We start from the raw sequence: 57,671 nt of genomic DNA on the forward strand, positions 1-57,671 counted from the left end.
CTTGGTGGGCAGCGGGTGGCCTTGTGCTAAACGGTCGGCGTGGATTGACGGAGATCAGCCCGGTCCCACGGTCACCGGCGGTCAGGAGCCCTGGATTCCCCGGCGAGACGCGGGCGTTGCTCGCCGGAAAGGCGCTGGCAACGGCGGAGCGGGAGAGGAGCCCGGTGAGGTTCGCCGGGGAGCCTTTCCGAGAGGGTCGGGCCGTTTCGGGTTGTGGTGGGTGTGTGGTGGCGGAAGGGGAGAAGAAGAGCGGGCCGTGGGTGGGCGGTTGCGGTCGCCGGGGTGCACAACCCGGCCCTCGGCACGCGCTCTCGCCGCGCGGTCACGTAAAACCGCAGGTCAGTGGAACTCTGGGTGTGGGAAGCCGTCTCGGGATCCGGGTTGTGACCCTTCAAGGCTCACGGACGGCTCTCCGCCCGGCGGCACCGACCCGAAACGCCCACCGAGGGCCCTGACCCACGCGAAATCGGCCGCCTGCGTGCGCAACCCGGCCCTCGGCACCTGCTCTCGCCGCTCGGTCCCACAAAACCGCAGGTCAGAGGACCCCCGGGGGGCGGGCAGCCGTCTCGGGATCCGGGGCGTGACCCTCCGGGCTCACAGACAGTTCTCCACCCGGCCGCGCCGACCCGAAACGCCCACCGAGAGCCATGACCCACGCGAAATCGGCTGCTTGCGTGCGCAACCCGGCCCCCGGCACACACTCTCGCCGGCCGGTTGCACAAAACCGCAGGTCAGCCCCAAAACAGCGGGTCCGAAGGCGTCCCGCGATCCGGATCGAGACCCGCCCAACCCACGGGCAGCCTTTCCGCCCGCGCACCCACCCCGAAACGCCCGTCGAAACGGCCCCACCCACTCGGGAAGGCTCCCCGGCGAACCTCACCGGGCTCCTCTCCCGCTCCGCCGTTGCCAGCGCCTTTCCGGCAAGCAACGCCCGCGTCTCGCCGGGGAGTCCAGGGCTCCTGACCGCCGGTGACCGTGGGACCGGGCCGATCTCCGCCGGTCCACGCCGACCGTTTAGCACAAGGCCACCCGCTGCCGATCAAAGCGCACCCGCCGGCCGCGACCGCCCGACCCACTCGGGGAGGCTCCCCGGCGAACCCAACTCGGCCGCCCTCCCGCTCCGCCGTTGCCAGCGCCTTTCCGGTGAGCAACGCCTGTGTCTCGCCGGGGAGTCCAGGGCTCCCGGCCGCCGGTGACCGTGGACCCGCGCCGATCTCCGCCGGTCCATGCCGACCGTTTAGCACTGAGCCTCCCGCTGCCCACCAAGTCGCGACCGCCGGCCGCGACCGCCCGACCCACTCGGGGAGGCTCCCCGGCGAACCCAACTCGGCCGCCCTCCCGCTCCGCCGTTGCCAGCGCCTTTCCCTGCAGGCAACGCGCGCGTCTCGCCGGGGAACCCAAGGCTCCTGACCGCCGGTGACCACGGAACCGGGCCCACCTCCGCCGATCCACGCCGACCGTTTAGCACAAAGCCACCCGCTGCCCACCAAGACGCGACCGCCAGCCGCAAGCGCCCGACCCATTCGGAAAGGCTCCCCGGCGAACCCAACCCGGCCGCCCTCCCGCTCCGCCGTTGCCGGCGCCTTTCCCGCCAAGCAACACCCACCTCTCGCCGGGGAGTCCGGGGCTCCCGGCCGCCGGTGACCGTGGACCCGGGCCCACCTCCACCGGCCCACGCCGACCGTTTAGCACAAAGCCACCCGCACCCAACCCCACCAACACCCGCCCGCAGGCGTCGACTTCGAGTATCCATACTCCCTCGACAGGGTTGACCACCTCGGCCGAGAGAGGCGGCCATGGTGCCGGCTTGCGGTGGTCAGGGAGCTGTTCGGGGAGCCGGGGCTGGAGCCGGGGCTGGGGCCGGGGTGGGGCTGGCTTGGATGAGTTGGGCGATTTCTCGGGCATGGGTGAATACGAGTCGGTGGTTGGTGGGGAGCCAGGTCACGGTGGGGGTGGGTGGGGGCTCGTGGAGTAGGCGTGCGATGCCGGTGCGCCAGAGGTGGTTGTGACGGGGGGTGCGGCCGTCCGTGCCGGTGCCGGCGATCGAGGTGGACATGATCATGGTTATGGGGCAGGTGATCTTGCGGAATCGGTCGAGGATTCGGGAGCGGACCACGTCGATTTGCAACTGTAGGTCGAAGATTTCCTTGGCGGTGGGTAGCACCTGACGCGGCGTGCCGATGGACTGCTCGATCTCACGCCGGGTTGTCGGGTCCTCTGCCATTGCGCGGAATTCCGGTAGGTCGATCTCGGTGATGAACGGTTCCGGCAGCGGGTTTGCCCCGTCGATGAGCACGAGTTCGGCGACGGCGTCCGGATGTTCGGCGGCGTAGTGCACGGCCAGGTCCGCGCCGAGGGAATAGCCCACGAGTATGGGCGGGACGGCGCGCCCGGGCTCCGACGCGGCGATCTCCGACATCACCGCGACGAGATCGCCGAGGAACGCCTCGAAGGTGTACCGATCGCCGGCCGAGGAGAGGCCGTGGCCCCGGAGGTCGAAGGTCACCACGTCGTGGTCGAGCCGCAGCAGCTCGATCAGTTCGTGTAGGTCGGCCTGGGTCGACATCAGCCCCGGGACCAGGACCAGCGGTCGTCCCCGCCCGCCCCGAGACACCGGAATCGTGACCCCGTCGTGGTGCACCGTGAACCGCCGGCCGGCCCGCTCCTCGTTGTCGTCGTACGCCCGGCCCGGCCCCGCAGCCTTGATCGCATCGTCGTCTTTCGTAGTCATGCCGACCATGCTGGGAGGTTGACCCTGCGTCAGGGTCAAATCCGATGGCATCGACCGCCCGTCGGCGACAGGATCAGGACGGTGGACAGCCTCTCGCGTGCGCCGTTGCCTCTGCCGGTGCGGGACCCTCGTGGCCGGGGCCTCGTCCTCGATTACGCGGACATGCAAGCCCTGCTTGCCGACCTCGTGTTGCCCAGGGAAGCGTCCATGCAGGTCATGAGCGCGTTGAGCGCGGCATATCCACGCCGCGACCTGACCGGACCACCCATCGGCCCTACGGCGGCAGAGCGATCCTGCCGAAGACCTCGCCGGCGCCCATCGTCCGGTGGGCGCACACGACCGGTCCAGAGTACGCAACTCGGATGCCATCGAGCGTAGTTCGCCCCGGCCTGCGGCGGCCAACCCTCCCGGCGATTCGCCGCGTTCGCGATCCGGGCCCCGCGACCCTCACCGGACCCGTCGCCGGCCCGCCCGGCACCCGCAGCACGACGCCGGCCACGCCGGACCACGTCAGCGAACCACCTCACGACGCCCGGCCGACCCGACGCCCGGTCGACCCGAGCGTGGGTCGGCCGAGCACAGGGCCGGCCGGCGCCCACGTCGTCCCGGGGTTCAGAACCGCCGGTTCGGCTTGCGGTTCTCGATCAGCTCGTGGGCGCGTTCCTCCAGAGACCGGTCCGGCTGCGGAGTCGAGCGAGCTGTGGCGCCATCCGCCGGAACGTCCGGCCTCGGCGGACCGGCACACGTGGCGCGGGAGCCGGGGAGCACGCCGTTGATCAGGTAGTCGTCGACCTTCTTCGTGACGCAGCCATTGCGGCCGTACAGGCTGTGCGTGCCCTCGTCGGTGACCGAGATCAGGTTGTCGTCCAGCTTGGCCGCCATCGCCGGGCCGCCGTCGTATTGGGTGGCCGGGTCGAACTCGGCCTGGACCACGACTCCGATCGGATAGCCCTTGCGCTTCAGGTCGGTGATCCGCTCCTGTGGTGTGAACGACCGGAACGTGCATTCGGTCGGCTCGGCCGCCGCCGCACCCCTGCCGTACGGGTACCGCTCGCGGAATATCCGCATCTGCTCGTAGTAGACGTTCGGGTCCGTGGGCCAGTCGGTCTCGCACGTCACCGCCTGGTAGGTGCCGTTGACCGTCGGCGGGATGGACCGTTCGGCCAGCACCGCAAGGGCCTTGGCCGCGTCGGCGGACAACGTTCCGCCGACCGCCTTCCTGATTTCGATGACCAGTTCGGCCATCAGCGCCCAGACGGCACGCGGAACGGTCTCGTAGCCCAGCATGGCGTCGAAGTAATTGCGGTCGATCTTGGGGTCTTCGGGATACCCGGGCGACGGCACCGGCTTGATCGCCAGTTGCTCGCCGATCGCGTCGAGATTGGCCATCACCCGGGTGAGCGAGTTGCCCAGGTGATACGTGTTGTCCCGCTCGGCCACCCAGCCGGCCCAGGCTTCGACGTTCTGCCGGGCCGCGACGGCCTGTTGCTTGAACTGCTCGTAGTAGAGCCAGTCCGGGTGCATCGACGAGTCCAGCACACTGCGGTTGAGCCGGCCGGGGAACAGGCTGCCGTACACGGCGCCGAGATAGGTACCGTACGAGAACCCGAGGTAATTGATCTTCTTCTCGCCCAACGCGGCCCGGATCAAGTCCATGTCCCGAGCGGTGTTCGCGGTGTTGACGAACGGCCGCATACCGCCGCCCGCCCGTTGGCACGCCTGTTCGCGTTGCAGCGCGGCGGCGGCCATCGCCGGGAACTGCGCGTCCGTCGGCCGGGTCGGTCGCGGGACGGATTGCTCCACCGCCTCGCAGTACAGCGGCGTGGACCGGCCCACCCCTCGTGGGTCGAAGCCGATCAGGTCGAAGCTGCCCGCGATCGCCTCCCCGGCCAGTTCGGTCGGTAACGCCAGCCCTTCGCCGCCGGGCCCACCGGGATTCACCAGCAGCACGCCCTGTCGCTTGGCCGGACTGTCGGCCTTGCGGCGGCTCACCGCGATGTCGAGCCGGCCGTCACCGGGTTTGCGATAGTTCAGCGGGACGGTCAACGTGGTGCAATCCAACCCGGCCCACCGCCTGTTCCACTCCTCCTGCGGAATGTCGGACGGGGGCGGTCCGGGAACACACCGCGCCCAGGACACCGACTGCCGGAGGAACGGGGCCAGCCCGGAATCCTCTGCCGCGGCGGGAACGACCGTCAATCCGAAGGCGACGGACATGCAGGCCGCCAGGACGGTGCCGCGACGCGATCTCGCCGGCCCAACTCGAACATTCACGAAGTCACGTTCCATTCAGGTGCGTTCGATGAGTTCGGACGGCTCTGAATGCTAATGACGATGGGGTTTCGGATTGATAACCATCACTGCCGGTGGTCAACGCAGGACGAACTCACGGCACAAAACGTCATGCCACAACGTTACGCCACAACGCCACGACACAAACGCCACGCCACAACCATCACGACACGATGTCCTTCCGCCCGAAGTGGCGGAAAGCCAACGCCAAAAAGACCACCGCATACGCGACCGAGACCGCGCTGCCCTTGATCATCCCGTCCCATTGCGGGTCCGTCTGGAGCACGTCCACCCACGCGAACTGCCAATGCGTGGGCAGGTAGTCGCGCCACGAGCCGAGCGCCGTCACCGCGTCCACGATGTTGGAGACCACCACCAGGCCGACCGCGCCGCCCACCGCGCCCAGTGGCGCGTCGGTGACCGTGGAGAGCCAGAACGCGATGCCCATCACCACGAGTTGCGCCACCACGCCGTAGACGACCACGACCGACATGCGCCCGAGCGCCTCGCCGGTCGGCAGCGACGCCCCCACCGGCAGGTCCAACGGGCCCCAGCCGAACGCGATCACGCCCGCGATCAACGCCATCAGCGGCAGCAGTACCAGGGCCAGCACGCTGTAGCCGAGCGCGACCACGAGCTTGACCCGCAGCAGCCGCGCCCTGGGCACCGGCGCGGCGAGCAGGTAGCGCAGCGAGGACCAACTCGCCTCGCTGGCCACGGTGTCGCCGCAGAACAGCGCCACCGCGACGACCAACAGGAAGCCGGTCGAGACGAACAGCGTGAACGCGGTGAAGTTGAGCGCGCTCTTGGTCGCCACGTCCACCAGCGTGGGCACCGCGTCGGGCGACGGGTCGCCGCCGATCTTGAACGCGGCGACCAGGATCCACGGCAGCGCGAGCAGCAGGCCGATCATGAACAGGGTGCGCCGGCGCCGGAATTGGCGTACGGCCTCGACCCGGATCGGCAACGTGTGGCGTGGCCGATAGCCGGGTGCGTGCGACGCGCCCGGGATCGGGTGCGCGCCCTCGTCGGTCGGCAGTTCGGGGAGCGTGCGGGTCATCAGGACTCCCCAATGAGCGTCAGGAACGCGTCTTCCAGGCGGCGGCGCGCGGTCACCCGGTCCACCGCGACACCCGCGCCGACGAGTTCGGCCACCAGCACGGAGGCCTGCGCGCCCGCGAGTTGCACGAGTACGCCGCCCTCCTCGGGTTCCACCGAGCCCACGCCCGGCAGATCCTTCAGGGTCGCGATCGCCAGGTCCGGCACCGGGGTGCCGATCACCAACGTGTTGCCGTTGCCGACGATCTCGCCGACCGGGCCGGAGGCGATCAGCCGGCCCCGGTGCATCACCACGACGTGCGTACAGGTCTGTTCGACCTCGGCCAACAGGTGGCTGGAGACCACCACGGTGCGGCCGGTGGCCGCGTAGCCGATCAGCACGTCGCGCATCGCCCGGATCTGCGGCGGGTCGAGCCCGTTGGTGGGTTCGTCCAACACGAGCAGGTCCGGCAGGCCGAGCATCGCCTGGGCGATGGCGAGCCGTTGCCGCATGCCCTGCGAGTAGGTGCGTACGTTGCGATCCAGCGCCTCGCCCAACCCGGCGATCTCCAGCGCCTCGTCGAAGTGCGCGTCCGCGTGCGGGCGGCCGGTGGCCCGCCAGTACAGCGACAGGTTCTCCCGCCCGGACAGGTGCGGCAGGAAGCCGGGGCCCTCCACGAACGAGCCGAGCCGGGACAACACCGGCGCCCCCGGGCCGACCACCCGGCCGAAGATCCGTATCTCGCCGCCGTCCGGGAGGATCAGCCCCATCAACATCCGCAGCGTCGTGGTCTTGCCCGCGCCGTTGGGGCCCAGCAGGCCGAGCACCTGGCCCGCCTCCACCCGGAAGGACAGGTCGTCGACGGCGAGCTTGCCGCCCTTGTACCGCTTGGTCAGTCCCCGGATCTGCAACGGCACCTCGGCCAGCGCCGGATCCGGTGCCGCGGCCGCCGCACGTCGACGCCCGGTGAGCAGCAGCGCGAGCGCGACCAGCACGGCGATCAGCGGCAGGCCCCACGTCCACCACGGGTAGCCGGTCGAGGCCACGTGCAACTGCGGCACCGACGGCACGGTCAACGGACCGGCGAGCGCGACCCGATAGCTCGCGGGCGCGCCCGGCGACGCGAAGCCCAGGTCGGTCGCGGTGAGCACGAGCCGCAGCCGGTGGCCCGAGTCGACCTGATGGTCGATCGCCGGCAACCGGATCTCCACATCCCGCCCGGCCGCGGCGCCACTCACCCGGATCGGCGCCGCGAGCTGGTGCGGCAACACCGTGCCGCCACCCGGCGCGACGTCGTACAACTTGGCGAACAGCACGATGTCGTCCGCACCGGAGACCCGCACCCGGGCCGTCGTCGAGCCGGTGATCCAGGTGCTCTGGTCGAACTTCTCGCTCTGGAAGAACGCGCTTTGTCCCGGCAGGTCGAACGCGATCCCGCCCAGGTCGCCCGCCCCCGACGCGAGCGCGCCCAGGCTGCCGGCGCCGGCCAGCAGGCCGAGCCCGGGCAGCCCGGACACCGAGGTCGGCGCACCCCCCGGCGGATTGGCCACGGTCTGCTCCGGCCCGGCCAGCGCGACGGCCCGCTGCCGGGTGCCGCCCAGACCGGGGTAGTGGCCGGTGTCGGCGATCCGCAGTCGCTGCTCACGCGTGGCGCTGTCCACCCCGCCGGAGCGGGTCACCCGGAACTCCCCGGCGGCGGTCGGCGTACCGGCCCGGGGCGTCGCCTGCGCCGGCTTCAGCCACCGGTCGAACCACCCGGTGACCCGATCGCGCACCATCGCGCTCTGCGGCCGGCCGCCGTCGTGCCCGCCCGCCGTCCACACCGTCTCCACCGGCGCGCCGTTGCGCGCGATCGCCGCGGCGTTGCGGTCGGCCTGGTCGAGCGGGAACAGCGAGTCGTTCTGGCCCTGGATCAACAACGTCGGCACCGCGATCCGGTCCGCCACCGAGGCCGGACTGGCCCGTCGGAGCAGGTCGATCGCCTGCGGCGTGGACCTCCCCCCGACGGCCACCTCGCGGTAGACCGCACACACCTGCTCGGCGAACCGTCCGCAACCGGTGTTCGCGTCTATCGGGGCCAGCGAGCCCAGCGGGTTCGTCCCGGACGAGAAGAACAGCCCGGCCCACATCTTCTTGAACACCCCGTCGGCCGGCCCCCCGCCCGCCGCGTTCGGCAACAGCGCGTCGGCGAGGTCGTGCCAGGTGATCTGCGGCGCGATCGTGTCCACCCGAGGGTCGTAGGCCGCGGTCAACAGCGCGAGCGCACCGCCGTAGGAGGCACCGGCGACGCCCACCCGCGGGTCGCCCGGCCCGTCCAGCCGCACCTCCGGTCGAGTCGCCAGCCAGTCGATCAGCGCCCGTGCGTCGGCCACCTCGTAATCCGGTTGGTCCAGCATGATCTGCCCGGCCGAGCCGCCGAAGCCGCGGGCCGAGTAGGTCAGCACCACATACCCCGAACGGGCCAACGCCTCCGCGTCCCGGCGCAACTCGGCCTTGCTGCCCCCGAATCCGTGCGCGAGCAGTACGGCGGGCGCCCGCCCGCGCACTCCCGGCGGCAGGAACAGCGTGGTGTCGATGCCGATCCGGGCCGGATCGCCCGGCCCGGCGGCGACGTCGATGCGCTGCTCGGTCGCGGGCACGGCCGCCGCCGGGTCGTCTCGGACCAGGGCGCCGACGCCCACGATCGCGACGATCACCACCACCAGGGCCAGGACACCGGCCAGGACACGTGATCGACGCGTGGTCAACCGCGAACGCGCAACGGCGAAGGGGCGGCCGAGTGCCGTCCGGAGGCTCATGCGCCGACCCTACGTGGTGCAACCCCGCAGGCCGGGCACAAGGGCCCCGCACAGCGGTCCGCCCGATCCGCCGAGGCCCCCGCGTCACACGACCGGACGCGTGCGACAGGTTTGGCCGGGCGCCCGCCGGAGGACATCCGTACAGTCGATCGCGGAGGTCAATTGTGCGCCTTGCCCTTTTCGTCACGTGCTTCAACGACACGCTCTTCCCGGAGACCGGCAAGTCCGTGGTCCGGGTGCTGCGGCGCCTCGGACACGAGGTGGAGTTCCCGTACGGCCAGGTGTGCTGCGGGCAGATGCACTTCAACTCCGGCTACCGCAAGGACGCGGTGCCGCTGGTGCGGTCCTTCGTGGACGCCTTCGAGGGCTACGACGCGGTGGTCGTGCCGTCCGGGTCGTGCACCGCGATGGTGCGCGAGTACCACGCGAGCGTGGCCCGGGAGGCGGGCGGCTCGCTGCCGGCCGGCGTCGCGCGGGTCGCGCCGAAGGTGTACGAGTTCAGCGAGTTCCTGGTCGACGTGCTCGGCATCACCGACGTGGGCGCCTACTTCCCGCACAGCGTCGCCTACCACCCCACCTGCCACTCGTTGCGCCTGCTGCGGGTGGGCGATCGGCCGACCCGACTGCTGCGCGCGGTTCGCGGCCTCACCCTGGTGGACCTGCCGCGCGCGGACGAATGTTGCGGATTCGGCGGCACGTTCGCGGTCAAGAACGTGGACACCTCGGTGGCGATGGGCGACGACAAGGTGAGCGCCGCGCTGGAATCGGGCGCCCAGGTGTTGTGCGCGGGCGACAACTCGTGCCTGACCCACATCGGCGGACTGATGTCGCGACACCACGCGGGCATCCGAGTGCTGCACCTCGCGGACATCCTGGCCTGCACCGAGGCGCTGCCGGACGTGCCGCCATACGCGCCGGCCCCGGACCGGGCCGGGTTCGCCGCCGGGCAGGCCCCGGGACCGGAGGTAGCGCGATGACCGCATCCGTACGCGGGGAACCCACATTCGTCGGCATGCCGCCGTTCCCCGAGGCCGCGCACGCGGAGTTGGCGAACGAGGTCCAGCGGGCCAACCTGCGCGCGGCCACGCACACCATCCGGGCCAGGCGCGACGAGGTGGTCGCCGAGCTGCCCGACTGGGAACTGCTGCGCCGCGCGGGCGAGGCGATCAAGGACGACGTGCTGGCCCGACTGCCCGGCCACCTCGAACGCCTGGAGGTGGCGGTCCGCGCGGCCGGCGGCGTCGTGCACTGGGCCCGGGACGCGGCCGAGGCGAACGCGATCGTGGTCGCGATCGCCCGGGCCAAGGGCGTGGACGAGGTGGTCAAGGTCAAGTCGATGGTCACCGAGGAGATCGAGCTGAACAACGCGCTGGCCGCAGCGGGCATCCACGCGTGGGAGACCGACCTGGCGCAGTTGATCGTCCAGCTCGGACAGGACCTGCCGTCGCACATCCTGGTGCCCGCGATCCACCGCAACCGGGCCGAGATCCGGGAGATCTTCGTCCGTGAGATGGGCGGGGTCGGTCGACCGGCGCCCGAGCACCTGACCGATGCGCCGGGTGCGCTGGCCACCGCCGCGCGCCGGCATCTGCGGGAGAAGTTCCTGCGCGCCAAGGTCGCGGTCTCCGGCGGCAACTTCGCGATCGCCGACACCGGCACGGTGTGCGTGGTCGAGTCGGAGGGCAACGGGCGGATGTGCCTGACCCTGCCCGAGACGCTGATCACCGTGCTCGGGGTGGAGAAGCTGCTGCCCACCTGGGGCGATCTGGAGGTGTTCCTGCAACTGCTGCCGCGCAGCTCGACCGGCGAGCGGATGAACCCTTACACCTCGATGTGGACCGGCGTCACCCCCGGCGACGGCCCGCAGGACTTCCACCTGATCCTGCTCGACAACGGCCGCTCCGACGTGCTGGCCGACCCGGTGGGCCGGCAGGCGCTGCGCTGCATCCGGTGTTCGGCGTGCCTGAACGTGTGCCCGGTGTACGAGCGCACCGGGGGGCATGCGTACGGGTCGGTGTATCCCGGGCCGATCGGCGCGATCCTCACCCCGCAGTTGCGCGGCATCGCGGCACACCGGGTGGACGCGCAGACCGCGTCGTTGCCGTTCGCCTCCTCGCTGTGCGGCGCGTGCTTCGACGCGTGCCCGGTGCGGATCGACATCCCCGAGGTGCTCGTACACCTTCGTACACAGGTTGTGGACGGCGGCCGCGGACCGCACGATCGGGCCGAGGAAGTGGGCATGGCGGCCGTGCGGTGGACCTTCGAGAAGCCGTGGCGGATCGGCTTCGCCCAGCACGTGGCCGGGGTCGGCGCGCGGTTCGCCCGGCACGGCGTGATCGGCCGGGTCCCGCTGCCGAAGCGGTTCACCGGGCCGGTGGGCGCGTGGTTCGCCGACCGGGACGCGCCCGCGCCGCCGGCCGAGTCGTTCCGCTCCTGGTACAAGCGCACCGACGGCGGTCTGGAGGAATGACGGTGGAGCGATACGAGGCGGACCGCGAGGCCCGTACGGTGATCCTGGACCGGCTGCGCACGGCCCTGGACGACCGGCCCAAGCCGCCGCCGGTGCGTCGGACGTATCGGCGCGAGCGCCCGGCGGGCCTGGACGTGGTCGGGCGGTTCGCCGAACGGGTCGCCGACTACGAGGCCACCGTGCTGCGTGTGCAGGACACCCGGGATCTGCTGCTGGGCACGAGCGAACTGCTGCGCACCGCCGGTGCCACCCGGCTGGCGGTGCCGCCCGGGAACCGGCTCGCCTGGCTGGCCCGGCTCGGCGTCGAACTGGTGGTGGACTCGCCCCCGTTGGACAACGACACGCTCGGCGAGATCGACGCGGTGGCCACCGGATGTGCGCTGGCCATCGCCGAGACCGGGACGATCGTCCTGGACACCGGCCCGGACCAGGGGCGTCGCGCGCTCACCCTGGTGCCCGACTACCACCTGTGCGTGGTGCGCGCCGCCCAGATCGTGGGCACCGTGCCGGAGGCGATCGCCCGGCTGGATCCGCGCCGCCCGCAGACCTGGATCTCCGGCCCGTCGGCGACCAGCGACATCGAACTGGAGCGGGTGGAGGGCGTACACGGGCCGCGCACGTTGCATGTCGTGCTGATCGGGTAGGGACGCCCCGGGCCCGGCCCGCGCCCGCCCCGCGCTTCGATAAGGAACAGGCCGGGCCGGCGGGCCGTTGTGGCCTTGGAACGCTCATCCAGGAGGCGACAGCGATGTCCGAGGCAGCACCGTCCGCAGATTCGACCGGCGAGTTTCGCGTCGAGCACGACTCGATGGGCGAGGTACTGGTGCCCGCCGCCGCCAAGTGGCGGGCGCAGACCCAGCGTGCCGTGCAGAACTTCCCGATCTCCGGACAGCGCCTGGAGCCCGCGCACGTCGAGGCACTGGCCCGGATCAAGGGCGCGGCGGCCCGGGTGAACGCCGAACTGGGCGTGCTGGAGCGGGACATCGCGGAGGCGATCGAACAGGCCGCGGCCGAGGTGGTGACCGGTCGGTGGGCCGACCAGTTCCCGGTGGACGTGTTCCAGACCGGCTCGGGCACCTCCTCGAACATGAACATCAACGAGGTGCTCGCCACCCTGGCCGGCGAGCGCCTGGGCCGGGACGTGCATCCCAACGACCACGTCAACGCGTCCCAGTCGTCCAACGACGTGTTCCCGTCCTCGATCCACATCGCGGCGGCGCTCGCGGTCACCCACGGACTGATCCCCTCGCTCGACCACCTCGCGTCCACCCTGGAATCGAAGGCGACCGAGTTCGCCGACGTGGTCAAGTCCGGGCGCACCCACCTGATGGACGCCACGCCGGTGACGCTGGGTCAGGAGTTCGGCGGCTACGCGGCGCAGGTGCGGTACGGCGTCGAGCGGTTGCACGCGAGCCTGCCGCGGGTGGTCGAACTGCCGTTGGGCGGCACCGCGGTGGGCACCGGCATCAACACCCCGCCGGGCTTCTCGGCGCGGGTGATCGCGGAGATCGCGGCCTCCACCGGATTGGCCTTCGTCGAGGCGCGCGACCACTTCGAGGCACAGGGCGCGCGGGACGCACTGGTCGAGTTGTCCGGGCAGTTGCGCACCATCGCGGTCGGGCTGAACAAGATCGTCAACGACCTGCGCTGGATGGGTTCGGGGCCGCGCACCGGGCTGGCCGAGATCCGGCTGCCGGATCTGCAACCGGGCAGCTCGATCATGCCGGGCAAGGTCAATCCGGTGCTCCCGGAGGCGGTCGGCCAGGTGGTGGCGCAGGTGATCGGCAACGACGCGGCGGTGGCCTTCGGCGGCGCGGCGGGCAACTTCGAGCTCAACGTGATGCTTCCGGTGATGGCCCGCAACCTGCTCGAATCGATCCGCCTGCTCGACAACGTGACGCGGGTGCTGGCCGATCGCACGGTCGCGGGCATCGAGGCGGACGTGGAACGCATGCGGGAGTACGCCGAATCCTCACCGTCGGTGGTCACCCCGCTGAACCGCTTCCTGGGCTACGAGGAGGCGGCGAGGATCGCCAAGCAGTCGCTGGCCGAGCGCAAGACGATCCGGCAGGTGGTGATCGAGCGCGGCCACGTTTCGGCGGGCCGGCTGACCGAGGCCGAGCTCGACACGGCGCTGGACGTGCTCGGGATGACCCGTCCGTGACCCCACGCGCGTCGCACGCGCGGCAACCGTGCGTACCCGCACACCCGTGATGTTCTTCGCATGATGACCCACCCGTAACATGACTCACGGTCAGGTGTCACGGGCCCTGGGTAAACCAAGGTCATGTCCAACATTCTGCGTATGCACGAGCACTTCGAGGATCCCCGCTCCGCGCCCGGCGCCTGGTCTCCCGGCGACCAGGTGTTGTGGCGCTATCTACGCGGCGATCAGGTCCTGGACTGCCGTCCGGTGACCGTCGTTCGCGACGACCCCGACCAACTCGCCGTCTGGCTGGCCGGGGGCACCTCCCGGGTCAAGCCGATGTTGCCGGACGGATCGGATATCCGTACCGCGCCGATCGAACGCAGATTCCGACTCGGCCGCATCCCCTCGATCGTCGAGTGGACCGGGACCGGGGTGCTGATGCTGGCCCGACCGGGCGAACCGTGGTCGGTCTGGTTGTTCTGGCAGGCCGACTGGCGCTTCTCCGGCTGGTACGTCAACCTCGAACGCCCGCGCACCCGGTGGTCCGGCGGGGTGGACACCGAGGACCACGTGCTCGACGTGTGGGTCACCCCGGACCGGCGCTGGGAGTACAAGGACCAGGACGAACTGGCCGCGTCCCGGGAGGCGGGTCGGCTCACCGACGAGCAGGTCGAGGCGATCGAGGCCGAGGGGCGGGCCGCCGTCGAGGCGATCCGGGCCTGGGGCGCGCCGTTCGACCAGGGGTGGGAGAACTGGCGCCCGGACCCGGCCTGGCCACTGCCCCAGCTCCCGGACGACTGGGCGGACAACGTCCGCATCGCCTAGCGAGCGGTTCCGGCCGATCGCGGCGGATCGGCCGGGGCCGTCGGCCGTCGGCCCTTCCCGGGCGGAGCTACTCCACCACCCGGACCGGCAGCGCGTCGACGGCGCGGCGCAGTGCCGCCGCCAGGTTCGCGAACTCCTCGCCCCGTCCCGTGCTGGATCGCATCACCAGGCCGATGCGCCGGTACGGGGCGGGCGCGACGAACCGGGACACCGCCAGTTGTGAGCCCGGTCGGGTCTCCACGTCGATCGCGGTCTGCGGCAGCAGGGTCACGCCCAGACCGCCCGCGACCAGTTGCACCAGGGTGGGCAGGCTCGCCGCGCGGGTCGCGCCCGCCTCGCCCGCGCCCACCTCGCGGCATACGTCCAGGGCCTGGTCGCGCAGGCAGTGGCCCTCGTCCAGGAGCAGCACGTCCAGGCCGCGCAGCGCCGCGCGGGGCACGTCGGACCGGCCCGCCAACTCGTGCCCCTCGGGCACGACCAGGGTGAAGTCCTCCTCGTAGAGCGGGATTTCCTCGACGCCGGAGATGCCGGACGGCAGCGCGAGCAGCAGCAGATCGAGTCGACCGCCGGTGAGCCCGTCCAGCAGCGAGCCGGTCTGCTCCTCGTGCACGTACAGCCGCAGCTCCGGATACTCCTCGCGGATCAGCCGCAACAGTGCCGGCAGCACGTACGGGGCCACGGTCGGGATCACGCCCAGGTGCAGTGGGCCGGTGAACGGGCGGCGGGCGGATTCCGCCTCGTCGACCAGATCGGCCAGCGCGTCCAACACCCGGCGGGTGTGCCGCGCGACCCGCTCGCCGGCCGGGGTGAGCAGGACCCGGCGGGTGGTGCGCTCGACGAGCTGGGTGCCCAGTGCCTCCTCCAGCGCGGCGATCGCTCCCGAGAGCGCGGGCTGGCTGGTGCCCACCGCTGCCGCGGCATCTCGGAAATGCAGATAGTCGGCGACTGCGGAAAAGGCCCTGAGCTGCGACAACGTCGGGGTGCGAGTGCTGATGGGAATCACCTGTCGAATACGTGCGGACGGTGGATCCCGCCGTCTTCCACGATAGGGCAACCGCTTCGATCGGCCCGGACGCGCGCCTGCGGCCCGCGGGCGCGGGCAGGGTTGTCACGCAGATGCCTTCATTTCCCGTCTACCCGCGGGTAGCTTTCTTTCGCTTCACAGTGCCCAAGTCCCCTTTGGGCGGCTCGTGCGTGTTCCTTCCATGCCACGAAGGCGAGGGTGCATGTCCACATTCGAGCGAGTGCGCAACAAGGTGCTACCGGTGGCGCTGATGGCCACCCTGATCGGCCTCACCGGCGGTCTGCCGGGCCAGGCGGCCGGCACGACCTCGGCGGGTCCCGCGGCCACCGCGCTGTCTCCCGGGCTGGAGACGATCCGGCAGCACGAGGCCCAAGCGCTGTACGGGAGCACCGGGATCAAACCGTTGGCCGAGCGCAAGACCTCGCTGATCTCGCTCGGTGACAGCGAGATCGCCGGCGAGGGCGTCGGCGTGTACGAACCCGGCACGGACGGCCCGGACAACTGGTGTCACCGGTCGCCCGACGCGGCCATCCACCGCACCGGGATCCCGGCCGACGTGACCTACAACGTCGCGTGCTCCGGGGCGTCCACCGTGAACATCCGAATCGGCGGCGCCAAGCAGTACGCCGACGAATTGGTGCAGTCGGACAACCTGGCGATCAAGGCGCGCAACACCAGGGTGCAACTGATCCTGCTGGTGGCGGGCGCCAACGACGACATCCAGTTCGGTCCGACCATGACCGACTGCGTGACCAGGCGGGTGTTGTTCCAGGGCGAGTGCTACGGCACCTACCAATCCGGCTGGCAGGCACGCGCCGACGCGATGCGGCCCAAGGTCGAGCAGACCGTCCGCGACCTGAAGACCACGATGGCGGACGCGGGTTACCTCGCCGGCGACTACAAGCTCGTGGTGATGGGCTACCCGTCGCCGATCGCCCCGGACGTCGAGGACAACCCGGACTTCCCCGGTTGGTACGGCGGCGGTTGTCTGGGCTACCTGCGCGACGCGGCGTGGGGGCGCAACGAGGCGGTGCCGATCTTCGAGCGGGCCGAGCGCCAGGCCGCGGCGAACACCGGCGCGACCTACCTGGACAACTCCCGGCTGTTCCACGGGCACGAGGTCTGTACCGACAACACGTGGGCGCGTGGGTTGTGGTTCGCCGGGCCGGACATCTTCGACCCGAACACCACCCGACAGAGCTTCCACCCCAACGCCCGGGGTCATCTGGCCTTCGCGTCCTGTCTGACCCGGCTCTACAACTCGGGCTGGAATCAGGCGAGTTGCGCGGACTCGGCAAGCACCGGGGCGGCCACTCTGTACCAGGGTGTGCTCAGTGCCGACTTCCGGCAACTGCGCAACGAGGGCGTCGGGTTGTGTGCCGACGCGTACGGCTTCTCCTCGCGCAACTACACCCCGGTGGGCCTGTGGGCGTGTCACGGCGGGCGCAATCAGGGCTTTTGGTACGACGCGGCGAACCAGTCGCTGCACACCGAGCTGAGTCAGGACCGGTGTGTGGATCCGTTGGGCGGCGGGCGCAGTTCGGGTACCGCGCTGGTGTTGTGGAACTGCAACGGCGGCGGCAACCAGCGCTTCGTCGAGGTCGCGGGCACGCTGCGACCGGCCGATACCCAATCCCTGTGCGTGGCACCGGCGGCTGCGGACGCGACGGTGGGCGCCAAGCTGGTGCTGGCCGGATGCGACGGTTCGGCGGCGCAGCGCTGGGTGAAGGAGCCCGGGCAGTCGGTGCGCTTCGCCGAGTTGAAGGCCGGGGGTACCGCCAAGTGCCTGGACGTGGACGGCGGCGAGATGAGCTCCGGGCGCGGTGTGCTGGCCTGGGACTGCACGGGCAACACCAACCAGAAGTGGTGGCGCAACCCCGGCACGGGTCAACTGCACAGCCTCAAGGACCCGGCGTACTGCCTCGACAACCGCGGGGCCGCGGCGGCGGGTGCCGGGATGGGCATCTGGCGCTGTGACGACGCGCACGGCGCCTACCTGAACAACCTGCGCTTCGACGTGGGCGCGGACGGCCGACTGATCAGCCGGGTCTCCGGGCTGGTCGCGACCGCGCCGAGCGCGGGCAACGGCGCGATCACCCAGCAGCCTGCCGGAGGCTCGGCGGCGCAGCAGTGGACGGCGGGCACCTCGGTGCCGCTGCCGTACTCGGTGATCCCGTACGACGCCTACTGATCCGGGCGTCGAACCCGCGGCCCCCGCCCCGAGCACGGGTGGGGGCCGCGGCCTGCCGTCCTACGGTCGATCCCGGTCCTTGCGGAAGCGGTCGATCTCGGGGTGTTGCGAGTCCTTGCGGAAGCGGTCGCCCGGGTCGCCGGGGCGGGGGTCGTGGTCGAATTCGCGCCGGCGCTGTTCCTTGCGGCGCTTCGCCTTGACCGTCACGCCGCCCATGATCGCCATGCCCTTGACCACCACGACGGGTGCGCGCGGATCGTCGGTGTACTGCTCGTGCACGTCGAAGCCGCCCATGAAGCCGAACCCGTGATCGCGGACGGTGACGCCCTCCGGGATCCGGATGTCGATGCCGCCCCAGATGGTGAACACGTTGATCACCAGCTCGGGTTCGTCGAACACCGCGTCGGTGAGGTCGATCTCCACGCCGCCCATCACCGCGACCGCGTTCAGCTTCGAGCCCGCCCGCCAGCGGCCCTTGCGGGTCGAACTGCTCCAGAACGCGAACATGTTCGACCGGGCCGGGCGGGGCGGCACCGCGTTGGCCGCCGCGAGTTCGTAGCCGATCGGGCCCGGCGCGGGGAGATCGGCGATGAGCGGTTCGAGTTGGCGCAGCGTCTTCGCGGCCAGCGCCGCGTCCACCCGCTCCGCGTGTTCGTCGGCGGTCAGCCGGCCCTCCGCGAGCGCGTCCCGCAACACGTTGACGTAGCGGTCGCGGTCGGCGTCGGAGGCACGCAGCTCGGGGGTGGGCGGCTGGGCTCGACGCTCTGGGCTGTTGTCCACGAGGTAAATCTAACTCGCGGGTGCAACGGCCGGGAGTACGGACCGGGCGAGCAGTCGCACCGCTTCGCGCAGTCGGTCGGGCGAGAGCCCGGCGTATCCGATGATCACCGCGGGCGGGCCGGCGGTGATCGCGCGCAACTCGGCCATCGGCGCCACCCGCACGCCGTGTTCCCGGGCCCGCCGTACGGTGGCGAACTCGTCGGAGCCGGGCGGCAGTTCGACGTAGAGATGGATGCCCGCGGCGATGCCGTGCACGCGGGCCGCGGGCAGGTGCTCGGCGAGCGCCTCGGCCACCGCGTCGCGGCGGATCCGGTAGTGCGCGCGCATCGTGCGCAGGTGGCGCTCGTACGCCCCGGTGGCCAGCATGCGGACCAGGGTCAGTTGGGGGAGGGTGGCCGAACCCAGATCGGCGTTGGTCTTGAGCTCGTGGATCCGCTCGATCAGCGGCGCGGGCAGCACCGCCCAGCCCAGCCGCATCCCGGGCGCCAGCGCCTTGCTGGTCGAACCCAGGTGCACCACCCGATCCGGGGCCAGGCCCTGGAGGCAGCCGACCGGGTCGCGGTCGTAGCGGAACTCGGCGTCGTAGTCGTCCTCCACGATCAGCGCGTCGTTGGCGCGCGCCCAGTCGACCAGGGCCGCGCGGCGGCGGGGCGACAGGACCACGCCGGTGGGGTATTGGTGCGCCGGGGTGACCAGCACCGCGCGAGCGCCGGTACGGGCCAGCGCGTCGACGTCGATGCCCTCGGAGTCGGTGCGGGCGTAGGCGACACCGAGGCCGTGGGTGGTGAAGACGTCGCGCTGGCGATCGCTGGAGGGGTCCTCCACCGCGAGCACGTCCAGGCCGCGTCGGCGCAGTGCCTGGGAGACCAGGGACAGGCCCTGGGCCACGCCGTCGACCACCACGATGTGTTCGGGGCGGGCCTGTGCGGCGCGGACCCGGCCCAGGTAGTCGGTCAGCGCGACGCGCAGTTCGCTCGTGCCGGACGGGCCGGGGTAGCCGAACGCGCTGTGCGGGGCGGTGTGCAGCACGTGCCGGGTCGCGGCCGACCACGCGGCGCGCGGGAACGCGGCCAGATCGGGCACCCCGGGCTTGAGGTCGTGGGTGATCGGGACGGTCGGCTCCGGGCCGCCCGGGTCGGCCGGTTGCGGCGCGGTGCAGGCCGCGGTGACCCGGGTGCCGGAGCCGTGCCGCGAGGTCAGATAACCCTCGGCGACCAGTTGCTCGTAGGCGTCGACGACCATGCCCCGGGAGACGCCCAGGCTCTCCGCGAGCGCCCGGGTGGACGGCATGCGAAAGCCGGCCGGGAGTCGGCCGGAGCGGATCGCGGCCCGCAGGCCCGCCTGCACCTGGGCGCCGAGCCGGCCCGCCGATCGGTCGAGGTGGACGAGGAGTTCACGCACTCGGGACACCTGCCCTCGGGTTCGCCGGGGCCGACCGGTGCGTCGGCGATCCGGAATTGGTCCGGTTTTTCGGCCCGGAAGTGGCTCTGCCGGGGAATCCACCGGCTTCCTAACGTTACGTCACATGAAGCCCTCCTCGATGTCTCCCCGTTCGATCGGTCTGGTGTGCGCGGCGTCCGCACAGGGGCTGATCGGTGCCGCCGCCGGGGTCTCCGCGGTGTTGTCGGACTATCCGGTGACCGGCGGCCAGATGGTGCGCTACGCGGTGGCCGCGCTCGTGTTGTTCGGGGTGCTGCGGCTGCGCCGGATCCCGCTGCTGCGGCCGACCCGGCGGGAGTTGCTCCGGCTGGGGCTGCTCGCGTTGTGTGGCCAGACCCTGTTCAACCTGTTCCTGTTCGCCGCGCTGGACCGGGCGGATCCGGCCACCGTGGGCAGCATCCTGGGCGCCACGCCGCTGTTGCTGGTGCTGGCCGCGCCGGTGCTGGGCGGGCGACGGCCGAGCCGGTCGGTGCTGCTCGCCTCGCTGGTGGTGGTCGCGGGGGCGGCGACGGTGCAGGGGCTCGGCGGCGGTACGGCACTCGGGTTGCTCTTCGCGTGCGGGGTGGCGTTGTGCGAGATGGGCTTCACGCTGATCGCGGTGCCGCTGCTGCCGCGACTGGGGGCCTGGCGGATCGCCGCGTACGCGACCGCGATGGCGATTCCGCAGATGGTGGTGGTGGGGGTGTTCACCGACGGCGGCGAGATGCTCCGGATGCCGTCCGGGACCGAGTTGGCCGCCCTGCTCTACCTGGCGCTGCCGCTCACCGCCGGGGCGTTCCTGCTGTGGTACTCGGCGCTGGCCCGGATCGAGCCGGAGCGGGCCGGGCTGTTCATGGGGCTGGTACCGGTGACGGCGGCGATGTCCGGGCTGGTCCTGGGCACCGGTGCGCCGACGGTGGGGCAGTTCGGCGGCGCGCTCCTGGTCGGACTGGGCGTGGTGCTGGGCATGCGGGCCGAACACGGCGACCCGGCGGTGCCGGAAGCGGTGTCGGAAGCGGTGTCGGTCGGGGAGTCGGCCGCGGAAATCTCCGCGCGGCCCGCAACACCCGTGGGCCCGCCGCCCACAAACCGATGACAACGTTCATCGGACCGAGGAGCGCGACTTGGACGGGCCCACCATCGGGGACGTGACCGGGATCGCACGCGAGGTGCACGCGTCGCGCCGGATAGCCGGTCGGCGTCTGCTCGACGCCGACGACCTGGTCCGGATCGAGGAGCGGCTGGACGCCGAGGCGGCGGCCCGACGGGTCTACCGGGCGATCGAGCGGCTGTCCGAGGCCGATCGCGCGGTGCTCGAACTGGTCAACCTGGACGGGTTGGACGTGACCGAGGCGGCGGCGCTCGGCATCCGCCCGGTGTCGGCTCGGGTGCGGTTGCCTCGGGCCCGCCGGCGGCTGACGGAGGAGCTGAAGGCGGACCGGGACGAGCCGACCCGCCCGGCACCGGGGGACGACCGGCGTACCGAGGGTGATCACGGCGGACAATTGCGGCTCGTTCGGGTCCTTCGCCCTCGCCACCGGTGCGGTGGCCCCGTGCGAGCTCGAACCTCGGCCCGGCTACCGGCCGCCGCCGTGGGACGGTGACAAACCTCCGTACTCGCCGGGCGCGCGCTACCACCCGGCGCCGCCGGTGACCTCGGGGCCGTGACCGATTCGGGGCCGCTCTACCCTGGAGCAGGCCCCGTTACCGCATGAGTGAGGATCACGATGCCCGCCCCTGAGAACACCTTCAGCGCCTACACGGACCTGCTGCCGCTGGGGGAGGACACCACGCCGTACCGGCTGCTGACCGCCGACGGCGTGTCCACGTTCGAGGCGGGCGGGCGGCGGTTCCTCAACGTCGATCCCGAGGTGATCACGCTGCTCGCGCGGACCGCGATGCGCGACATCTCGCACCTGCTGCGGCCCGGCCACCTGGCCCAGGTCGCGCGGATCCTGGAAGACCCCGAGGCGTCGGCCAACGACCGCTTCGTCGCGTTGGACCTGCTCAAGAACGCCAACATCGCGGCCGGCGGCGTGTTGCCGATGTGCCAGGACACCGGCACCGCGATCGTGATGGGCAAGCGCGGCCAGCACGTGCTCACCGACGGGCGGGACGAGGAACACCTGTCCCGAGGCATCTCCAACGCGTACACCGAGCTGAACCTGCGCTACTCGCAGATGGCCCCGCTGACCATGTGGGACGAGAAGAACACCGGCAACAACCTGCCCGCCCAGATCGAGCTGTACGCGACTCCCGGCGAGGCGTACAAGTTCCTGTTCATGGCCAAGGGCGGCGGCAGCGCCAACAAGTCCTACCTGTACCAGGAGACCAAGGCCGTCCTGAACCCGCAGAGCATGCTGCGCTTCTTGGACGAGAAGATCCGCTCCCTGGGCACCGCGGCCTGCCCGCCGTACCACCTGGCCATCGTGGTCGGCGGCACCAGCGCCGAGCACGCGCTCAAGACCGCGAAGTACGCCTCCACCCGTTACCTGGACACGCTGCCCGGCCAGGGCTCGCCGCTGGGTCACGGCTTCCGCGACGTCGAGTTCGAGGCCGAGGTGCTCAAGCTGACCCAGCAGATGGGCATCGGCGCGCAGTTCGGCGGCAAGTACTTCTGCCACGACGTGCGGGTGATCCGGCTGCCCCGGCACGGCGCGTCCTGCCCGGTGGCGATCGCGGTGTCCTGCTCGGCGGACCGTCAGGCGCTGGCCAAGATCACCGCCGAGGGCGTGTTCCTGGAGGAGCTGGAGACCGACCCGGCCAAGTACCTCCCGGACACCACCCACGAGGACCTGGACGACACCGTCGTGCAGATCGACCTCAACCGGCCGATGAGCGAGATCCGGGCCGAGCTGTCCAAGTACCCGGTCAAGACCCGGCTGTCGCTGTCCGGACCGGTCGTGGTCGCACGCGACATCGCACACGCGAAGATCAAGGAACTGCTGGACGCGGGCCAACCGATGCCGCAGTACCTGCGCGACCACGCGGTCTACTACGCGGGCCCGGCCAAGACCCCCGAGGGCTACGCGTCGGGTTCGTTCGGCCCGACCACGGCAGGCCGGATGGACTCCTACGTCGAGCAGTTCCAGGCCGCGGGCGGCTCGTTCGTGATGCTGGCCAAGGGCAACCGCAGCAAGCAGGTCACCGACGCGTGCCAGGCACACGGCGGCTTCTACCTCGGTTCGATCGGCGGCCCGGCGGCCCGGCTGGCGCAGGACTGCATCAAGAAGGTCGAGGTGCTGGAGTACCCGGAGCTGGGCATGGAGGCGGTCTGGAAGATCGAGGTCGAGGACTTCCCGGCCTTCATCGTGGTCGACGACAAGGGCCAGGACTTCTTCGCCGACGTGACCGTGCCGACCTTCCAGATCAACCGGCGCGCGTGACCTCCACCGGCCCGGGGGTCCCTCCCGGGCCGGCGGCGGTGGTCACGGCCGCTCCTCGGCGGCGAAGTCGAGCGGTGCGTCGAGCAGGGCCGCCAACTCGGCGGCGAACGCCCGGCTGCGTGGGCTTCCCGGGCCGTCCAGTGGGGCCAGGAAACGTTCGTGCAGGTCTCGGACGATGGCGATGGCGCGGCCGGTGACCTCGCGCCCCTGCTCGGTGAGCGTCAGCCGGATCGCCCGGCTGTCGGTGGCGTCCCGGGTGCGCCCGATCACGCCCGCGCCCTCCAGGGCCCGGGCCAGCTTGGAGACGTAGAGCGCCTCCAGGCCGGTGTGGTCGGCGAGTTCGCGTTGACTGGGGCTGCGGCCGGAGCGTTCCATGCCGTACAACGAGGCCAGCAGCGAGTACTGCGCGTGGGTCAGGCCCAACGGTCCGACGGCCCGATCGACCGCCACCCGCCACTTCATCGACAGGCGCCAGACCAGGAAGCCGGGTGTCGCGCCCTCGGTTGTCGTACTCATGGGCAATACGGTATATGGCTACTATTTCTTCGCGTCGGATGTCCTTGACGTTTCCTTACGGTTACTTGTCGTCGTGTTGTCGCGAAGGTGCGCATGCGCCGGTTCGGCTCGGGTAGGCGACGGACACACCCGACCGAAGGAGACCAGCGTGACGGACCTGACGGCACGGATCGACATGGTCCGCGGCACCCGCACCGCGACCTGGACGCCCCCGGCGGCCGGCGCGTGTGCGACCGTGGATCGGCAGTTGTTCGTCGGTGCTCCGGGGGAGCCCGCCGTTGCCCGTCTCGCCCGCGAGGAGGACGCCAAGCGCGTCTGCGCACGCTGCTCCGTCCTGCTCGAATGCCGCGCGAGCGCGCTGGCCGAGACGACCCCGGCCGGCGTGCGCGGCGGCCTGACCTCGAACGAGCGTGGTGCGGTGCGTCGACGCCGCGCCCAGCGCTGAGGGCCGGCGCCGCTCCCCGGTCAGCTCGGGTGCCGGTCGGCCTCACCGACGATGTGGTCGCGCGGGGTATCGGTGGTCAGCCGGGCCAGTTTGTGCAACAGCGCGGTCAGTTCCTCGGATTGCTCCGGTGACCAGTCCGCCATCACCTCGGTGAGGATCTGCCGACGGGCCTCGACCAGCGCCTCCAGCGCCTCGTGGCCCTTGGCGGTGAGCGTCATCGTGCCCTCGCCCAGCCGCTCGATGTAGCCGGCGAAGGTCAGTTCGTCGGCGTAACGGCGGACCCGGTCCTCGGATTCGTGGAGTCGGCCCGCGAGGTCGGGGATCGAGATCGGGCTCAACTGGTCGAGTTGCACGAGTCCGTACGCGCACGGCACCGACAGGTCCACGCCCGAGCGCTGGATCATGCGTTCGTAGCGGGACCAGCCGTTCTCCCGGCGCACCATCTGGGCCATCGCGCGCTCGATCTCGTCCACCGAACTGCGCGAGGTCGGCGACATCAGCGGCGTGCGCTCGGTCTCGCGGGTGGCCTCGCGCAGCGGGACCTCCTTGAGCAGGAAGGACAGCAGGAACGCGACCAGCACGATGCAGGAGGCGGCCAGGAACACCGTCTGCAACGACTGGGCGTAGGCGTGGATGAAGCCGGTCTTGGACGCGGGCGGCAGCTTGTTCAGGTCGGCCGGGTTGATCGCGGACGGCGACCCCGCGCTCGTTCCCGGCGGCATGGCCTCGCCGCGTTCCGCCGCCTCGCGCAGGTGCACCGTGAGCCGGTTGTTGAAGATCGTGCCGAAGATCGCCGCGCCGAACGAGCCGCCGATGGACCGGAAGAAGGTGGCGCCGGCGGTGGCCACGCCAAGGTCCGCGTAGGGCACCGAGTTCTGCACGGCGAGCACGATCACCTGCATGACCAGACCCAGGCCGATGCCGAAGACCAGCATGTACAGCGAGGAGGCGGCCGTGGTGGTGAACTCGTCCATCCGCGACATCAGGAACATGCCGACGGCCATCACGGCGGTGCCCACGATCGGGTAGATCTTGTATCTGCCGGTCCGGCTGATCAGTTGCCCGCTGACGATCGAGGTGACCAGCAGACCGCCCATCATCGGCAACAGGCGCAGGCCCGATTCGGTGGGCGTGGTGCCGTTGACGACCTGCATGAACAGCGGCAGGAAGCTCAGCCCGCCCATCATCGCGAAGCCGACGATGAAGCCGATGCCCGCGGTCACCGAGAAGATCCGGTTGGCGAAGAGCTTGAGCGGCAACATCGGCTCCGGCGCGCGTCGCTCGACCGCGACGAACCCGACCAGCAACACCACCGCCGCGACGCCCAGTCCGACGATCTGCGCGGAGGCCCACGGGTAGGTGGTGCCGCCGAAGGTGCTGAGCAGGACCAGGCACGTGGTGCCGCCGGCCAACAGCGTGATGCCGAGGTAGTCGATGCTCGGCCGGGCGTGGATCTCCTTGGTGTGCAGCGCGGCGGCGATCACCACGAGCGCGATCACACCGATCGGCAGGTTGATGTAGAACACCCAGCGCCAGGAGAGGTGGTCCACGAAGAAGCCGCCGAGCAGCGGCCCGGCCACCGAGGTGACCCCGAACACCGCGCCGAACAGGCCCTGATAGCGCCCACGCTCACGCGGTGGCACCACGTCGCCGATGATCGCCTGGGACAACACCATCAGGCCGCCGCCACCGAGCCCCTGGATCGCCCGGAACGCGATCAGCTCGAACATGCCCTGGGCGATGCCGCACAACACCGAGCCGATCAGGAAGATCACGATCGACGCCTGGTAGAGCTTCTTGCGCCCGAACAGGTCGCCGAGCTTGCCCCACAGCGGGGTGCTCACGGTCGAGGCGAGCAGGTACGCGGTGACCACCCAGGACAGGTGGTTGAGCCCGCCGAGATCGCCGACGATGGTCGGCAGCGCGGTGGAGACGATGGTCTGATCGAGCGCGGCCACCAACATCCCGAGCATCAACCCGGTCAGGATCAGCCCGAGTCGGGGCGCCACCTCCGCTTTACCCCGGCCGCCGCCATGGCCATCGGCGGTTTTGGCATGCCTACCGCGCGGCGCGCTCATCCGGGGGCCTCCTCGATCGATGCTCAAGGAGACTCCCCGCAAACAGGTACAAAATCCGCACCTATTCGTGGGACAAGCGTGCCGTGAGAGGACCCCGCTGGCCGAAGCACTCTCGGCCCGGCCGGCGTTCGAGGCCACCTCGGTCGAAGGCCGGGTCAGACCCCGGCCGCACGGCTAACGTGCGTGGTCGAAGTCGATCGCGCTGTACGCCCGCAGCTTGGCGAGCCGGTGCTGGCTGTCGATCTGCCGGATCGTCCCGCTCTTGGAGCGCATCACCAGCGACGAGGTGAGCGCCGTGCTGGAGCGGTACCGCACCCCGCGCAGGAGTTCGCCGTCGGTGATGCCGGTCGCGACGAAGAAGACGTTGTCCCCGCGCACCAGGTCGTCGGTCAGCAACACCCGCGACAGGTCGTGCCCCGCGTCGATCGCCTTCGCTCGCTCGGCCTCGTCCTTGGGCCACAGGCGCCCCTGGATCACGCCGCCCATGCACTTGATCGCGGCGGCGGCGATGATGCCCTCGGGCGTGCCGCCGATGCCGAGCAGCAGGTCGACGCCGGTGCCGTCCTTGGCTGCCATGATCGCGCCGGCCACGTCGCCGTCGGTGATGAACTTGATCCGGGCGCCGGCCTCGCGGATCTCCTTGACCATCGAGTCGTGCCGGGGCCGGTCCAGGATGCAGACCGTGACGTCCTCCACGGCGCTGTGCTTGGCCTTGGCCACCCGGCGGATGTTCTCCGCGATCGGCGCGGTCAGGTCCACCACGTCGGCGGCCTCGGGGCCGGTGACCAGCTTCTCCATGTAGAACACGGCCGAGGGGTCGTACATGCTGCCCCGCTCGGACACGGCCATCACCGCGACCGCGTTGTTCATGCCCTTGGCGGTCAGTGTGGTGCCGTCCACCGGGTCGACCGCGACGTCGCACTCGGGTCCGGAGCCGTCGCCGACCCGTTCTCCGTTGAACAACATCGGGGCGTCGTCCTTCTCGCCCTCGCCGATCACCACGATGCCGTTCATCGACACGGTGTGGATCAGGCCGCGCATCGCCTTCACGGCGGCGCCGTCCGCGCCGTTCTTGTCACCTCGACCGACCCAGCGGCCGGCCGCCATCGCGGCGGCCTCGGTGACCCGGACGAGTTCGAGTGCGAGGTTGCGGTCCGGGGCTTCCGGCGCGACTTCGAGCTGCGGAGGTACAGATTGGTCCGTCATCTGGCGGGCCTTCCTGTAGGGGAACCGGTCCGTACCACGGGGGGTGCCCTGATCCCCCGGAGCCGTGCGTCATCGCTGCGGGTGGCACGACGATTGCGCGGCCCCGAGTCCGGACTGGTTCCAACGGGATTGCCCCGATGTTATCGGTGAGCGGTGGTATCGGTGCAGGTAGCCCGTGCAAAACGAGTCCGCGCGGAATGCGACCATGTTCGGGTGGCGACGAAGTCGGGTCGACAGACCGTTCGAGACATGGTTCTTTCCTTGGGAGCGTGCGGCCTGGTGGTCGGTGCGCTGTTCCTGGTGGCACCGCACAACGGTGCGGATCCGGTGAAGCGGGTGCCCTACGAGCTCTCCTTCCGGCAGGCGGCCCGGGTCTCGCCGTATCCGCTGCTCGCCCCGCAGGGGCTGACCGAGCGGTGGCGGGCGACCTCGGTGAACTTCGTGGGGTACGACCGCAACCGGACCACGTGGCACATCGGCTTCATCAACCCGAACGACAGGTACGCCGCGGTCGAGCAGACCAACGGCTTCACCGACGAACTCGTCCGGGACAAGGGCAAGCGCGGGCAGCCGATCGGCAACCGGGACGTGGCCGGGGAGCAGTGGAAGGCGTACGACGGCCCCAAGTATCGCTCGCTGGTCCGAGTCCACGACGGCGTGACCACGATGGTCACCGGCAATGCGACTTTCGAGGATTTGACCGTTCTCGCCGCATCCCTGCGAACTGCCGCCGGCTGAGCCGAAACCCGGCGGATCCGCCGGACGTATCAGGGCGACCCGGGCGGTCCACTGCGCAGGATGTACAGCGGGTTGTAAAGATTCCGTAAAGACCACGCGGCTTCCTCTGCCCCGCGCGTTACTCCCGCACCTAGGGTCCGGAAGCCCGGTCGAATGTGTGTCGGCATCGTCGTGACCCGACGGTTGCCCTCATGTGTCCGCCGGGCTTTCCGAGTCGGCCCGACGTCGTGTGCGCTTGATCAGATCCCACGCGACGTCGCTTTGCGTCCGGGGATCGTTCCCCGGTCGGAAAGGGGAGCACGTTGAGTCCAGCGATACCCGGGAGGGGCCCGACGCCTGCGAACGGCGTCCGGCGGGTCAAACGCCGTGTGGCACTGCTGTCCGTATCCGCGCTAGCGATCACGGGACTTGCCGCTACGACCGCCCCTTCCACCTCGGCCGCGCCTACGCGCGTCGACACGACGCGCGCGGTGTGGAACCCGGGCCCCGAGGACCACTACGTCAACTCCATCGACGCGGCCGTCGACACGAGCGCCGTCCCCGGCGACCCGGCCGTGGCCGCGTCGGCGAAGGCGCGGAACGCCGCGGCCGACCGCAAGAACTCCGACGGCAACCCCCGTGCCGCCGCCCAGATCAAGGCACTCGAGGCCGAGGCCGGGCGCACCGGCAAGAGCCCGGCCGAGCTCAAGGCCGAGCGCAGCGGCAAGCCCGTCGACGCCAAGCAGACAGCGAAGCTGCTGACCGTCCTGGTCGAGTTCAACGACAAGGCCAACGACGACTTCTCGGGCTTCAAGCGCCCGACCAGCGTTTCGGATCCGACCTGTGTCACCGAGCCCCCCGGCACCATCAAGAACGGGCCGCTGCACAACCAGATCCCGAACCCGGCGCTGAACCCGAACGACAACAACTCGCAGTGGGTGCCGAACTTCGACCAGACCCACTTCAACAAGATGCTGTACTCCAAGGACGGCATCACCCAGCGCATGCGCACCGACCTCACGGGGCCGGACGGCAAGCCGGGCATCAGCCTCGCGGGCCAGACCATGCGCAACATGTACGAAGAGATGTCGGCCGGAAAGTACTCGGTTTCCGGCGAGGCGACGCCGTGGGTCAAGGCGCCGCACTCCGAGGCCTGGTACGGCGCGGGCGCCTGTGGCAACGCGCGGCAGGACAACAGCGGCAGCCCGGACAACCCGCTCGGCGCGCAGAAGCTGGCGATCGACGCGGTCGACGAGCTGGCCAAGCAGCAGCCGAACTTCCCGTGGTCGGACTACGACAAGGAAGACCCGGGCGACGCCGACCACGACGGCAACACCCAGGAGCCCGACGGCGTGGTGGACCACCTGGTCCTGGTGCACGCGGGCAAGGACAAGTCGGCCGGCGGCGGCGCCGAGGGCACCTACTCGATCTGGGCGCACGCGAGCACCGTGCTCTTCGGCCACCAGGTGCCCGGCAGCAACATCAAGATCGCCAACTACATCGTGCAGCCCGAGGACTCGGGAGTGGGCGTGTTCGCCCACGAGTTCGGCCACGACCTGGGCCTGCCCGACCTGTACGACAACTTCAGTGCCGGCGAGACGGACCTGAACTTCTGGGACCTGATGTCGGCCGGTTCGCACACCGGTCCGCTGTTCCAGTCGCAGCCCGCGCACATGGGCATCTGGGACAAGTACGCGCTCGGTTGGCTGACCCCGGACGTGATCAAGGTCGGTGACCGTCCCAAGGTCGCCACCCTGGGACAGGCCGCCAAGACGCCCAAGGGCACCTCGCGGGGTATCCGGGTGAACCTGCCGAACAAGCAGGTCAAGGTCGGCGCGCCGCACGGCGGTCAGAACATGTGGTACTCCGGTCAGGACCAGGCTTGGTCCGACATCCGGATCGAGCGCGACATCGCGGTGCCCGCCGGCTCGGACGTGAAGTTCTGGATGTGGAACGACTACGTCATCGAGCAGGACTGGGACTTCGGCTTCGTCGAGGTGTCCACCGACAACGGTGCCACCTGGAAGCAGCTCGCGGTCAAGGACGAGTCGGGCAAGCTGGTCACCACGCCGGCGGACTACCCGGACCCGACCAAGAACCTGGCCACCTTCCGCAAGACCAACGGTCTGACCGGTGACAGTGGCGGCTGGCGGCACGACAACGTCGATCTGACCCCGTTCGCGGGCCAGAACATCAAGCTGCGCCTGGACCTGAACACCGATGCGGCGTTCATGGAGAAGGGTTGGTTCGCCGACGACTTCTCGCTCACCAACGGCACCACCACGGTGTGGTCGGACGACGTCGAGAGCGGCGACAACGGCTGGACCGCGATCAAGGGCACCAACGCGATCACCAGCGGCAACGGCTGGGGTCGTACCAGCGGCACCTTCGAGCGCGAGCAGTACTACCTGCTGGAGTGGCGCAACCTGTCCGGCTTCGACGAGGGTCTGAAGTACGCGTACACCTCGGGCGCGAACGGCAAGACCAACCGCGTCCCGTACAACGCGCCGGGCATGCTGGTGTGGCTGCGCGACAACCAGTACCAGAACAACGGCGTCAACTTCAACATCGACAACGGGCCCTCGTGGGGCCCCAAGGGCGAGTTGTTGATCGTCGACTCGCACCCGGACCCGCTGCGCTACACGGGCGACGCCAAGGCGCAGTTCCCGCAGCCGGATCCGAACGTGGCGAACATCGAGAAGCGCAACGTGTTCGCCAACCTCCCGAGCCGGCCGCAGGCCGCGAACGCGGCGTTCGGCTTCATCAAGACGGCGCCGTTCACGGACTGCATCCCCGGCACCGTCTACTGCACCTCGATCAAGGCGCAGGAGCCGGTGACGCTGTTCACCGACACGCTCGGCTGGGCGCCGGGCACCGAGCTGTACAAGGGCCGTGTGGTGCCCAAGGACCGCTACGGCTCGACCGTGGTTCCGGCCAAGGGCCCGTACACGACCAAGGTCACCAAGGCGGACGGTTCGCTGGACCGGGACAGCTTCGGCAAGTTGTTCCACGGTTCCGAGTTGGGCACGGGCAACCCGGGCTTCGACAAGGGCTACGGCGTGACCGCGCTGCCGGTGCTTCCGCTGCCGGGCAACTCCGGTGCGGTGGTCTGGATCCTGCCGGCTCAGAAGTAGCCGCACGCCCGATCATCCGTTGACGGTGGTCGGGTGAACCGGAAGGGGCGCTCTCGAACTCGGGAGCGCCCCTTCTGTCGTTCGTCCTTCGTTCGCTCAGTCGTCCGGGTCGGACCCGTCCGTCCCGGCCTCCGCGCGCTCGGCGCGGACCGCCGCGTCCAGCCGGGCCCGGGCGCCGTCGAGCCACTGCTCGCACACCACGGCGAGCTGCTCGCCGCGCTCCCACAGGGCCAGCGACTCCTCCAGGGTGATGCCGCCGGTCTCCAGGCGGCGCACGACCTCGATCAGCTCGTCGCGGGCCTGCTCGTAGGCCGGTGCCTCGTCCGGCGCGGATGCGGTCTGCTCGCTCATGCCGCCAGCCTAGGCCCTGGCCGGCGTCGGACCCGCGTGCGGATCACGGCCGGGCGGAGGTGATCCGCACGGCGGCCCCCTGCTCGGGACGCTCCCGCGAGAGCGGCCCGATCAGCGTGGCCGAGGCGCCGTAGGCGAGGTCGGGACCGGGATCCCCGGTACCGAGCACGGACCCCTTGTACGGCACGCCGTGGTGCGCCGGATCCGGCGCACCGTCCGGCGTGACCACCCGGGTGCTGTACGGACCGCGCGCGGGCACCACGGTGGACCCGTCGGTGAAGCGGTCCACCGGAGCGCCGTCGACGTACTCCACCCCCGGCGCCCAGCCGCGCTCGTCGCCGAACACACGCACCGGTTCGCGGGCCGCGAAGTCCTGACACCACGCGCCGTTGCCGTGGCACGCGCCGAACGCCGGTGTGGGCAGGAAGCCGAACGCGGCGTCCGCGGACTGGGCCCGGCTCTCCAGGTTCTTCCGGGGGTTGCCCTTGACCTGATGGTGCTCGCCCGCCTCGCCGGTCCACCGGCGCGGATCGGGATGCGCGTCCACGAGCAGCGTCTGCCCCTTGGCGCCGTAGCTGGGCGGCGCGCTCAGATTGAAGTTCACGCCGTTGTTCTGATACTCGGCGTCGCGCAGCCACACCAGCATGCCGGGCACGTCGTAGCTCAACCGGCGTACCCGCACACCGCGCGGGTCGCTGTGCTCCGTGGTGTACGCGAAGTTCAGGCCCCGGTCGAAGCCGACCGGCGCGCGCCACTCCATCAGGTAGTACTGCTCGCGCTCGACCCGTCCGGAGGTGCGGCCCCAGCCCGCCCCGCGGGTCACCGTGCCGGTGCCCTTGACCGGGGTCCAGCCGTTGTCGCCGTTCTCCACGTCGTCGGACCACACCGTGCCGGTGCCGTCGGTGAGCGCGAAGTCGTCGGCGAACCAGCCCTTCTCCATGAACGCGGCGTCGGTGTTCAGGTCCAGGCGCAACTTGATCGTCCGACCCGCGTACGGGGTCAGGTCCACGTGGTCGTGTCGCCATCCCTTGGTGTCGCCGGTGAGGCCGTTGACCTTGTGCAGTTCGGCGAGGTTGCGGTTGGGGTCGGGATAGTCGGGCGGGGTGCTGACCAGGGTGCCCGCGTCGTCGTGCACGGCGAGTTGGGTCCAGGTCGCACCGTCGTCGACGGACGCCTCGACGAAGCCGAAGTCCCAGTCCTGTTCGATGGTGTAGTCGTTCCACATCGAGAAGGTCGCGGAGCCGCCGGCGGGCACCGCCAGGTCGCGGACGATCCGGGTGTCGGACCATTCCTGATCCCGCTCCGAGTACCACATGTTCGCGCCGCTGTGCGGGGTGCCGATCCGGATCGTCTCGTTCGGCAGGTTCACCCGAACCGCGTCCCGGGTGCCCGCCCGCGGGTCGGCGGCGGCGCCGAGCAGCACGGTGCGCGCGCCGCCGCCGACCGGGACCACCGCCGGATCGATCCAGCCCAGCACGTACTTCGACCACGCGCCCAGGTGCGTGGGCATGCCCTGGAACAGCGGCCCGGCGTGCGAACCGGAGGACATCAGATCCCAGAAGTCGACGTCGGTCTCGCCGCCGCTGAAGTTGTCGTAGAGGTCGGGCAGGCCCAGGTCGTGGCCGAACTCGTGGGCGAACACGCCCACTCCGGAGTCCTCGGGCTGGACGATGTAGTTCGCCACCTTGAGGTCGGTGCCCGGGATCGTGTGTCCGCGCAGCACGGTGCTCGCGTGCGCCCAGATCGCGTAGGTGCCCTCGGCGCCGCCGCCGGCCGACTTGTCCTTGCCCGCGTGCACCAGCACGAGGTGGTCGATCACGCCGTCGGGCTCCCGGGTGTCGCCGTCGTTGTCGGCGTCGCCCGGGTCCTCCCGGTCGTAGTCGGACCACGGGAAGTCCGGCCGGGCGGCGGCCAGCGCGTCCACCGCGTCGGTGACGAACTGCCGTACGCCACGCGGGTTGTCCGGGCTGCCGCTGTTGTCCTGACGGATCGCGCCGCAGTGGCCCGCGGCGTACCAGGCCTCCGAGTGCGGGACGCCCACCCAGCCGGCCGCCTCGCCGCCGATCGAGTACGCGCCGTGCGACATCTCGCGGTACATGTTGCGCATGGTCAGGCCCGCGAGGTCGACGCCGGGTCGGCCGTCCGGGCCGGTCAGGTCGGGCCGGACCCGCTCGGTGATGCCCCGCTCGGAGTAGAGCATGCGTTCGTAGTGGGCGCGGTCGAAGTCCTCGACCCACAGCGTGTTGTTGTCCTGCCCGCCGATCGCCGGATCGGGCAGCAGGTTGTGCCTGGGGCCGTTCTTGACCGTGCCGGGCGGCTCGGTCACGCAGGTCGGATCGGCGATGCCGGCCGGCCGCTCGAAGCCCGAGAAGTCGTCGTCGGCCTTGTCGTTGAACTCCACCAGGACGGTCAGCAGCCGCGCGTCCTGCGGCGCGGCGCCGGCCTGCGCCCGCGGGCTCGTGCCGGTGCGTGCCGCGATCGCCTCGGCGCGGGCGAGCCGGCGGGCGGGGGCCGGGTTGCCCGCGGCGAACTTGCGATCGTAGTGCCGGGCCCGCTGCTCGGCCGCGAGCGCGTGTTCGCGCACCTCGGGCGAGGCGCCCGGCGGCCCGTCGGGGGGCAACGGGTCCCTGGGCGCGACGTAGTTGACGTAGGAGTCGGCGGCTGACGGATTCCACCGCGCGGGCGAGTCGTCGGCGGCGGCCACGGAGGACGTGGCGACGCCGGTGATCAACAGTGCGGACGCGGCGAGCAGATGACGCAACACACGCGCAAACTAAGCCGTTTTCGCCGCCGATCGGGTGAGACATCCCCACTTGTCATACGAACGGGTCAATTGATCAGTCCTTCGGGACGACCACGTCGAAGCGTCCGGCCGCGACGCGGGCGGTCAGCCGATCGCCGGCCGCCACCTCGGCGGGATCGCGGACCGCGTGCCCGTCCGCCCGCTGCAACACCGCGTAGCCGCGCTCCAGGGTGGCCGCGGGGGAGAGCGCGACGACCCGCGCGCGGGTGTGCGCGAGGTCGCTCGCGGCGTGGTCCAGGAGGTGCCGCAGGGTGCGCCGGGAACGCTCCACGAGCGCGGCCACCTCCTCCGCGCGCAGGTCCACCATGCGCTGCGGATCGGCCAGCACCGGCCGCGAACGGGCGGCCCGCAGACCCTGGTACTCCCGCTCCAACCGGGCGCGCAGCGCCAACCTCCCGCGATCGCGCACCTGATGCACCCGGTGCAACTCCTCGCGGATGTCCGGCACGATCCGCTTCGCGGCGTCGGTGGGCGTGGAGGCCCGGTAGTCGGCCACCAGGTCCAGCAGCGGCGAATCCGGCTCGTGCCCGATCGCGCTCACCACCGGCGTCGCGCACGCGAAGACGACCCGCACCAACTCCTCGCTGGAGAACGGCAACAGGTCCTCCACGCTGCCGCCGCCCCGGGCCACCACGATCAGGTCGACGTCCGGGTCGGCGTCCAACTCGCGGATCGCCGCGACCACCTGGGACACCGCGCTCACCCCCTGCACGGCGACGTTGCGCACCGCGAACCGCACGGCCGGCCAACGCCGCTTGGCGTTCTCCAACACGTCCCGCTCGGCGGCCGAGGCCCGCCCACAGACCAGCCCGACCCGATGCGGCAGAAACGGCAGCGGCTGCTTGTGCCGCGGATCGAACAGCCCCTCGGCGGTGAGCGCCCGCTTGAGCTGCTCCAACCGCGCCAACAACTCGCCGATCCCCACCGGCCGGATCTCCGCGGCCCGCAACGACAACGTCCCGCGCGCCCGATACCAATCCGCCTTCGCGTGCACGACCACCCGCGAACCCTCGGTCACGATGTCCCCGACGGCGTCGAACACCTTGCGGTAGCAGGTCACCGAGATCGACACGTCGTGCTCGGCATCGCGCAGCGTCATGAACACCACCCCGGCCCCCGGCCGCCGACTGAGCTGGGTGATCTGCCCCTCCACCCAAACGTCCCCGAGCCGATCGATCCACCCCCCGATCAACCGAGAAATCTCGGCCACCGGCAGAGGCGCGTCCGCAGAAGTAGTCAGAGCCATCCCCAGAGGCTAACCGGCGCGCCTGCCACCGGAGCGATTCACCCGACGGTCGACGGCCCGGGATCGGCCACCGCTTCCCCCTCGCGCACGGTCGCGAGCGCGCTCCGAACGCAATGGACCCAATGGTGCTCGTCCCCGAGCCTCGGGGTCAGGGCGAGCAGGGTGCGCTCGAACGCCACGGCGGCATCCGGAGCCGAGAGCAACCCGGCGTCGAGGCGGCACTGGTCGCGCCGGAAACCGGTCATCAGCGTGTCGGCGTGATCCGCACCGAGTTCGGCGGTCTCGGCCTCCAGGACCCGCTCGTACAGTTCCAGCGCCGCACCCTTGTCCCCGTGCGTGTGCAACATCCAGGCCAGGCAGAAGGTCGCGGTCCGGGTGATCTCGTCCCGGCCGCCCAGGATCTCGACATAGTGATCGACCGCGACGCGAAGCTCGTCTTGCGCCTCGCCGTGTCGCCCGAGATCGTCGAGCACGTGGGCGAGGGTGTGGCGTTCGGACAACACCCGGGAATCCCCGGGATCCACCGTGCGAAGCCGTTCCCGCAACACCGCGCGCATCTCCCGCACCGCGTCGGGCGCTCGGCCGCAACGGCGCAGGAGATCTCCCCGCTCGTGGCGCAGCGCCAGGGCGGACGCGGTCGTCGGCGTGTGCTCCTCATCGCTCCCGTCGAACCAGGCGAGGGCCCCGTCGATCATCGCGAGAGCGTCCGGGTAGCGCTCCTGTCGGGTGAGGTTGTTCGCCAGACAACGGGACAGGTCCCGGTACAGCGTCGTCTCCCGGCCTCCGGACGACTCCAAATCCGCCAGGACCGACCGGTATTCGGCCTCGGCCTCCGACCATCGTTCGGCGGCGTCCAGGGCGTGCGCCCTCCGATGTCGATTGTTCAGCGGCAGGAATCGGTGATTCTCCGGCGACAGGCTTTCCTCGCGCTCGATCGGCGCCCGATACTCCGCCCTGTCTCGGCCCTCTGCGTCGTTCGTGCTCGTGATCGGAGCGGCGAGCGCATCGTGGGTGATCAACGTGAACGGGTCGTTGGGCCCCAATACCCGGCGCCGGTCCGCCAGGACTTCCCGAAGCGCGGCCTCCACCTCGGCCTCGGACGTCCGACCACAGGCCCGGCGGGAGAGGACGACGTTGTGGCGGGTGATCAGTGTTTCCGGGTGATCCGAACCCTGGCAGGCGATTTGATGGGCCAATACATCCTCGTACTCGGCCAGTTCCTCCTCGCCGCCCAGCAGGCTGAGCGCCGCACGGTGGCGGATGGACAACCGCACCGGGTGGGTGGGGGAGAGGATCACGCCGCGCCGGAGCAGGAGCCGGGCCAAGTCGTCGTCACCGTCGAGGGAGGCGAAGTTGTAGAAGGTGTAGGTGCGCAATCCCGCCTTCAGCAACGCCGGTAGCGTCTCGCCGTCCTCGCCCTCGCTCTCGTCGACGTGGGGAGCCGCGGTGAGAGCCGCGACGATGTGCGGAGCCAGCAGCCTCCACCACGTCCAGTTGTCCGGTTGTTCGGGGGCGGGCACGGCACCCTGTTCCAGGATCCGCGCGACGGCGCGCCAGATCGCCGAGCGTTCCTTGCTCGGGCGATCGCCCAGCCGCAACGCATTGGCCTCCAGGACCAGGCGGTGGACGACCAGGCAGGGAATCGGCTCGTGCGCACCCGTCGCGCCGTGCGGTTCGATGTCGACGACATCGATCAGCCCGAGATCGACCAACGCCTCCAGGGCCCGGTCCGCGCGATCCCACTCGGGGTCGACCCCGGTCGGTTGCCCCACCACCTCCCGCAGCACGTCGGGATCCAAAAGCTCGACCGGGAACGGTACGGACGCACCACAGGACAGGATTCGCATCAGATGTCGGGCCTCGGGTAGCTGCTGCTCCTCCAGCAGATCCAGCGACATTTCCCAGGTGCGTCCCACCAGGCGTCGATGCAGGTGCTCCGTGTCGACATCCTCCGGCTGCCAGTGGCCGCCTTGGTCGAGGAACCCTGCCCCGGCCTCTCCCAGCGCCTCGGTGTACGCGGCGAAGCTTCGCAATCTGCCGTCCGGACGGTGGCCGCGGTGTCGCAGCAGTCCCGCACCGCGGGCCGAGCGAGCCAGGTAGGAGCCGGCCAACTTCAAGGCCAGTGGCAGTCCGTCGAGTCGCTCGGCGAGCACCAGCGCGTCCGCCGGAGTCCCCGCTGCCCCGGCGAGGTCCAACAGCACGTCCCGCCCGTCGGCGGAGGCCAACACCTCGACCCGATGGGTGTCCGCCTCCTGGCCCCAGACACCGGGGCTGCCGACCCTGGAGGTCACCACCGTCATGCCGGCCCGACCGGACCGCAGCCATCCGGTGCCGTCGCCGGGGACACCGTTCGCGGCGGCCAGCCACGCCGGCTGATCGGCGTTGTCGATCACCAACAGCCAGGGCTGCTCCGCCGTGTCCAATGCGTGCCATACCAGGTCCGTGGCGCTGGTCCGTCCCGACCACGCCGCCTCGACGGCCTCCGGTGCGGCGCCCAGTTCCCGGGCGATCTCCCGCATACCGGTGACCAGTCGATCGGAGGTGGAGGCGGACAACCAGAACACGCGATACCCGCGGTCCCGTGCGTGTCGGGCCAGGTCCAGCGCCAGCGTGGTCTTGCCGCAGCCGCCCATGCCGTACAGGATCTGGGGCCGGTTCTCGCCCTGCGCCAACCGGGTCCGCAGTAGCTCGACCACACCCTCGCGTCCGCGTACTCGAGGCGGAAGCTCCCCGTAGGGCGGGCGGATGGAGAAGGTGCCGGGCCCCGGTGGCGCGGATGGCGGCTCCTCCCGGGCTTCGCCGCCACCGCGCCCGTCGCCTCTGGCCGCGCGCTTTCGTTCCTCCACCGCGTCTCTGGCCGCCTCATGGGCGGTGGCCCAGGTCCCATCCGGCGCGACACCACACCCGCGCAACAGGGTGGCGATCGTCGGCCAGGTCGGGACACGTCTGGCGGTCAACGCATCCGAGATGGTGGAGCGCCCGATTCCGGTGGCGGCGGCCAACTCCCGCACGCCCACAAAGCCCGCGTGCCGGGCGGTGTTCCGGAGTCGCGCGGCCAGATCCCGCGCCGTGTCCGGTGCGTTGGTGTCCACTTCGCCGAAGCCCGACGCCATGTAGTACTCCCCCCAGCGGCCGCCTCCGAGCCTAGAGCGTGTCCGGAGCGGTGTCCGGTCGGACGTCCCGGCATCGCCGGGACGTCCGCAGTTCACGCAGGTCTGCGCGGTGCCGTCCGACCGCTGTCCGACGGCGCTTCGGGACGGCCCGCCGCCCGCCTACACAGGGGGCAGCGGCAGATGGCGCCGCAGCTACCCAGGGGAGTGGACGGACTCATGGAAATGCTCGTGGTGATGGCGGACTTCGTGAAGGCGCACGGTGGAGAGATGTCGGTGGGGCTGGGAGCGCTCCGACTCGCTCTCGACACGGCGCGTGGTATCCGGCTGGTGCATCGGCGGCGCCGCCGGGACATCGCCCGGTAGACCGCGAGACGTCCCGGCTGCTTCGCGGAGCGGCCGGGACCCCTCGGTTGTTGCGGTCCGGTCGGCAACGCCTACTCCGGCAAAGGGAGTTCGAACCAGACCGTCTTGCCGTGGCCGGCCTTTCGGCTGCCCCAGCGTTCGGCGAGTTGGTTGACCAGTTGCAGCCCGCGACCGCCCTCGTCGGTGTCGTCGGCCTCGCGCATGCGCGGGAGGGTGGTGCCCGCGTCGGCGACCTCGCACAGCAGCGCCCGGCCGCGCAGCAGGCGGAGCCGGATCGGGCCGGCGCCGTACCGGAGCGCGTTCGTGACCAGTTCGCTGACCAGCAGCTCGGTGATGTCGATCAGGGCGTCCAGGCCCCACTCGGTGAGGGTCTTGCGGCTCAGTTCCCGGGCGCGGGAGACCACGGCGGGTTCGGCCGGCAGCCACCACGAGGCCACCGAATCCTCGGCGAGCGCGTCCAGGCGGGCCACCAACAGGGCCACGTCGTCGAAGCCGGGCTCCTCGTGGACGTCGGCGAGGATCTGGTCGGCGATCCGCTCCAGGGTGTCCGGCGGCCCCGCCACGGCCTCGCACAACAGGTCGATGCCCACGTCCAGGGAGCGGTCCCGGGTCTCCACCAGACCGTCGGTGTACAGCACCAGCGTGCTGCCCGACTCGACCGTGAAATCACCCTGTTCGAAGCCGAGGCCGCCCACGCCCAGCACCGTGCCGGGCGGGTTGTCGATCACCCGAGGCCGCCCGCCCGCCGGTACCAGCACCGGCGGCATGTGGCCCGCGCTGGCGAACTCGCAGGTCCGTGCCACCGGGTCGTAGACCACGTAGACACACGTCGCGTAGTGCAACTCCCCGAGCCCCACCACGATGTCGTCCAGGTGCCCGAGCACCTCGGCCGGCGGCAGTTCCAGGCCCGCGAGCGTGCGCACCGCGGTGCGCAGTTGGCCCATCACCGCCGCCGCGTGCACGCCGTGCCCCATCACGTCGCCGACCACGAGCCCGATCCGCCCGCCGGACAGCGGGATCACGTCGTACCAGTCGCCGCCCACCTCGGTCACCGAACTGCCCGGCAGGTATCGGTGGGCGACCGAGATGCCCGGCAACTCCGGCAGGTTCTGCGGCAGCAGGCTGCGCTGGAGCATCACCGCGGTCTCCCGCTGGTGGTGGTACAGCCGCGCGTTGTCCACCGACACCGCCGCCCGCGCGCCCAGTTCGGTGGCCAGCGTCAGGTCGTCCGGATCGAACGAGGGCCGGCCCTCGCCGCGCCCGAGCAGCATCGTGCCGAGCACCACCCCGCGGGCGCTGAGCGGGACCACGATCATCGTGTGCAGACCCAGCGCCCGGGCGGCCTCGGCCCGGCCGGGGTCGTGGATCAGCTCGTCGTACATGTCGTCCTGCACATTGCGCATCAGGTACGACCCGCCCGTACGCAGGCAGCGGCCGAAGGTCGAGTCGGCCGCGTAGACCAGCGTGCTGCCCTGGTGGAGCAGCTCGTCGGTGTAGCGCCCCGGGCGGGCGCCGCGCGAGGCGACCCGTTGCAGGCGCGCCTTCTCGGCGTGCGCGCCGGGCGGGATCTCCTCGCCCCGCACGATCGCCTCCAGCAGGTCCACGGCGGCCAGGTCGGCGAAGCCGGGCACCACCGACGCGGTCAGCTCCTCGGCGATCCGAGGCACGTCCAAGGTGGCGCCGAGCCGGGTGCCGGCCTCGTTCAGCAGCGCGAGCCGCTTGCGCGCGGCGTCCACCTTGACCATCGCGTAGTGCCGCTCGGTCACGTCGATCAGCGAACAACTGATGCCCAGGATCCGGCCGCCCGGCGCCTCCAGCCGGTTGTACGACATCGACCACACGGTGCGCGGGGTGCCGTCGGTGGGGATCGGGCCGAAGATCCGCGAGTCGACCACCGGTTCGCCGGTCTCCAGGACCCGGAGCTGGATCGTGCGCACCCGCTCGGTGTCCATCCCGGGGCGGACCTCTTCGAGCCGGCGCCCGATGTGCTCCGCGACGGGCAGCCGGTTGATCGCGGCGAGCGCGTCGTTGACCGCGACGTAGCGCAGGTCGGCGTCGAAGATGCCCACGCCGATCGGCGACTGGTCGAAGAGCGCCTCGCGGATCGCCAGGTCGGCCTCGACCTTGCGCACCACCGTCGAGTCCATCGAGGTGATCAGGACGAAGCGGTTCCCGGCCAGGTCCTCGGCGAACGCCGAGCGCGATTCGACCGTGCACAGCGTGCCGTCGCCGCGGCGCATCGTGTACGAGCCGGCGAAGACGTCCGCGCCCGCGACCGCGTGTTCGGTGGCCGCCTGCTGCGCGGCGGTGAACGGCGGATGCATCAGGTCGACCGCGTTGGCGCCGAGGATGTCCTCGCGCCGATAGCCGAACAACTGCTCGGCGGCGGCGCTCCACATCACGATCCGGCCCTCGGCGTCCAGCACCCACGTGGCCGACGGGACGAGGTCGAACAGGGAACCGGGCACCGAGGAGCGCCGGGTCGGGTCCCCCGGATTCCGATCGGCTTCTGGGCGCTGCTCCATGGACGGCGGATTCCTTTGTCGCTGCTACTCCGGACCGTTTTCCCGGTTGATCACGTTCTCAAGCCCGGCCCCCGGGTACGGCCGAGCCGCCCCCGGACGCATCGCCGGCTGCCGTGCGTCCCGTGCGTCGTGCCCGTGCAATTCGATCGCGACCAGTTCGGCCGCCGGGCGATCCGGTGCCAGCCAGGCCAGGCCGGACACCTCGTCCGGACCCAGCCAGCGCAGCGCCGAGTGGTCCTGGAGCGCCCGAGGCTCGCCCGCGACCAGGTCGGCGAGCCACACATGCAGTACATACCCCCGGGCCAGCGGCCAGGCCCCGGGCAGTCGGCGAACCGGTCGCACGGTCGCGCCGAGCTCCTCGTGGCACTCGCGCACCAGCGCGGCGGACTCGCTCTCGCCCGGTTCGACCTTGCCGCCGGGGAACTCCCAACCCCCCGCCAACTCGGCCGGCGCGCTGCGGCACGCGGCCAGTACGCGTCCTCGGTGGAGGATCGCGGCGCCGACGACGATGCGGGTCCCGGTCATGGCGGACAACTCTACGTGCCGAGAGGTCGCCGCATGAGGCAACCTTTCACGGTTCGCGAGCGTCGGAGTTCGGAGACATGTTTCGCGCGGCGACGTATTTCCGCTGCGGCGCATTCACGGCTGCGAGATATTTACCGAAATGAACCGGATCCGGACCCGGATCGCCGAACGAGGGTGGGGTGGCTGTGGCGGGAATCCGGAGTGTGGATGTGCGAGTGGGCCGGATATTCACGGTGTTCGCCGCCGTCGCCGCGGTGCTCGCGGTGTTCGCGTTGGCCCGGCTGACCGCCCGCCAGACCGATCCGGGCGCGACCGCCGGGGCCGCCGCCGCGGACACCGGGTGCACCGGGCGGGACCGGCAGGGCTGGGTGACCGTCCCGGTGTCCTTCTCCGGCGAGACCTACCGGGTCCAGGCGTACGTCCCGCAGAGCTACGACGGCACCGCCCCGCGACCGCTGGTGCTCAACCTGCACGGCAGCAACAGCACCGGCCGGGCGCAGATGGCGATCACCGGGATGGGGGCGACCGCCGAGCGTTACGGCTTCGTCGTCGCGGTCCCGGAGGGCGGCCTGGGCTATCCCGGTTCGGCCGAGGGGCGGGCCTGGAACATCCCCGGCGTGCCGCTGTACGGCGGACATCCGGCCGCGGTCGGCGGCCGGGACGAGGTCGGGTTCGTCGGCGCCACCCTGGACGCGCTGGACCGCTCGTTGTGCCTGGACGATCGGCGCGTGTACGCGACCGGGTTCTCCGGCGGCGCCCGGATGACCTCGCTGCTCGGCTGCACGCTCAGTCGGCGGATAGCGGCCATCGCCCCGGTCGCGGGTCTGCGCGCGGACGGCACCGACGGCGCCCGGCCGGCGCCGTGTCGGCCGATCCGACCCGTCCCGGTGCTGACCTTCCACGGCCTGGCCGACCAGGCCAACCCGTACGAGGGCGGCATCGCGTCGCGCTGGACCTATCCGGTGACCGAGGCGGCGCGACGCTGGGCCACGATCGACGACTGTCCGAGCACGCCGGTGCGCACTCGGGTGTCCCGCCACGTCGAGCGCACCGCGTACACCGGCTGCGCGGGCGGCGCGGCGGTGATCCTGTACACGCAGTCCGACGCGGGGCACACCTGGCCGGGCGCGGCGGGCACCGAGGTGCGCGGGTTCGGCCGGATCAACCAGGAGATCTCGGCCGGTGAACTGATGTGGGCGTTCTTCGCCGAATACTCGCTCTGAGCGTGCCGGGCGGATTCGGCGAGGTGCGGGCAGGGGGACCCGCCGTCAGGACGTCGGCCGCAACCGGTCGAAGCCGCGCATGATCGCGCGATGTGCCGGGCGCTCCACCAACACCGTGAGCAGCCAGCCGAGCAGCACCGCGAGCACCGCCAACGCCAGCAGTTGCCCCGACGCGCCGACACCGTGGTCCTGCAGCCGACGCATCACCACGTAGCCGATCGACTGGTGCACCAGATACATCGCGTAGGTGATGCCGGCCGTCCACTGCGCGACCCGGCCCACCCACGCGGGCAGGAACCGGTCCCAGTCCGGGCCCAGCGCCGCGAGGCAGATCGCGCCGATGCCCAGTGCCAGCCCCACCGTCCAGGACGCGTGCCGGGTCTGGCACAGGTGCAGGAACGAGCACGAGCCGAGCAGGAACACCGCGTGCGGGCCGCGGATCCGGCCCCGCGACCACAGATGCACGCCGATGCCGGCCGCGAACAGGTGCACCCGATAGAGCCCGAACCCGTCGTAGAGCGTGCGGAACGCCTCCGATTGCAGGTGCAGCCGGATCGGCAGCAGGAGCAGTTCGAGGCACAACACCAGCCACAGCGTGCGTACCGTCCCGTCACCGTGCACCCGCCTGCTGCGCCACAGCGCGAAGATCGCGGTGAACCACAACAGTTGCAGCGGAATCGTCCAATAGGCCGCGTCCACATAGGTGTACGACTGCGGTTTCCAGTTCCACAACATGGCCAGATTGGCGAGCACGTCGGGCAGGCTCGGCGCGTACCAGCCCGGCGGCGCGCACAGCCGCAGGAACAGCGAGGTGCCCAGGACGCCGACCAGGAAGGCGGGCAACATCCGCGCCATCCGGCCCACCCACCAGCGCACCACGTCGCCCTTGCGCAGCGAGACCGCCGCGAAGTAGCCGGAGACGACCAGGAGCAGGCTCGCGCCCAACTGGTACGGGAAGACGAACGGCCGGGCGGCCAGTTCGGGATGCCACTGCCGGGCCAGGTAGGTGCCGTGGAACAACAACACCAGCGCCACGAAGGCCACCCGCAGCAGATCCCAGCTCACCCGGCGCCGCTTGGCGGGCCCCGATCGGCGGGAGGTGTCGCTTCCGGGCCGTTCCGCTGAGCTGAAGGGCATCCGACGTCTTCCCGTGGACGGCGTGGGCGGGCCGGGTCGAAGATCGGCTCCGACCAAGGACCCTATTACGCGCGCTTCGCCGCGCGGACCCAGGTGGATCACCGGCGGACCGCCCGTACGATGGATCCATGTCGTCAACCAGCCGCGTCCTGCTCGCCGCCCCCCGGGGCTACTGCGCGGGCGTCGACCGAGCCGTCGAGACCGTCGAGAAGGCCCTCGATCTGTACGGTGCGCCGGTATACGTGCGCAAGCAGATCGTGCACAACAAATACGTCGTCGAGACGCTGGAGAAGCGCGGCGCGATCTTCGTGGACGAGACGGCGGAGGTGCCCGAGGGCGCCACGGTCGTTTTCTCCGCCCACGGTGTGGCTCCCGTGGTGCACGAGGAGGCGGCGGCCCGTTCGCTGCGCACGATCGACGCCACGTGCCCGCTCGTGACGAAGGTGCACAAGGAGGCCGTGCGCTTCGCCGAGGAGGGCTACGACATCCTGCTGATCGGCCACGAGGGGCACGAGGAGGTGATCGGCACCGCCGGTGAGGCGCCCGATCACATCCACCTGGTGGACGGCCCCGAGGGCGTCGCGAACGTCGAGGTGCGCGACCCCTCCAGGGTGGCCTGGCTCTCCCAGACCACGCTGTCCGTGGACGAGACCGTCGCCACGGTCAAGGAGCTGCGCAAGAAGCTCCCGCTGCTGATCGACCCGCCGAGCGACGACATCTGCTACGCGACGCAGAACCGCCAGGTCGCGGTGAAGCAGATCGCCGCCGAGTCGGACCTGGTGATCGTGGTCGGCTCGACCAACTCCTCCAACTCGGTGCGCCTGGTCGAGGTCGCGCTGGAGGCGGGCGCCCGGGCGTCGTACCTGGTCGACTACGCGGAGGAGCTGAAGGACGAGTGGCTGGAGGGGGTCGGCACGGTCGGCGTCACCTCCGGCGCGTCGGTGCCCGAGGTGCTCGTGGACGGCGTGCTCGCGTGGCTGGCCGAGCGCGGCTTCGACGACGTGCACATCCACCGGTCGGTCGAGGAACGTTTGCAGTTCGCGCTGCCGCAGGAGCTGCGCCGGGACCTGCGCAACGGCTGAGCGGCTGGCGCGGGGTGGCGTGCGGGGCCTGTCCGAGGGATCGGACAGGCCCTTCGCCGTGCTCGGGCCCACCGGGTGGTCGGTCGCCGTCCTAGGGTTGGTCGGCCGCCCGGCGCTTGACCAGGGCGACGGCGCCGGCGAGGGCCGTACCGCCCCACAGCAGGCCCGCCTTGAAGGACAGCGCGGTGATCAGGTCCAGGCCCACCCGGGTCAGGTAACCCTCCTGGGAGTCGGCGCCCAGCAGCGTGCTCACGATCAGCACGGTCGCGGCGAACGCGATCGGCGGTGTGATGACCGCGGCGAGCCAGTCCCGGGCGCGCACCTTCCAGGCCACGAACACCGAGCTGATCAGGAACGCGAACCCGAACACGAAGCCCAGCCCGTCGGTCGCCAGGTGGTCCACGAGGCCGCCGAGCAGCGTGCCGCCGAAGCCGAACACGGCCGCGCCGGCGACGGTGAGGCCGCCACCGGACGGGCGGGAGCCGCCCGGGACGCCGTTCGCCCGCCGCGGCGGGACCGGGCGACGCGGTCGGGCCTGCGCCCGGGCGGGCCGATGCTCGCTCCGGTCCCGGGCCTGCTCGCCGCCGGCCCCCGGCGGTTCGGGCGGCGGCGGGGTGGACGGGTCGGGTCGACGGCGCACGGCCTCACCTCGTCCCGGTGCCGGCACGGGAGGCCGTTTCGGTGGGTTCCGGGTCGGTACGGGACGCGCTCCCGCTCGGCTGCGCTGTTCCATTGACCCAAGGTATTGCCGCATCGCGGTCAAACCCGTCCAAGAACACGAAAAACCTCACCCCGTCCGTGTCGAATCGTCCGCCCGGTCGCTGCTCACCTCGTCCTCGACCGATCCGTTTCCTGCCCCGATTCCTCGGGGTTCACCAGGGAGGACGCTCGTTCGGTCGGGATTGGTGGCGGTCGCGGGCGACGAATTCGGGTGGGGTCGGGGTCCGGGGGTCACACCTGGGCGCCGCTTTCCACCAGATCCACCGTGCGGACCACCTCGTCGGTGCTCCGCACATGCACCGTGATGCCCCGCAAGGCGGCGTATCGGCGCAGGTCGACGGCCAGGTACGGCAGCATGGCCTGGTCCAGGAAGTTGATCGTGTGCTGCTTCCGGACGCCGAGGCGCATCGTGCAGCGCACCACCGCGTAGCTCGGGGTGTCACCGCCGTTCACCTTGAGCTTGACCTCGACCGCGGCGATCTCCTCCCAGCGCAGGCCGCGGGTGCGGAACAGGCCGTGGAAGACCAGGCCCTGCGGACCGATGGACAGCTTGCGGTACTGGTAGAGCGCGAAGCCGAGGAACATGAAGAGGCAGAGCCCGCCGTAGAGCGCGAAGGCCGCGCCGGTGGGCAGCCCGAGGCCCGCCACGTCGAAGAAGCCGATCGCGATCGGGATGAACGCGGTGAGCAACAGGATCCGCATGGGCTTGGACTCCCACAGGACACCGTCTATCAGCGGCCTGCGGTTGTGGCTGGTGTTCGAGGTGCGGCTCATCGATGTCCCCGTCGTTGAGTGGCCGGCGTACGAAACCAGGGATGCTACTGGCCACAGGCCACCACCTACACTTTCCACAGGCGCTTGTATGTCCGCAGCGCGCCACATCCAACGCCGAGAAGCCAGGGAATCCAGTTGTCGCTCACCATCGGAATCGTCGGCCTGCCCAACGTCGGCAAGTCGACGCTCTTCAACGCCCTGACCAAGAACGACGTGCTCGCGGCGAACTACCCGTTCGCGACCATCGAGCCGAACGTGGGCGTGGTGGGCGTGCCGGACCCGCGTCTGGACAAGCTGGCCGAGATCTTCGGATCGGCCAAGAAGATCCCGGCGACGGTCGACTTCGTGGACATCGCCGGCATCGTGCGCGGCGCCTCCGAGGGTGAGGGCCTGGGCAACAAGTTCCTCGCCAACATTCGCGAGTCGGACGCGATCTGCCAGGTCATCCGGGTCTTCACCGACCCGGACGTGGTGCACGTCGACGGCAAGATCTCGCCGGTCGACGACAAGGAGATCATCGAGACCGAGTTGATCCTGGCCGACCTGCAGACGATCGAGAAGGTCCTGCCGCGTCTGCAGAAGGACTCGCGCCTGCAGAAGGACAAGGTCGCGGTGGCCGCCGCCGTGGAGAAGGCCAAGGCGGTGCTGGAGGCGGGCACCACGGTCTTCGCCGCCGGTCTGGACCCCGAGCCGCTGCGCGAGCTGCACCTGCTCACCGCGAAGCCGTTCCTGTACGTCTTCAACGTCGACGAGGACGAGCTGGTCAACGAGGAGCTCAAGGCCGAGCTGCGCGAGCTGGTCGCGCCGGCCGAGGCGATCTTCCTGGACGCCAAGATCGAGTCCGAGCTGATCGAGCTGGACGAGGCCGAGGCCCTGGAACTGTTGCAGAGCCTGGGCCAGGAGGAATCCGGCCTGTCGATCCTGGCCCGGGTCGGCTTCGACACCCTGGGCCTGCAGACCTACCTCACGGCCGGCCCCAAGGAGGCCCGCGCCTGGACGGTCGCCAAGGGCGCCACCGCCCCCGAGGCTGCCGGCGTGATCCACACCGACTTCCAGCGCGGCTTCATCAAGGCCGAGGTGATCGGCTTCGACGACCTGGTCGAAACCGGCAGCCGCACCGAGGCCCGCACCAAGGGCAAGGCCCGCATGGAGGGCAAGGACTACATCATGCAGGACGGCGACGTGGTGGAGTTCCGCTTCAACGTGTGAACCGGGCCGCCGTCACGCGCCGCGTGACGCGTGGAGCGGGCGGGTCGGCAGGGGTCGGGCTCCGGTGGGCCCGACCCCTGCCGGCGAGCGCCGCACCGGCATCCGCGCGGGCCGACGATTTTCGGCCGGCGGTCAGTCCCCGGACCCCCGTCGCCGGATCTTGTTGCCCAGCCAGACCAGCGGGTCGTATTTGCGGTCCGCCACGCGCTCCTTCATCGGGATCAGCGCGTTGTCGGTGATGTGGATGTTCTCCGGGCACACGTCCGTACAACACTTGGTGATGTTGCACAGGCCCAGGCCGTGCTCGTCCTGGGCGGCCTCCTGGCGGTCCGCGACGTCCAGGGGGTGCATGTCCAGCTCGGCGATCCGCATCAGGAAGCGCGGGCCGGAGAAGGCCGGCTTGTTGTCCTCGAAGTCTCGGATGACGTGGCAGGTGTTCTGGCACAGGAAACACTCGATGCACTTGCGGAACTCCTGCGAGCGTTCCACGTCGACCTGCTGCATCCGGTACTCGCCCGGCTTCAGGTCCGCCGGCGGCGTGAACGAGGGCACCTGCCGGGCCTTGGCGTAGTTGAACGACACGTCGGTGACCAGGTCGCGGATCACCGGGAAGGTGCGCATCGGGGTGACCGTGACCACCTCCTCCGGCGCGAACGTGCTCATCCGCGTCATACACAACAGCCGGGGTCGGCCGTTGATCTCGGCGCTGCACGAACCACACTTGCCCGCCTTGCAGTTCCAGCGCACCGCGAGATCCGGTGCCTGGGTGGCCTGGAGGCGGTGGATGATGTCGAGGACGACCTCGCCCTCGTTCACCTCGACCTTGAAGTCGCGCAGTTCGCCGCCGTCGACGTCGCCGCGCCAGATGCGAAAGTCCGCCTTGTAGGACATCAGCCGTCCTCCCCGGGAAGTTCTGCGTCGGTCAGGTACTTCTTCAGCTCGTCGCGCTCGAAGAGCTCGATCAGGTCGGCGCGCATCGGCACGGCCTCGCTCCGGGTCAGCGTCACGGACAGGTGTTCCGCGTCCGGGTCGACGATCGAGCACGCGAGTACCACCCGACGCCACTCGGCCGACATCACCGGGAAGTCGTCACGGGTGTGCCCGCCGCGGCTCTCCTCGCGCTCCAGCGCCGAGCGCGCCACGCACTCGCAGACCAACAACATGTTCCGCAGATCCAGGGCCAGATGCCAGCCCGGGTTGTACTGCCGATGGCCCTCCACGCCGGCCTTGGCCGCGCGGGCCTTGAGCTCCTCCAGGCGGGTCAGCGCCTCGGCCATCTCGCCTTCCCGGCGGATGATGCCGACCAGGTCGTTCATCGTCTGCTGGAGCTCCTGGTGGACCGTGTACGGGTTCTCCGCGCTCTCCACGGCGAACGGCGCCAGCGCCTCGGCGGCGGCGGCGTCGAGCTGCTCCTGGGGGGCCTCGCGCCGCTCCTCGCCCAACTCCTCGGCGTAGCGCGCCGCGTGCTCGCCCGCGCGCCGGCCGAAGACCAGCAGGTCGGACAGCGAGTTGCCGCCGAGCCGATTGCTGCCGTGCATGCCGCCGGCGACCTCACCTGCCGCGTACAGGCCGAGCACGCCCGGCGTGGCCGCGGTGTCCGGGTCCACCGCGATCCCGCCCATCACGTAGTGGCAGGTGGGCCCGACCTCCATCGCCTCGGCGGTGATGTCCACGTCGGCCAGTTCCTTGAACTGGTGGTACATCGAAGGCAGTTTGCGGCGGATCTCCTCGGTGCCGCCCGCCATCCGGCCGACCACGGTCAGGAACACCCCGCCGTGCGGCGAGCCGCGGCCCGCCTTGACCTCGGAGTTGATCGCGCGCGCCACCTCGTCCCGCGGCAGCAGCTCGGGCGGGCGCTTGTTGTTCTCCTGGTCGGTGTACCAACGATCGCCCTCGGCCTCGGACTTCGCGTACTTCTCCTTGAACACGTCCGGGATGTAGTCGAACATGAAGCGCTTGCCCTCGGAGTTGAGCAGCACCCCGCCGTCGCCGCGCACCGATTCGGTGACCAGGATGCCCTTCACCGACGGCGGCCAGACCATGCCGGTCGGGTGGAACTGGACGAACTCCATGTTGATCAGCGGCGCTCCCGCGAGCAACGCGAGGGCCTGCCCGTCGCCGGTGTACTCCCACGAGTTCGAGGTCACCTTGAAGCCCTTGCCGATCCCGCCCGTGGCGAGCACGACGGCGGGTGCGTCGAAGACGGTGAAGCGGCCCGACTCGCGCCAGTAGCCGAACGCCCCGGTGATGCGATTGCCGGTGTCCGAACCGGCGTCCGGGACGGTCAACAGGCGGGTGACGGTGCACTCCTGGAAGACCTTCAGCCGCGCCTCGGGGTCGCCGAACTCGCGCTCGTCCTGCTGTTGCAGGGCGACGATCTGCTGCTGGAGGGTGCGGATCAGTTCCAACCCGGTGCGGTCGCCGACGTGCGCCAGGCGCGGGTACTCGTGGCCGCCGAAGTTGCGCTGGCTGATCCGACCGTCCGCGGTGCGGTCGAACAGCGCGCCCCACGACTCCAACTCCCAGACCCGGTCCGGGGCTTCCTTGGCGTGCAGTTCGGCCATCCGCCAGTGGTTGAGGAACTTGCCGCCACGCATCGTGTCGCGGAAGTGCACCTTCCAACTGTCCTGCGAGTTCACGTTGCCCATCGAGGCGGCGATGCCACCCTCGGCCATCACCGTATGGGCCTTGCCGAACAGCGACTTGCAGACGACGGCGGTGCGCATGCCACGCATGCGGGCCTCGATTGCGGCCCGCAACCCGGCGCCGCCCGCGCCGATCACGACCACGTCGTACGAATGACGTTCCACTTCGGACACGAGGGCAACTCCTGTACTGGGCTGGGCAGGTGTACTGGGTCGGGCAGGTGCGCCGGCTTCGGGGGGCGAGCCGGTACTCAGAAGAAGCGAGGGTCGTCGAAGGCGCCGCTCGCGACCAGGTACACGTACAGATCGGCCAGCGCGACGCTGAACAGCGAGGCCCAGGCCAGCTCCATGTGCCGACCGTTGAGCCGGCTGACCAGGCCCCAGAAGCGGTAGCGCACCGGGTGCTTGGAGAAGTGCTTGAGCTTGCCGCCGACGATGTGCCGGCACGAGTGGCAGGAGAGCGTGTACGCCCAGATCAGCAGCACGTTCGCGAGCAGCACCAGGGTGCCGAGCCCCATGTGCCCCCAGGCGCCGTGCTCGTCGCGGAACGCGATCAGCACGTCCCAGGACAGGATCACCGCCACCACGCCGGCGAAGTAGAAGAAGTAGCGGTGGATGTTCTGCATGATCAGCGGGAACCGGGTCTCGCCCGAGTAACTGCCGCGCGGCTCGGGGACGGCGCACGCCGACGGCGACGCCCAGAAGCCCCGGTAGTACGCCTTGCGGTAGTAGTAGCAGGTCAGCCGGAAGCCCAGCGGGAAGATCAGGATCAGCAGGGCCGGGGACAGCCCCCACCAGTCGCCGAACAGCGGCGCGTTGGCGCTCATCGGCATGCTGTCGCAACGGGACGCCAGACACGGCGAGTAGAACGGCGACACGTACGGCTCGGCGAAGTAGTCGTCGTTCGCGAACGCGCGCCAGGTCGAGTAGACGATGAACGCGGACAGGATGCCCACCGTCACCGCCGGCGAGAGCCACCAGCGGTCGGTGCGCAGATGTCGGGCCCGGATGTGGGCCCGGCCGGGTGCGTTGGTGCCGGTACCGCCGGTTGGTCCCGTCGTCCCTGTGGCCAAGACGTCACCTTCCTGTCCGGCGGGGCGGGCGCATGCCGCCCACACCTTCGTCGTCCGCGTCCGCGAAGAGGATCGGGTCGTAAGGCAGGTCGGACATCACTTCGACCGGCGTCGGGACGGGAGCGACGGCCGGTTCGCTCTCGGCGACCGTCTCGGCCAGGAAGCCGAGGCTGGTTCGTGCCCGTTCCACGTCGTCGCTGAGTCTGCGGACGCCGTACGTGTCGCCGAGCGTGCGGCGCAGAGTGCGCACCGCGCGTGCCAGATTGTCGAGCCTGCGCCTGGCTTCGGCCAGGTCCTCGTGCGCCCGAGTCGTCAAGATCGCGCTCACCTCCTGTTTTTCCGGCGCCACGTCGTCGGGGGCCGGGGGATGGGGTGGTGTTGCGGACTTGCCATTGATTCCCGAGGTGGGAACTTCGGCAGTCTGGCGCGAACGATCAATCGAAGGAAAGTGTTTCGCGGATCTGATGGGTCACAGATCGGGAAAACATGATCAACGAAACAAAGATCACCGGAATTCGATCTTCGAGAAGCAAGATCGAATTCCGGTGATCAGGGCGAACGGCGTTCGAGGTGTTCGACCGCGCTCGGGAAATTCGAGGTTTAACGATCTTCGGGGCGCAATGTGGCGGCCGGGCTGGATTCCACCCGGGCGCGGGTCGCGCCGATGCGCGGACGGCCCGGAAGGACTCCCTCTGCTTCGACGAGCGCCGCGCGCGCGGCGGTGATGTCGCCCTCGGCGCAGACACACAGGGCGAAAGTGCACAACGCGTCGGCGTACCCGGCGCGGGACGACCGCTTTTCGGTTTCGACCAGGCGTTTGGCGGCCCGTACCGCCTTCGCCGCGTTTCCGTGCAACACCATCAGCAGCGGTTCGTCGTCCTCGGCCTCGAAGCGGATGGTCGCGCCCGAGGGGTGCGTGTACGAATCACCGGGTTTGCGCAGTGCCTCCTCGGCGGCGGCCAGATTGTCCGCGAGCGGCACCGTGCCCATGATCAGCGCCTGCACCATGACCTCGCCGAACAGCGCGCGGCCGGTGTCCCAGGCCGGATGGCTGGGGCCGATCCGGTCCAGATAGGCCCGGGCGACCGCCGCGGCGGCCGCGTCGTCGGCGTGCGCCTCCAGGGCCTGGACTCGCGCGAAAGTGCGATAGGGCTCACTTTCGGGCCCCTCCGGGATGAGATCGGCCAATTGTTCGACCATCGCGACATCCCCGTCGCGATACGCCTCGGTGGCCCGCTCGTAGAGCAGCCGGGCCCGCCCCGCCGGGGTGCCCTGGTCGGACGGTGGGGGCGTCGCGTCGGCCCCCATATCGGAAGGAACGGGCCCAAAGGTCCCGTCCGGCCGGTCGGCGGCCCGCCTGGACCACCGCTTGCGGATGCGCTCGTTGAAGGACTCGCCAGACTCGCTCACACCTACGGATTGTGCCCTGTGGACCCCTCGAACGGCGGCCGACGGGCGCCGGGACCGAGCGGGGGACGCTCCTCCCCGTACGATTGACCTTGGCGCCGAGGAGGCAGGCCGGTTCGCGCGATGCCCATCGTGCGGCTCGAGGAGGCCCGCGGTCGCCGGCCCGTCCGTAGCATCCCCGACTGAAGCCGAGAGACACGCAGCCGTGCCCACGCGCCATGACATCCGCAACGTCGCCATCGTCGCCCACGTCGACCACGGCAAGACCACCCTCGTCGACGCCATGCTGAAGCAGGCGGGCACGTTCAGTGCCCACCACCAGATGGACGATCGGGTGATGGACTCCAACGACTTGGAGCGCGAGAAGGGCATCACCATTCTCGCGAAGAACACCGCCGTCGCCTATCACCCCAAGGACGGTGGCCCCACGGTCACCATCAACATCATCGACACGCCCGGCCACGCCGACTTCGGTGGAGAGGTGGAGCGCGGACTGTCGATGGTGGACGGTGTCGTGCTGCTCGTCGACGCTTCGGAAGGCCCGCTTCCGCAGACTCGCTTCGTGCTCCGCAAGGCGCTCTCCGCGAAGATGCCGGTCATTTTGTGCATCAACAAGGTCGACCGTCCCGACTCGCGCATCTCCGAGGTCGTCGACGAGACCTACGAGCTGTTCATGGACCTGGACGCGACCGAGGAGCAGATCGAGTTCCCGATCGTCTACGCGTGCGCGCGGGACGGCGTGGCCACCCTGGTGCGTCCCACCGACGGCACCGTGCCCACCGACAGCGACAGCCTGGAGCCGTTCTTCCAGGCCATCCTGGACGCCATCCCGGCGCCCGAGTACGACGAGGGCGCACCGCTCCAGGCGCACGTGACCAACCTGGACGCGTCCAACTTCCTCGGCCGTATCGCGCTGTGCCGCGTGCACCAGGGCACCATCCGCAAGGGCCAGCAGGCCGCGTGGTGCCGGCACGACGGCACCATCGAGCGGGTCAAGATCACCGAGCTGTTGATGACCGACCAGCTCGAGCGCAAGCCCGCCGAGGAGGCCGGCCCCGGCGACATCATCGCCATCGCCGGCATCCCGGAGATCATGATCGGCGACACCATCGCCGACCCCGAGGACCCGCGCCCGCTGCCGTTGATCACGGTGGACGAGCCCGCGATCTCGATGACCATCGGTACCAACACCTCGCCGCTGGTCGGCAAGGGCGGCAAGGGCCACAAGGTCACCGCACGCCTGGTGAAGGACCGCCTGGAGCGTGAGCTGGTCGGCAACGTGTCGCTGCGCGTGCTGCCCACCGAGCGCCCCGACACCTGGGAGGTCCAGGGCCGCGGCGAGCTGGCGCTGGCGATCCTGGTGGAGACCATGCGCCGGGAGGGCTTCGAGCTCACCGTCGGCAAGCCGCAGGTGGTCACCCGCGAGGTCAACGGCAAGATCCACGAGCCGGTGGAGCGCCTGACCATCGACTCGCCCGAGGAATACCTCGGCGCGATCACCCAGCTCCTGGCGTCCCGCAAGGGCCGCATGGAGACCATGACCAACCACGGCACCGGCTGGATCCGGATGGAGTTCGTGGTGCCCGCGCGCGGTCTGATCGGGTTCCGCACCGAGTTCCTCACGGACACCCGGGGCACCGGCATCGCGCACAGCGTGCACGAGGGCTACGAGCCGTGGTTCGGCGAGATCCGGACCCGCAACAACGGTTCGCTGGTCGCCGACCGCGCGGGTGTCGCGACGCCGTTCGCGATGATGAACCTGCAGGAGCGCGGCCAGATGTTCGTCGAGCCGACCACCGAGGTGTACGAGGGCATGATCGTCGGCGAGAACTCGCGCGCCGACGACATGGACGTCAACATCACCAAGGAGAAGAAGCTCACCAACATGCGCTCGTCGACCTCCGACGAGACCGAGAAGCTGATCCCGCCGCGCAAGCTGTCGCTGGAGCAGGCGCTCGAGTTCTGCCGCGAGGACGAGTGCATCGAGGTGACCCCGGAGACCGTGCGCATCCGCAAGGTCGTTCTCGATCAGAAGGAGCGTGGCCGCTCGGCCTCGCGTGCCAAGCGCTGATCGCTTGACGGTCGCCCTTCGGCGACCCGAACGAGCCGGTGACCTGCGGTCGAACCCGCAGGTCACCGGCTTTTCGTATGCTGAGACCAAGTCGATATCTTTGCCCGGTTATATTCGTTATGTTTCCAATGCGAGTAACATTTTCAAGCATTTATCGGTCGGATTCGAAACTTCGAACAGATCAAAATGGCGAATATCTTTCGCTATCGGGTTCAGTATGACTGTCCTCTTGACGTCCGGGTAATTCGGTTGCGAGAGTCCGTGCGGCCACCAAACCAAACGGAATCCGGTCGCACCCGACCGCGACTCGGGGGTATTTGCAGTCATGACCATGCAACCCCAGCTTGTCCCGGAAGCGGGAGGATCCCCGATTCTGGGAACGCCGGACGCGTCGCTCTCCGAAGCGGGTGTCTCGGCGGCCCCACAAGAGGTGATCGGGCGATCCCCCGGACAACTCGCCTGGCGGCGTTTCCGCAGGGATCGCAGCGGCGTCATATCCGCAGTGATCGTGATTTTCTTTTTCTTGATCGCTTTGGCTGCACCGTTGATCGAGAAGTTGTACGGGAAGGATCCGTACACACGTTATGGGCAGATCAAACCGGGTCTGCTCAACGAGGTCGGCGCCCCGATCGCACCCAACGGCGGCATCTCGGGCGAGCACTGGTTCGGCATCGAACCCGCGGTCGGCCGGGACGTGTTGATGCAGCTCGTGTACGGGATCCGTACCTCGCTGCTGCTCGCCGTCGTGGTGGTGCTGATCGTCACGGTGGTCGGCACCATCCTGGGCATCACCGCCGGATACCTCGGCGGCAAGGTCGACTACGTGATCAGCCGGGTGATCGACACCCTGCTGGCGATGCCTTCGCAGTTGTTCTTCATCGCGTTCACCCCGATCGTGCTCGCGCTGTTCGTCAGCGAGCGCGAGACGACACCCACCGCGCTCCGGGCGACGGCCCTGATCATCGTGCTGTCGTTGTTCGGCTGGACCCGGATCGCCCGCATCCTGCGCGGCCAGGTCCTGTCGATGCGCGAACGCGAGTACATCGAGGCGGCGAAGGTCAGCGGAGCGGGATCCGGGCGGATCATCTTCAAGGAACTCCTGCCCAACCTGTGGACCCCGATCCTGATCGTCGCGACGCTCGACCTGCCGACCTACGTGACGACCGAGGCGGCGCTGTCCTTCCTCGGTGTCGGTATGACCGAACCCACCCCCGACTGGGGTCGGATGATCAACAAGGGTTTCGAGGGCATGCAGAGCGACGTCACCTACCTGGCCTTCCCGGCCATCGCGATGGTGATCTTCGTGCTCGCCTTCAACCTCCTCGGCGACTCGGTGCGCGACGCGCTCGATCCCAAGTCGAACCGATGACCGGCCGAGGTCCGCGCGCGGTCGAACCGCAACCACCCGCGTGACCTCGGAGCTTGCGCAACAGCTCCTGCGTACGTCCCACCCGCCGCGGCACATGGGCCCGGTGAACGGTTTTCTGGATGAGGGGATCACATGACAACGACGGGGAAGCGCCGATTCGTCGCGCTGCTCGCGGTAGGGGCCTTCGCGGCCTCGGCGTCCGCGTGCAGCAGCGGCAGCGAGGACAAGAAGGACAACACGGCGAAACCCTCCGCCAAGACGGCGTCCGTCGTGATCGGCACGGCGGCCGACTCGAAGGGCCCGGCGCCGGAGATACCCGGAGCCAAGAAGGGCGGCGTGGCCGGCGTGCTCAACCGCACCGGCTTCTCCCACCTGGACCCGGGTCGTGCCTACGTCAGCAACCTGATGACCGTCTCCGAGATGGTCACGCGGCGGTTGACGACGTACAAGATCGAGGGCGACAAGACCACCCTCGTCGGTGACCTCGCCACCGACACCGGGACCACCACCGACGGTGGCAAGACCTGGAAGTACACGCTCAAGGACAACCTGAAGTACGAGGACGGCACGCCGATCGTCGCCGCGGACGTCAAGTACGGCGTCGAGCGCATGTTCAACAAGGCGTGGAACGAGGGTCCGGTGTGGATCCAGGGTTGGCTGGCCGGGACGGACAAGTACTGGGAGGTCTACCCCGGGCCGTACGAGGGCGGCGAGCTGGGCAACGACAAGATCGAGGTCCCGGACGCGAAGACGATCATCTTCCACCTCAAGGACGCGCAGTCGGACTTCCCCTTCGCCGCGGCCATGGGCACCACCGCGCCGATGCCCAAGGCGA

The 57,671-nt window shown here is 70.3% G+C and carries 42 protein-coding genes and 1 pseudogene (1 of these 43 running past the window's edge); 19 read left to right on the forward strand and 24 right to left on the reverse strand.

Going from position 1 to position 57,671, the window contains the following annotated elements:
- Positions 1-1,816 precede the first annotated feature (1,816 nt).
- The 4 genes from ABZ374_RS24605 to ABZ374_RS24620 all read right to left on the reverse strand — a co-directional run bounded on the left by ABZ374_RS24605 (position 1,817) and on the right by ABZ374_RS24620 (position 8,860).
- Positions 1,817-2,731, reverse strand: coding sequence for an alpha/beta hydrolase (locus tag ABZ374_RS24605; protein ID WP_360314513.1), 915 nt, complete (start codon positions 2,729-2,731; stop codon positions 1,817-1,819).
- Between the two features lie 612 nt (positions 2,732-3,343).
- Entirely contained in the window at positions 3,344-4,777 is a 1,434-nt protein-coding gene (locus ABZ374_RS24610) for an alpha/beta fold hydrolase (protein ID WP_360314515.1), read from the reverse strand.
- A gap of 409 nt (positions 4,778-5,186) precedes the next feature.
- Complete coding sequence (locus ABZ374_RS24615) at positions 5,187-6,083, reverse strand: ABC transporter permease subunit (RefSeq protein WP_360314517.1); 897 nt, start codon at positions 6,081-6,083, stop codon at positions 5,187-5,189.
- Positions 6,083-8,860: an alpha/beta fold hydrolase gene (locus ABZ374_RS24620; RefSeq protein ID WP_360314519.1), complete on the reverse strand. Its 2,778-nt coding sequence runs from the start codon at positions 8,858-8,860 to the stop codon at positions 6,083-6,085. Before ABZ374_RS24620 ends, ABZ374_RS24615 begins: the two co-directional genes overlap by 1 nt.
- Positions 8,861-9,024: 164 nt before the next feature.
- On the opposite strand from ABZ374_RS24620, the gene ABZ374_RS24625 reads away from it, so the two are divergent.
- The 5 genes from ABZ374_RS24625 to ABZ374_RS24645 all read left to right on the forward strand — a co-directional run bounded on the left by ABZ374_RS24625 (position 9,025) and on the right by ABZ374_RS24645 (position 14,304).
- Entirely contained in the window at positions 9,025-9,837 is an 813-nt protein-coding gene (locus ABZ374_RS24625) for a (Fe-S)-binding protein (RefSeq protein WP_360314521.1), read from the forward strand.
- Positions 9,834-11,330 carry a lactate utilization protein B gene (locus ABZ374_RS24630; protein WP_360314523.1) on the forward strand — a complete coding sequence of 499 codons (1,497 nt, stop codon included), beginning with the start codon at positions 9,834-9,836 and terminating at the stop codon, positions 11,328-11,330. Before ABZ374_RS24625 ends, ABZ374_RS24630 begins: the two co-directional genes overlap by 4 nt.
- Entirely contained in the window at positions 11,327-11,974 is a 648-nt protein-coding gene (locus ABZ374_RS24635) for an LUD domain-containing protein (RefSeq protein WP_360314525.1), read from the forward strand. The genes ABZ374_RS24630 and ABZ374_RS24635 overlap by 4 nt, the downstream gene beginning before the upstream one ends.
- Positions 11,975-12,078: 104 nt before the next feature.
- Positions 12,079-13,494 carry a class II fumarate hydratase gene (locus tag ABZ374_RS24640; protein WP_360314527.1) on the forward strand — a complete coding sequence of 472 codons (1,416 nt, stop codon included), beginning with the start codon at positions 12,079-12,081 and terminating at the stop codon, positions 13,492-13,494.
- Positions 13,495-13,617: 123 nt separating this feature from the next.
- Positions 13,618-14,304, forward strand: a complete 687-nt coding sequence (locus ABZ374_RS24645) for a DUF402 domain-containing protein (protein WP_360314529.1) — start codon at positions 13,618-13,620, stop codon at positions 14,302-14,304.
- Between the two features lie 67 nt (positions 14,305-14,371).
- On the opposite strand, the gene ABZ374_RS24650 is transcribed toward ABZ374_RS24645, so the two are convergent.
- Positions 14,372-15,304 (reverse strand): hydrogen peroxide-inducible genes activator, encoded by a 933-nt coding sequence (locus tag ABZ374_RS24650; protein ID WP_360314693.1) that lies wholly within the window; start codon positions 15,302-15,304, stop codon positions 14,372-14,374.
- Positions 15,305-15,578: 274 nt separating this feature from the next.
- Here ABZ374_RS24650 and ABZ374_RS24655 point away from each other — a divergent pair, with 274 nt between their 5' ends.
- Entirely contained in the window at positions 15,579-17,519 is a 1,941-nt protein-coding gene (locus tag ABZ374_RS24655; RefSeq protein ID WP_360314695.1) for a ricin-type beta-trefoil lectin domain protein, read from the forward strand.
- Between the two features lie 60 nt (positions 17,520-17,579).
- Here the strand turns inward: ABZ374_RS24655 and ABZ374_RS24660 are convergent, their stop codons facing one another.
- Both ABZ374_RS24660 and ABZ374_RS24665 read right to left on the reverse strand, forming a co-directional pair.
- A complete protein-coding gene (locus ABZ374_RS24660) occupies positions 17,580-18,299 on the reverse strand; it encodes a DUF1707 domain-containing protein (RefSeq protein ID WP_360314531.1) in 720 nt (239 codons plus the stop codon).
- A gap of 9 nt (positions 18,300-18,308) precedes the next feature.
- Positions 18,309-19,700 (reverse strand): PLP-dependent aminotransferase family protein, encoded by a 1,392-nt coding sequence (locus ABZ374_RS24665; RefSeq protein WP_360314533.1) that lies wholly within the window; start codon positions 19,698-19,700, stop codon positions 18,309-18,311.
- Between the two features lie 124 nt (positions 19,701-19,824).
- Between ABZ374_RS24665 and ABZ374_RS24670 the strand changes: the two genes are divergently transcribed.
- The 3 genes and pseudogenes from ABZ374_RS24670 (at position 19,825) to ABZ374_RS24680 (ending at position 23,104) form a co-directional block, all read left to right on the forward strand.
- Positions 19,825-20,814 carry an EamA family transporter gene (locus ABZ374_RS24670; RefSeq protein ID WP_360314535.1) on the forward strand — a complete coding sequence of 330 codons (990 nt, stop codon included), beginning with the start codon at positions 19,825-19,827 and terminating at the stop codon, positions 20,812-20,814.
- Positions 20,815-20,899: 85 nt separating this feature from the next.
- Positions 20,900-21,322 (forward strand): annotated as a pseudogene (locus tag ABZ374_RS24675) (sigma factor-like helix-turn-helix DNA-binding protein); the annotation flags it as partial.
- A 123-nt stretch (positions 21,323-21,445) separates the two neighbouring features.
- The gene (locus tag ABZ374_RS24680; RefSeq protein ID WP_360314537.1) at positions 21,446-23,104 is read left to right on the forward strand and encodes a fumarate hydratase; all 1,659 of its coding nucleotides are present in this window, start codon (positions 21,446-21,448) and stop codon (positions 23,102-23,104) included.
- 42 nt (positions 23,105-23,146) lie between these two features.
- Here ABZ374_RS24680 and ABZ374_RS24685 read toward each other — a convergent pair whose 3' ends face one another.
- A complete protein-coding gene (locus ABZ374_RS24685; RefSeq protein WP_360314539.1) occupies positions 23,147-23,620 on the reverse strand; it encodes a MarR family transcriptional regulator in 474 nt (157 codons plus the stop codon).
- Between the two features lie 148 nt (positions 23,621-23,768).
- On the opposite strand from ABZ374_RS24685, the gene ABZ374_RS24690 reads away from it, so the two are divergent.
- Entirely contained in the window at positions 23,769-24,065 is a 297-nt protein-coding gene (locus tag ABZ374_RS24690) for a WhiB family transcriptional regulator (RefSeq protein ID WP_360314541.1), read from the forward strand.
- 20 nt (positions 24,066-24,085) lie between these two features.
- On the opposite strand, the gene ABZ374_RS24695 is transcribed toward ABZ374_RS24690, so the two are convergent.
- Together ABZ374_RS24695 and glpX are read right to left on the reverse strand one after the other, a co-directional pair.
- Entirely contained in the window at positions 24,086-26,143 is a 2,058-nt protein-coding gene (locus ABZ374_RS24695; protein ID WP_360314543.1) for an MFS transporter, read from the reverse strand.
- Positions 26,144-26,317: 174 nt separating this feature from the next.
- A complete protein-coding gene (gene glpX / locus ABZ374_RS24700; RefSeq protein WP_360314545.1) occupies positions 26,318-27,349 on the reverse strand; it encodes a class II fructose-bisphosphatase in 1,032 nt (343 codons plus the stop codon).
- 213 nt (positions 27,350-27,562) lie between these two features.
- Between glpX and ABZ374_RS24705 the strand changes: the two genes are divergently transcribed.
- Complete coding sequence (locus ABZ374_RS24705; protein ID WP_360314547.1) at positions 27,563-28,087, forward strand: DUF4245 domain-containing protein; 525 nt, start codon at positions 27,563-27,565, stop codon at positions 28,085-28,087.
- Positions 28,088-28,557: 470 nt separating this feature from the next.
- Positions 28,558-31,200: an immune inhibitor A domain-containing protein gene (locus ABZ374_RS24710; protein ID WP_360314549.1), complete on the forward strand. Its 2,643-nt coding sequence runs from the start codon at positions 28,558-28,560 to the stop codon at positions 31,198-31,200.
- Between the two features lie 96 nt (positions 31,201-31,296).
- On the opposite strand, the gene ABZ374_RS24715 is transcribed toward ABZ374_RS24710, so the two are convergent.
- The 4 genes from ABZ374_RS24715 to ABZ374_RS24730 form a co-directional block, all read right to left on the reverse strand.
- Entirely contained in the window at positions 31,297-31,551 is a 255-nt protein-coding gene (locus tag ABZ374_RS24715; RefSeq protein WP_360314551.1) for an exodeoxyribonuclease VII small subunit, read from the reverse strand.
- Positions 31,552-31,594: 43 nt separating this feature from the next.
- Positions 31,595-34,315: an immune inhibitor A domain-containing protein gene (locus ABZ374_RS24720; protein WP_360314553.1), complete on the reverse strand. Its 2,721-nt coding sequence runs from the start codon at positions 34,313-34,315 to the stop codon at positions 31,595-31,597.
- 73 nt (positions 34,316-34,388) lie between these two features.
- Positions 34,389-35,600: an exodeoxyribonuclease VII large subunit gene (xseA, locus tag ABZ374_RS24725; RefSeq protein ID WP_360314555.1), complete on the reverse strand. Its 1,212-nt coding sequence runs from the start codon at positions 35,598-35,600 to the stop codon at positions 34,389-34,391.
- Positions 35,601-35,638: 38 nt separating this feature from the next.
- Complete coding sequence (locus ABZ374_RS24730) at positions 35,639-38,713, reverse strand: tetratricopeptide repeat protein (protein WP_360314557.1); 3,075 nt, start codon at positions 38,711-38,713, stop codon at positions 35,639-35,641.
- Between the two features lie 216 nt (positions 38,714-38,929).
- Between ABZ374_RS24730 and ABZ374_RS24735 the strand changes: the two genes are divergently transcribed.
- Complete coding sequence (locus ABZ374_RS24735; RefSeq protein WP_360314559.1) at positions 38,930-39,076, forward strand: hypothetical protein; 147 nt, start codon at positions 38,930-38,932, stop codon at positions 39,074-39,076.
- Between the two features lie 71 nt (positions 39,077-39,147).
- Here the strand turns inward: ABZ374_RS24735 and ABZ374_RS24740 are convergent, their stop codons facing one another.
- Together ABZ374_RS24740 and ABZ374_RS24745 are read right to left on the reverse strand one after the other, a co-directional pair.
- Positions 39,148-41,601 (reverse strand): SpoIIE family protein phosphatase, encoded by a 2,454-nt coding sequence (locus ABZ374_RS24740; protein ID WP_360314561.1) that lies wholly within the window; start codon positions 41,599-41,601, stop codon positions 39,148-39,150.
- A gap of 24 nt (positions 41,602-41,625) precedes the next feature.
- Positions 41,626-42,126 carry a (deoxy)nucleoside triphosphate pyrophosphohydrolase gene (locus ABZ374_RS24745; protein WP_360314563.1) on the reverse strand — a complete coding sequence of 167 codons (501 nt, stop codon included), beginning with the start codon at positions 42,124-42,126 and terminating at the stop codon, positions 41,626-41,628.
- A 215-nt stretch (positions 42,127-42,341) separates the two neighbouring features.
- On the opposite strand from ABZ374_RS24745, the gene ABZ374_RS24750 reads away from it, so the two are divergent.
- Positions 42,342-43,349 (forward strand): PHB depolymerase family esterase, encoded by a 1,008-nt coding sequence (locus ABZ374_RS24750; RefSeq protein WP_360314565.1) that lies wholly within the window; start codon positions 42,342-42,344, stop codon positions 43,347-43,349.
- Between the two features lie 45 nt (positions 43,350-43,394).
- Here the strand turns inward: ABZ374_RS24750 and ABZ374_RS24755 are convergent, their stop codons facing one another.
- Entirely contained in the window at positions 43,395-44,486 is a 1,092-nt protein-coding gene (locus ABZ374_RS24755; RefSeq protein WP_360314567.1) for an acyltransferase family protein, read from the reverse strand.
- A gap of 128 nt (positions 44,487-44,614) precedes the next feature.
- Here ABZ374_RS24755 and ABZ374_RS24760 point away from each other — a divergent pair, with 128 nt between their 5' ends.
- Entirely contained in the window at positions 44,615-45,568 is a 954-nt protein-coding gene (locus tag ABZ374_RS24760; protein WP_360314569.1) for a 4-hydroxy-3-methylbut-2-enyl diphosphate reductase, read from the forward strand.
- Between the two features lie 91 nt (positions 45,569-45,659).
- Here the strand turns inward: ABZ374_RS24760 and ABZ374_RS24765 are convergent, their stop codons facing one another.
- Together ABZ374_RS24765 and ABZ374_RS24770 are read right to left on the reverse strand one after the other, a co-directional pair.
- Positions 45,660-46,208 (reverse strand): DUF6542 domain-containing protein, encoded by a 549-nt coding sequence (locus ABZ374_RS24765; protein WP_360314571.1) that lies wholly within the window; start codon positions 46,206-46,208, stop codon positions 45,660-45,662.
- A gap of 311 nt (positions 46,209-46,519) precedes the next feature.
- The gene (locus tag ABZ374_RS24770; protein WP_360314573.1) at positions 46,520-47,062 is read right to left on the reverse strand and encodes a hypothetical protein; all 543 of its coding nucleotides are present in this window, start codon (positions 47,060-47,062) and stop codon (positions 46,520-46,522) included.
- Positions 47,063-47,197: 135 nt separating this feature from the next.
- On the opposite strand from ABZ374_RS24770, the gene ychF reads away from it, so the two are divergent.
- Complete coding sequence (ychF, locus tag ABZ374_RS24775) at positions 47,198-48,271, forward strand: redox-regulated ATPase YchF (RefSeq protein WP_360314575.1); 1,074 nt, start codon at positions 47,198-47,200, stop codon at positions 48,269-48,271.
- A gap of 132 nt (positions 48,272-48,403) precedes the next feature.
- Here the strand turns inward: ychF and ABZ374_RS24780 are convergent, their stop codons facing one another.
- From ABZ374_RS24780 to ABZ374_RS24800, 5 genes are all read right to left on the reverse strand, one after another.
- Positions 48,404-49,162, reverse strand: coding sequence for a succinate dehydrogenase/fumarate reductase iron-sulfur subunit (locus ABZ374_RS24780; protein ID WP_360314577.1), 759 nt, complete (start codon positions 49,160-49,162; stop codon positions 48,404-48,406).
- Complete coding sequence (locus ABZ374_RS24785) at positions 49,162-51,090, reverse strand: fumarate reductase/succinate dehydrogenase flavoprotein subunit (protein ID WP_360314579.1); 1,929 nt, start codon at positions 51,088-51,090, stop codon at positions 49,162-49,164. Before ABZ374_RS24785 ends, ABZ374_RS24780 begins: the two co-directional genes overlap by 1 nt.
- Before the next feature lie 77 nt (positions 51,091-51,167).
- Entirely contained in the window at positions 51,168-51,989 is an 822-nt protein-coding gene (locus tag ABZ374_RS24790; protein WP_360314581.1) for a hypothetical protein, read from the reverse strand.
- Positions 51,990-51,993: 4 nt separating this feature from the next.
- Positions 51,994-52,317, reverse strand: coding sequence for a hypothetical protein (locus ABZ374_RS24795; protein WP_360314583.1), 324 nt, complete (start codon positions 52,315-52,317; stop codon positions 51,994-51,996).
- A gap of 272 nt (positions 52,318-52,589) precedes the next feature.
- On the reverse strand, positions 52,590-53,297 hold the full coding sequence (locus ABZ374_RS24800) for a hypothetical protein (RefSeq protein WP_360314585.1): 708 nt from the start codon (positions 53,295-53,297) through the stop codon (positions 52,590-52,592).
- Between the two features lie 304 nt (positions 53,298-53,601).
- Between ABZ374_RS24800 and typA the strand changes: the two genes are divergently transcribed.
- From typA to ABZ374_RS24815, 3 genes are all read left to right on the forward strand, one after another.
- On the forward strand, positions 53,602-55,467 hold the full coding sequence (gene typA, locus ABZ374_RS24805) for a translational GTPase TypA (RefSeq protein WP_360314587.1): 1,866 nt from the start codon (positions 53,602-53,604) through the stop codon (positions 55,465-55,467).
- Between the two features lie 325 nt (positions 55,468-55,792).
- Positions 55,793-56,836: an ABC transporter permease gene (locus tag ABZ374_RS24810; protein WP_360314589.1), complete on the forward strand. Its 1,044-nt coding sequence runs from the start codon at positions 55,793-55,795 to the stop codon at positions 56,834-56,836.
- Positions 56,837-56,968: 132 nt separating this feature from the next.
- On the forward strand, positions 56,969-57,671 hold the 5' portion of the coding sequence (locus ABZ374_RS24815; protein ID WP_360314591.1) for an ABC transporter substrate-binding protein. 1,061 nt of this gene lie beyond the right edge of the window; 703 of the gene's 1,764 nt are visible here — the first part of the coding sequence; its start codon is at positions 56,969-56,971; the stop codon falls past the right edge of the window.

Origin of the sequence: Embleya sp. NPDC005971, from assembly GCF_040629175.1 — a bacterium.
GTDB lineage: Bacteria > Actinomycetota > Actinomycetes > Streptomycetales > Streptomycetaceae > Embleya.

What these genes read in the sequence shown, in the direction of transcription:
- ABZ374_RS24605 (WP_360314513.1), bottom strand. Translation starts at nt 2,731, where the DNA reads ATGACTACGAAAGACGACGATGCGATCAAGGCTGCGGGGCCGGGCCGG.
- ABZ374_RS24615 (WP_360314517.1), bottom strand. Translation starts at nt 6,083, where the DNA reads ATGACCCGCACGCTCCCCGAACTGCCGACCGACGAGGGCGCGCACCCG.
- ABZ374_RS24620 (WP_360314519.1), bottom strand. Translation starts at nt 8,860, where the DNA reads ATGAGCCTCCGGACGGCACTCGGCCGCCCCTTCGCCGTTGCGCGTTCG.
- ABZ374_RS24630 (WP_360314523.1), top strand. Translation starts at nt 9,834, where the DNA reads ATGACCGCATCCGTACGCGGGGAACCCACATTCGTCGGCATGCCGCCG.
- ABZ374_RS24635 (WP_360314525.1), top strand. Translation starts at nt 11,327, where the DNA reads ATGACGGTGGAGCGATACGAGGCGGACCGCGAGGCCCGTACGGTGATC.
- ABZ374_RS24640 (WP_360314527.1), top strand. Translation starts at nt 12,079, where the DNA reads ATGTCCGAGGCAGCACCGTCCGCAGATTCGACCGGCGAGTTTCGCGTC.
- ABZ374_RS24645 (WP_360314529.1), top strand. Translation starts at nt 13,618, where the DNA reads ATGTCCAACATTCTGCGTATGCACGAGCACTTCGAGGATCCCCGCTCC.
- ABZ374_RS24655 (WP_360314695.1), top strand. Translation starts at nt 15,579, where the DNA reads ATGGCCACCCTGATCGGCCTCACCGGCGGTCTGCCGGGCCAGGCGGCC.
- ABZ374_RS24670 (WP_360314535.1), top strand. Translation starts at nt 19,825, where the DNA reads ATGAAGCCCTCCTCGATGTCTCCCCGTTCGATCGGTCTGGTGTGCGCG.
- ABZ374_RS24680 (WP_360314537.1), top strand. Translation starts at nt 21,446, where the DNA reads ATGCCCGCCCCTGAGAACACCTTCAGCGCCTACACGGACCTGCTGCCG.
- ABZ374_RS24685 (WP_360314539.1), bottom strand. Translation starts at nt 23,620, where the DNA reads ATGAGTACGACAACCGAGGGCGCGACACCCGGCTTCCTGGTCTGGCGC.
- ABZ374_RS24695 (WP_360314543.1), bottom strand. Translation starts at nt 26,143, where the DNA reads ATGAGCGCGCCGCGCGGTAGGCATGCCAAAACCGCCGATGGCCATGGC.
- glpX (WP_360314545.1), bottom strand. Translation starts at nt 27,349, where the DNA reads ATGACGGACCAATCTGTACCTCCGCAGCTCGAAGTCGCGCCGGAAGCC.
- ABZ374_RS24715 (WP_360314551.1), bottom strand. Translation starts at nt 31,551, where the DNA reads ATGAGCGAGCAGACCGCATCCGCGCCGGACGAGGCACCGGCCTACGAG.
- xseA (WP_360314555.1), bottom strand. Translation starts at nt 35,600, where the DNA reads ATGGCTCTGACTACTTCTGCGGACGCGCCTCTGCCGGTGGCCGAGATT.
- ABZ374_RS24730 (WP_360314557.1), bottom strand. Translation starts at nt 38,713, where the DNA reads ATGGCGTCGGGCTTCGGCGAAGTGGACACCAACGCACCGGACACGGCG.
- ABZ374_RS24735 (WP_360314559.1), top strand. Translation starts at nt 38,930, where the DNA reads ATGGAAATGCTCGTGGTGATGGCGGACTTCGTGAAGGCGCACGGTGGA.
- ABZ374_RS24740 (WP_360314561.1), bottom strand. Translation starts at nt 41,601, where the DNA reads ATGGAGCAGCGCCCAGAAGCCGATCGGAATCCGGGGGACCCGACCCGG.
- ABZ374_RS24745 (WP_360314563.1), bottom strand. Translation starts at nt 42,126, where the DNA reads ATGACCGGGACCCGCATCGTCGTCGGCGCCGCGATCCTCCACCGAGGA.
- ABZ374_RS24755 (WP_360314567.1), bottom strand. Translation starts at nt 44,486, where the DNA reads ATGCCCTTCAGCTCAGCGGAACGGCCCGGAAGCGACACCTCCCGCCGA.
- ABZ374_RS24760 (WP_360314569.1), top strand. Translation starts at nt 44,615, where the DNA reads ATGTCGTCAACCAGCCGCGTCCTGCTCGCCGCCCCCCGGGGCTACTGC.
- ABZ374_RS24770 (WP_360314573.1), bottom strand. Translation starts at nt 47,062, where the DNA reads ATGAGCCGCACCTCGAACACCAGCCACAACCGCAGGCCGCTGATAGAC.
- ABZ374_RS24780 (WP_360314577.1), bottom strand. Translation starts at nt 49,162, where the DNA reads ATGTCCTACAAGGCGGACTTTCGCATCTGGCGCGGCGACGTCGACGGC.
- ABZ374_RS24800 (WP_360314585.1), bottom strand. Translation starts at nt 53,297, where the DNA reads ATGGGGGCCGACGCGACGCCCCCACCGTCCGACCAGGGCACCCCGGCG.
- ABZ374_RS24810 (WP_360314589.1), top strand. Translation starts at nt 55,793, where the DNA reads ATGACCATGCAACCCCAGCTTGTCCCGGAAGCGGGAGGATCCCCGATT.